The sequence below is a fragment of the Weizmannia sp. CD-2023 genome (assembly GCF_036225245.1).
GTDB lineage: Bacteria > Bacillota > Bacilli > Bacillales > Bacillaceae_C > Weizmannia > Weizmannia faecalis.
The window spans coordinates 1-52,012 of sequence record NZ_JARTJQ010000030.1 but is presented as its reverse complement, the minus strand read 5'-3'; the positions used below and the strand labels follow the sequence as shown (position 1 = coordinate 52,012).

At 48.1% G+C, this 52,012-nt stretch carries 48 protein-coding genes, 1 pseudogene and 2 other annotated features; of the genes and pseudogenes, 9 read left to right on the top strand and 40 right to left on the bottom strand.

Annotated features, from left to right (window positions below; translation table 11 throughout):
- Together P9687_RS04400 and P9687_RS04395 are read left to right on the top strand one after the other, a co-directional pair.
- Positions 1–160: pseudogene (locus P9687_RS04400) on the top strand (NADPH-dependent FMN reductase); the annotation flags it as partial.
- A gap of 249 nt (positions 161–409) precedes the next feature.
- Positions 410–1,738 carry a methyl-accepting chemotaxis protein gene (locus P9687_RS04395; protein ID WP_035188377.1) on the top strand — a complete coding sequence of 443 codons (1,329 nt, stop codon included), beginning with the start codon at positions 410–412 and terminating at the stop codon, positions 1,736–1,738.
- Between the two features lie 150 nt (positions 1,739–1,888).
- Here the strand turns inward: P9687_RS04395 and P9687_RS04390 are convergent, their stop codons facing one another.
- The 4 genes from P9687_RS04390 to dut form a co-directional block, all read right to left on the bottom strand.
- Entirely contained in the window at positions 1,889–2,875 is a 987-nt protein-coding gene (locus P9687_RS04390) for a zinc-binding dehydrogenase (RefSeq protein ID WP_035188380.1), read from the bottom strand.
- A 14-nt stretch (positions 2,876–2,889) separates the two neighbouring features.
- On the bottom strand, positions 2,890–3,381 hold the full coding sequence (locus P9687_RS04385; RefSeq protein ID WP_035188383.1) for a lactoylglutathione lyase family protein: 492 nt from the start codon (positions 3,379–3,381) through the stop codon (positions 2,890–2,892).
- Between the two features lie 426 nt (positions 3,382–3,807).
- The gene (locus P9687_RS04380; RefSeq protein WP_035188385.1) at positions 3,808–5,220 is read right to left on the bottom strand and encodes an O-antigen ligase family protein; all 1,413 of its coding nucleotides are present in this window, start codon (positions 5,218–5,220) and stop codon (positions 3,808–3,810) included.
- A gap of 91 nt (positions 5,221–5,311) precedes the next feature.
- Complete coding sequence (gene dut, locus P9687_RS04375) at positions 5,312–5,764, bottom strand: dUTP diphosphatase (RefSeq protein WP_035188387.1); 453 nt, start codon at positions 5,762–5,764, stop codon at positions 5,312–5,314.
- Between the two features lie 104 nt (positions 5,765–5,868).
- Here dut and P9687_RS04370 point away from each other — a divergent pair, with 104 nt between their 5' ends.
- Complete coding sequence (locus P9687_RS04370) at positions 5,869–6,042, top strand: hypothetical protein (RefSeq protein WP_168986088.1); 174 nt, start codon at positions 5,869–5,871, stop codon at positions 6,040–6,042.
- 52 nt (positions 6,043–6,094) lie between these two features.
- On the opposite strand, the gene rplT is transcribed toward P9687_RS04370, so the two are convergent.
- The 18 genes from rplT to P9687_RS04280 form a co-directional block, all read right to left on the bottom strand.
- Entirely contained in the window at positions 6,095–6,448 is a 354-nt protein-coding gene (rplT, locus tag P9687_RS04365; RefSeq protein ID WP_013859897.1) for a 50S ribosomal protein L20, read from the bottom strand.
- Between the two features lie 33 nt (positions 6,449–6,481).
- Positions 6,482–6,679, bottom strand: coding sequence for a 50S ribosomal protein L35 (rpmI, locus tag P9687_RS04360; RefSeq protein ID WP_014097776.1), 198 nt, complete (start codon positions 6,677–6,679; stop codon positions 6,482–6,484).
- A 23-nt stretch (positions 6,680–6,702) separates the two neighbouring features.
- On the bottom strand, positions 6,703–7,224 hold the full coding sequence (infC, locus tag P9687_RS04355; protein WP_071646874.1) for a translation initiation factor IF-3: 522 nt from the start codon (positions 7,222–7,224) through the stop codon (positions 6,703–6,705).
- Positions 7,225–7,295: 71 nt separating this feature from the next.
- Positions 7,296–7,411 (bottom strand) — a sequence feature (ribosomal protein L20 leader region).
- A gap of 399 nt (positions 7,412–7,810) precedes the next feature.
- Positions 7,811–9,064 carry an MFS transporter gene (locus P9687_RS04350; RefSeq protein WP_017551256.1) on the bottom strand — a complete coding sequence of 418 codons (1,254 nt, stop codon included), beginning with the start codon at positions 9,062–9,064 and terminating at the stop codon, positions 7,811–7,813.
- A gap of 111 nt (positions 9,065–9,175) precedes the next feature.
- Positions 9,176–11,098 (bottom strand): threonine--tRNA ligase, encoded by a 1,923-nt coding sequence (gene thrS, locus P9687_RS04345; protein ID WP_035188390.1) that lies wholly within the window; start codon positions 11,096–11,098, stop codon positions 9,176–9,178.
- A gap of 123 nt (positions 11,099–11,221) precedes the next feature.
- Positions 11,222–11,444 (bottom strand) — a binding site (T-box leader).
- Positions 11,445–11,559: 115 nt separating this feature from the next.
- Positions 11,560–12,396 (bottom strand): putative sporulation protein YtxC, encoded by an 837-nt coding sequence (locus tag P9687_RS04340; RefSeq protein WP_035188393.1) that lies wholly within the window; start codon positions 12,394–12,396, stop codon positions 11,560–11,562.
- Between the two features lie 125 nt (positions 12,397–12,521).
- A complete protein-coding gene (gene dnaI / locus P9687_RS04335) occupies positions 12,522–13,466 on the bottom strand; it encodes a primosomal protein DnaI (RefSeq protein ID WP_026683631.1) in 945 nt (314 codons plus the stop codon).
- Positions 13,463–14,860: a replication initiation and membrane attachment family protein gene (locus P9687_RS04330; protein ID WP_035188397.1), complete on the bottom strand. Its 1,398-nt coding sequence runs from the start codon at positions 14,858–14,860 to the stop codon at positions 13,463–13,465. The genes dnaI and P9687_RS04330 overlap by 4 nt, the downstream gene beginning before the upstream one ends.
- 14 nt (positions 14,861–14,874) lie before the next feature.
- Positions 14,875–15,333, bottom strand: a complete 459-nt coding sequence (nrdR, locus tag P9687_RS04325) for a transcriptional regulator NrdR (protein ID WP_013859905.1) — start codon at positions 15,331–15,333, stop codon at positions 14,875–14,877.
- 284 nt (positions 15,334–15,617) lie between these two features.
- Complete coding sequence (locus tag P9687_RS04320) at positions 15,618–16,652, bottom strand: glyceraldehyde-3-phosphate dehydrogenase (protein ID WP_035188398.1); 1,035 nt, start codon at positions 16,650–16,652, stop codon at positions 15,618–15,620.
- Positions 16,653–16,783: 131 nt separating this feature from the next.
- On the bottom strand, positions 16,784–17,386 hold the full coding sequence (coaE, locus tag P9687_RS04315) for a dephospho-CoA kinase (protein ID WP_035188400.1): 603 nt from the start codon (positions 17,384–17,386) through the stop codon (positions 16,784–16,786).
- Positions 17,387–17,402: 16 nt separating this feature from the next.
- Positions 17,403–18,041: a sporulation membrane protein YtaF gene (gene ytaF, locus P9687_RS04310; RefSeq protein WP_014097756.1), complete on the bottom strand. Its 639-nt coding sequence runs from the start codon at positions 18,039–18,041 to the stop codon at positions 17,403–17,405.
- Between the two features lie 64 nt (positions 18,042–18,105).
- Positions 18,106–18,939 carry a DNA-formamidopyrimidine glycosylase gene (gene mutM, locus P9687_RS04305; RefSeq protein ID WP_035188402.1) on the bottom strand — a complete coding sequence of 278 codons (834 nt, stop codon included), beginning with the start codon at positions 18,937–18,939 and terminating at the stop codon, positions 18,106–18,108.
- Positions 18,940–18,974: 35 nt separating this feature from the next.
- A complete protein-coding gene (polA, locus tag P9687_RS04300) occupies positions 18,975–21,641 on the bottom strand; it encodes a DNA polymerase I (protein WP_052123268.1) in 2,667 nt (888 codons plus the stop codon).
- 181 nt (positions 21,642–21,822) lie between these two features.
- On the bottom strand, positions 21,823–22,758 hold the full coding sequence (mdh, locus tag P9687_RS04295) for a malate dehydrogenase (protein ID WP_014097753.1): 936 nt from the start codon (positions 22,756–22,758) through the stop codon (positions 21,823–21,825).
- 71 nt (positions 22,759–22,829) lie between these two features.
- Positions 22,830–24,104: an NADP-dependent isocitrate dehydrogenase gene (gene icd, locus P9687_RS04290; protein WP_014097752.1), complete on the bottom strand. Its 1,275-nt coding sequence runs from the start codon at positions 24,102–24,104 to the stop codon at positions 22,830–22,832.
- A gap of 197 nt (positions 24,105–24,301) precedes the next feature.
- On the bottom strand, positions 24,302–25,417 hold the full coding sequence (gene citZ, locus P9687_RS04285; protein WP_014097751.1) for a citrate synthase: 1,116 nt from the start codon (positions 25,415–25,417) through the stop codon (positions 24,302–24,304).
- A 379-nt stretch (positions 25,418–25,796) separates the two neighbouring features.
- Positions 25,797–26,264, bottom strand: coding sequence for a DUF441 domain-containing protein (locus tag P9687_RS04280; protein WP_014097750.1), 468 nt, complete (start codon positions 26,262–26,264; stop codon positions 25,797–25,799).
- Positions 26,265–26,431: 167 nt separating this feature from the next.
- On the opposite strand from P9687_RS04280, the gene ytvI reads away from it, so the two are divergent.
- Entirely contained in the window at positions 26,432–27,550 is a 1,119-nt protein-coding gene (ytvI, locus tag P9687_RS04275) for a sporulation integral membrane protein YtvI (RefSeq protein ID WP_014097749.1), read from the top strand.
- A gap of 42 nt (positions 27,551–27,592) precedes the next feature.
- Here ytvI and pyk read toward each other — a convergent pair whose 3' ends face one another.
- From pyk to dnaE, 6 genes are all read right to left on the bottom strand, one after another.
- Positions 27,593–29,353, bottom strand: coding sequence for a pyruvate kinase (gene pyk / locus P9687_RS04270; protein WP_014097748.1), 1,761 nt, complete (start codon positions 29,351–29,353; stop codon positions 27,593–27,595).
- 21 nt (positions 29,354–29,374) lie between these two features.
- On the bottom strand, positions 29,375–30,337 hold the full coding sequence (gene pfkA / locus P9687_RS04265; RefSeq protein WP_035184376.1) for a 6-phosphofructokinase: 963 nt from the start codon (positions 30,335–30,337) through the stop codon (positions 29,375–29,377).
- 515 nt (positions 30,338–30,852) lie between these two features.
- The gene (accA, locus tag P9687_RS04260) at positions 30,853–31,827 is read right to left on the bottom strand and encodes an acetyl-CoA carboxylase carboxyl transferase subunit alpha (RefSeq protein WP_035188404.1); all 975 of its coding nucleotides are present in this window, start codon (positions 31,825–31,827) and stop codon (positions 30,853–30,855) included.
- On the bottom strand, positions 31,821–32,696 hold the full coding sequence (gene accD, locus P9687_RS04255) for an acetyl-CoA carboxylase, carboxyltransferase subunit beta (protein WP_035188406.1): 876 nt from the start codon (positions 32,694–32,696) through the stop codon (positions 31,821–31,823). The genes accA and accD overlap by 7 nt, the downstream gene beginning before the upstream one ends.
- A 125-nt stretch (positions 32,697–32,821) precedes the next feature.
- Positions 32,822–34,054: an NAD(P)-dependent malic enzyme gene (locus P9687_RS04250; RefSeq protein WP_035188408.1), complete on the bottom strand. Its 1,233-nt coding sequence runs from the start codon at positions 34,052–34,054 to the stop codon at positions 32,822–32,824.
- A 93-nt stretch (positions 34,055–34,147) separates the two neighbouring features.
- Positions 34,148–37,492, bottom strand: a complete 3,345-nt coding sequence (dnaE, locus tag P9687_RS04245; RefSeq protein ID WP_014097743.1) for a DNA polymerase III subunit alpha — start codon at positions 37,490–37,492, stop codon at positions 34,148–34,150.
- A 145-nt stretch (positions 37,493–37,637) separates the two neighbouring features.
- Here dnaE and P9687_RS04240 point away from each other — a divergent pair, with 145 nt between their 5' ends.
- Both P9687_RS04240 and ytrI read left to right on the top strand, forming a co-directional pair.
- A complete protein-coding gene (locus P9687_RS04240; protein ID WP_013859924.1) occupies positions 37,638–37,970 on the top strand; it encodes a YtrH family sporulation protein in 333 nt (110 codons plus the stop codon).
- On the top strand, positions 37,967–38,473 hold the full coding sequence (gene ytrI / locus P9687_RS04235) for a sporulation membrane protein YtrI (protein WP_014097742.1): 507 nt from the start codon (positions 37,967–37,969) through the stop codon (positions 38,471–38,473). Before P9687_RS04240 ends, ytrI begins: the two co-directional genes overlap by 4 nt.
- A 42-nt stretch (positions 38,474–38,515) precedes the next feature.
- On the opposite strand, the gene P9687_RS04230 is transcribed toward ytrI, so the two are convergent.
- Positions 38,516–39,454: a DHH family phosphoesterase gene (locus tag P9687_RS04230; RefSeq protein ID WP_026683646.1), complete on the bottom strand. Its 939-nt coding sequence runs from the start codon at positions 39,452–39,454 to the stop codon at positions 38,516–38,518.
- Positions 39,455–39,537: 83 nt separating this feature from the next.
- Between P9687_RS04230 and P9687_RS04225 the strand changes: the two genes are divergently transcribed.
- The gene (locus P9687_RS04225) at positions 39,538–39,846 is read left to right on the top strand and encodes a YtpI family protein (RefSeq protein ID WP_017551272.1); all 309 of its coding nucleotides are present in this window, start codon (positions 39,538–39,540) and stop codon (positions 39,844–39,846) included.
- Positions 39,847–39,866: 20 nt separating this feature from the next.
- On the opposite strand, the gene P9687_RS04220 is transcribed toward P9687_RS04225, so the two are convergent.
- Positions 39,867–41,183 carry a CBS domain-containing protein gene (locus tag P9687_RS04220; RefSeq protein WP_061565160.1) on the bottom strand — a complete coding sequence of 439 codons (1,317 nt, stop codon included), beginning with the start codon at positions 41,181–41,183 and terminating at the stop codon, positions 39,867–39,869.
- Between the two features lie 204 nt (positions 41,184–41,387).
- Positions 41,388–42,071, bottom strand: a complete 684-nt coding sequence (locus P9687_RS04215; RefSeq protein WP_014097738.1) for a metal-dependent hydrolase — start codon at positions 42,069–42,071, stop codon at positions 41,388–41,390.
- A gap of 150 nt (positions 42,072–42,221) precedes the next feature.
- On the opposite strand from P9687_RS04215, the gene P9687_RS04210 reads away from it, so the two are divergent.
- On the top strand, positions 42,222–43,316 hold the full coding sequence (locus P9687_RS04210) for a M24 family metallopeptidase (RefSeq protein WP_017551274.1): 1,095 nt from the start codon (positions 42,222–42,224) through the stop codon (positions 43,314–43,316).
- A 79-nt stretch (positions 43,317–43,395) separates the two neighbouring features.
- On the opposite strand, the gene ald is transcribed toward P9687_RS04210, so the two are convergent.
- Positions 43,396–44,511: an alanine dehydrogenase gene (gene ald / locus P9687_RS04205; RefSeq protein ID WP_017551276.1), complete on the bottom strand. Its 1,116-nt coding sequence runs from the start codon at positions 44,509–44,511 to the stop codon at positions 43,396–43,398.
- Positions 44,512–44,817: 306 nt separating this feature from the next.
- On the opposite strand from ald, the gene P9687_RS04200 reads away from it, so the two are divergent.
- Complete coding sequence (locus P9687_RS04200; protein WP_013859933.1) at positions 44,818–45,282, top strand: universal stress protein; 465 nt, start codon at positions 44,818–44,820, stop codon at positions 45,280–45,282.
- Positions 45,283–45,312: 30 nt separating this feature from the next.
- On the opposite strand, the gene P9687_RS04195 is transcribed toward P9687_RS04200, so the two are convergent.
- The 8 genes from P9687_RS04195 to sppA all read right to left on the bottom strand — a co-directional run.
- Positions 45,313–46,143: an EcsC family protein gene (locus P9687_RS04195; RefSeq protein ID WP_014097735.1), complete on the bottom strand. Its 831-nt coding sequence runs from the start codon at positions 46,141–46,143 to the stop codon at positions 45,313–45,315.
- A 157-nt stretch (positions 46,144–46,300) separates the two neighbouring features.
- Positions 46,301–47,491, bottom strand: coding sequence for an acetate kinase (locus P9687_RS04190; RefSeq protein WP_035188416.1), 1,191 nt, complete (start codon positions 47,489–47,491; stop codon positions 46,301–46,303).
- A 209-nt stretch (positions 47,492–47,700) separates the two neighbouring features.
- On the bottom strand, positions 47,701–48,702 hold the full coding sequence (locus P9687_RS04185) for a class I SAM-dependent methyltransferase (protein ID WP_168986091.1): 1,002 nt from the start codon (positions 48,700–48,702) through the stop codon (positions 47,701–47,703).
- A gap of 113 nt (positions 48,703–48,815) precedes the next feature.
- Positions 48,816–49,319, bottom strand: a complete 504-nt coding sequence (gene tpx / locus P9687_RS04180) for a thiol peroxidase (protein ID WP_014097732.1) — start codon at positions 49,317–49,319, stop codon at positions 48,816–48,818.
- Between the two features lie 121 nt (positions 49,320–49,440).
- Entirely contained in the window at positions 49,441–49,905 is a 465-nt protein-coding gene (gene ytfJ, locus P9687_RS04175; RefSeq protein ID WP_014097731.1) for a GerW family sporulation protein, read from the bottom strand.
- 35 nt (positions 49,906–49,940) lie between these two features.
- Complete coding sequence (locus P9687_RS04170; protein ID WP_328228518.1) at positions 49,941–50,612, bottom strand: DUF2953 domain-containing protein; 672 nt, start codon at positions 50,610–50,612, stop codon at positions 49,941–49,943.
- A 55-nt stretch (positions 50,613–50,667) separates the two neighbouring features.
- Positions 50,668–51,192: an RDD family protein gene (locus tag P9687_RS04165; protein WP_328228519.1), complete on the bottom strand. Its 525-nt coding sequence runs from the start codon at positions 51,190–51,192 to the stop codon at positions 50,668–50,670.
- A 13-nt stretch (positions 51,193–51,205) separates the two neighbouring features.
- The coding region (gene sppA, locus P9687_RS04160) for a signal peptide peptidase SppA (RefSeq protein WP_328228869.1) at positions 51,206–52,012 on the bottom strand (807 nt) is incomplete at its 5' end.

The window sequence follows — 52,012 nt, the reverse complement described above, 5'->3', positions numbered from 1 at the left end:
TTGTCTGAACATGCCAATCCTCCAGCAGCCTGAAGCTTATATCGGCAATGTTACTGCACTGTTTGATGAAAACGGAAAAATTGTGAATGAAGGCACAGTCCGGTTCCTGCAATCATTTACAGATGCATTTGTTGATTTAATTAAAAAATACAAAGGCTGATGTACCCATCGGAAGCTGAAAAACAGCGGGATCCCTTTTCCAAAAGGGTTCCCGCTGTTTTTCGCCATTGGGCCTTTCCTTGATTGTTTAAAAGCAGGGGAAAATTTTACTTTATTTTATTTTCCCCATTAAAATTTTTCTCCTTTTGCCGATCAATTTATTAGGGATTCCGCAAGCAACAAAAAGATTAAATCTTTTTTAAGTCTTTTTTTCTACACTACATACAGATTTAAATGATGGAGGATCGTTATGTTAAAGAATGTTAAAAAGATTTCATTCAAGATCATTATGCTCTCAGTGCTCAACTCTGTGATTGTGATTGCCATTAATATTGGGGCATCGGTTTACGGAAATATCGGCAAGGGAAACAGCGGCACCGGAAACCACGTGCCCCCGGCCGGAATCGCAATCATACCGACAAATGTTTTAATCGGTCTTTTCATTTCCCTTATCATCGGTATCATTCTTTCATACATACTGGGTAGGGTAATCTCAAAACCGATCCTGCAAACGGCCGAACTGGCAGAACAGACAGCGGCACTTGATTTACGGGAAGAAAATGGGTCTTTCGATAAAATTCAGTCTTTTCAGGATGAAACGGGCAAGCTTGCCAGGGCGCTCAGGCAAACGAGAATCTCTTTAAAAGAAGTGGCCAAACGGTTGAAGGAATTTTCATCAAAGGTCGCTACCCATACGGATACCCTCTCAAAAAGAACGGAAGAAAGTTTTCAATCTATCAATCAAGTAGCCTCTTCCATTGATGAATTTGCGCAAGGGAACAGCCAGCTGTCGGAAACCGTCCATGACATCAATAAAACTTTAAACGAGGTGATCAATCTCATTGAAACCATTACGCAGGAAGCTGCCAACGGGGCAGAACATGCAGCTGCTTCGCTTGACGCCGTAAAAGAAGGGCAGAATACGATTGACCATCAGTTCAAAAAAATAGATCAAAATATTGAAATCACAGCGACGGCAAACGAGTCTATTACAGAACTGAGCGGGATGATCGACCAGGTCCAGGCATTTGTCAATGTCATCACTTCCATTGCAGAACAGACGAACCTGCTTGCATTGAATGCTTCCATTGAGGCGAGCCGGGCCGGGGATGCCGGAAGAGGTTTTGCGGTTGTTGCCGGCGAAATTCGCAAACTGGCGGAAGGATCATCAAAAGCAGCCCGGGAAATTAAAGACCTGATCGCCACGACAACGAAAAAGTCGAATGCAGCTGTTGAAAATATTAGCAAAGCAAACGCCTTTATACATGAACAAAAAGATGCGTTCCACAAAACGGAAGCTGCTTTTCATCAGATTCAACATACTTACAGCAACATTGTTGGCAGTTTTCAGCATACCGCAGAAGGGATTGAAACGATCAACGAAAAATCAAAACAAATTTCGAAGCGGATTCAGGAGATAACTTCTACAGTTGAAAATTTTGCGGCAAGTTCCGAAGAGATGTCTGCTTCCGGCCAGGAACAGCGGGCCTTTACAGAGATTATTTCACAATCAGCGAAAGAATTGCAAGAGCTGGCTGGCAAGCTGGATACCGAAATGAATAAATTTAAAGTCAGCTGACGATAAACAGGCAGTGTGATCAACATGCAAGATGTGACCACACTGCCTGTTTTGATGTTCATATTTGAATGGGAATGGATCAAATCCGGCAAAAATCAGGAATGTTCCCGCTTGGGGTACCCGCAAGTCCGGCAGCGGGCGCTTTTAGAATCATGCTTCATGCATTCTGACAATGATTTTTCCTCGTACGTGGCGGCCTTTTAAGGTTTTCAAACCGGCCGGCAGTTCCTCACGCGGGAGCACTTGGTTGACCATCGGATTCAGCGTCCCTTTTTTCACACGCTGCATCAATTCATCCGCCATAAAAGCCAGGTTTTGCTTTGCCCGGACGGAGCCGCTCGCATGGGCTGCACCGAGGGCGACTTCATGAATCGATGGCGCAAGCGTGAACGGCTTTATGCCGGATAAGTCCGGGGCGCCTGCAATATATGCGAGCTGGCCGGAAAAAGCGAGCCGCTTCAAATCTTCGGTCGCTTCGGCGGAACTGACAGTGTTCAATATCAGGTCCACCCCTTCCCCGTCCGTCTCTTCCATGATTCTTTTTGTGACATCTTCTGTATGATAGTCTATCGCTGTATCTGCACCGAGCGATTTGACCCATTCGTGATTGGCGGCGGAAGCGGTGGTGAATACTTTTAACCCGAGTTCTTTCGCGAGCTGAATGGCAAATCCGCCAACTCCGCCGGCGCCGGCATGGATCAAAATCGTTTGCTTGTCAGTATGGTTTAATTTTTGCACCACTGCCTGATATGCGGTCATCCCGGCACAAAGCACAGCTACCGCTTCGTCATAAGAAACGCCATCAGGGATTTTTGCGGCTGCATTTGCATCAATGGCCGCAAATTGTGCAAATGCCCCTTTCCGGTTCAAATCGGTGTGGCATGCTATCCGGTCACCTGTTTTAAAACCAGACGGATCCGGGCCAACTTCAACAACTTCCCCCGCAAGATCGACACCGGTTATATGCGGATACACCCAGTTCGGATTGCCGGATTCAATCAATTGGTAGTCAACCGGGTTTAAAGCGGTGCTCATCACTTTCACAACAAGCTGTCCTTCACCTGCACGGGGATCCGGCACTTCTCCCCATGTGAGGTCGTCAATGCTTGCAGGTTTCCCGATAAGCCATCCTTTCAATTTCCGGTTCCTCCTTAATAAGCGCCTTCTGAATATGTCAATTCATAACTGTGGCTGTAAATTTCCACTAAGTTGCCGAACAGATCTTCGCAGTAAACCATCCAGTAAGGCTTTTTCCCCGGATAATATTCACGGATCGGCATCCGTTGTTTACCCCCGTGCGCTTTTATTTTTTCCACGAGGCCTTCTACATCCGGATCCTGGACGGCATAATGGAAAATGCCCGTTTTCCAGTACTCGAAGTTATTGTCAGGTGTTTCATTGTTTTTGAACTCAAACATTTCAACACCTGTTCCGTCGCCCATTGCCAAGTGTGCGATGCGGAACGACCCCCAGCCAGAGCCGAAAACATCTTTGCACATGATGCCAATGGCGCTGTCGTCTTCTTTAATTTCAGATGGTTCCATGATCACGTACCAGCCCATCACCTCGGTATAAAATTGAACGGCTTTGTCCAAATCAGGAACGGAAAGGCCGATATGTGAAAAAGATCGTGGATACGTCATTTTTTTATCACTCTTTTTTTGGTTACTATACTAGTATAGTATGCGACAATCCATTTTAAAAATGAGACGCATTTTTTCTTGATCCTGTTCTTGAACATTTACGCAGGCCCATTTTCATTCTTTTACCGGTTCCAATCCGTTTAGAAATGGCTCGGTCCATGTCCTCTCCCGCAGCCTATTCTGTGGACCCGAATTCGCCTTTCCCTCTTTTGGGTTCAGCTAACCGTTTCCAGGGCGCGATCGTCATTTGGGCAATTCGTAACCCTTTTTCCACTTTGAACGGATTCCCCATCCTCAACCTATCTTGAACAGCTAGCCGGCAAATCTGCAAACGCTCCTGAAAACATCTGTAGGGACGTTTTTTGCCTGTTGGAAAGCAAGTTTGATCATGCAGTGCCACTTCACACGACAGATATGCTTGTCCCTCTATTCGTTTTCTTTATCCGGTGTTTTATCACTCAGCTCTTTGTCCGGCGTTTTTTCGTCCGGTTTGCCCCGATTGTTCCTGACTTCTTTTTTGCAGATTTCAAATGGCTCTGCCGTTTCATGGACCACGGATTCAATCGCTTTTATTTCTCCCGTGATGGCCCGGCTGATAGACTGCAGTTCCGGTTTGGGAAGCTGCCGTTTTAATATGTTGTGTTTGACGTTCAGCCTGTTTAAAAACGCGACATGCGGTTGAAACATTCGCTTTGAATACCGCTCCCAGTAGGATAAAAGCACTACTGCCAGCATCCCGATTTGGGGAGAGAAAACTGGTTCATCGAGAAAGCCGGTCAGGACGATTACCGGCAGGCTGAGCAGAAAAATGTTCAAGTAACGATAATTTCTTTTTATGAAAAATAATCTGCCCAATTTGCACACCCCCATGGCTAACACAGCAAGAAAAGCAATACCGCCAATTGCCCCGTATTCGACAAAAAAACCGATAAAAATATCATGGGCGTGGTAAATATTTTTATGGAACAGGCTGGCATATACTTTCCCGAAACCAAGTGGTGTTGTGCCAAACAAAAAGTGGGTTTCAAAAATTTTATAGGAATGATACCAGATCTTTTCCCTGCCCGTTAGAGAACCTTCAATGGAATGAACTCTCGGGATGACCGCCGCAAGCTTGCCTGCTCCGAGCGCCAGAAACAGAAGCCCGCCTCCAAAAATCCATTTATTCCATCTGAAAAAGAAAATAAAATAAATGCATATCATCGAAATAAAACCGGCCCGTGATCCAGTATCAAAGACGCCTTTACTAAGGAAAAAAAGCGGGATACATTTCCAAATCAAGTTTTTCCAGTCTTTCTTGCCCGCGTCTTTCAGCATCTCCGCAAACAGAAATGAAATCCCGATCAGTAGCAGAAACATCGTGAAATTCGGATTGTAAGTACTGCCGATTAATCTGTTGTAATGTTTAAAACCGAACAGCTCCGTGCCGGTCAGAAATGCCAGCACTGGGTCATCCGACAACATTTTTGGAAGCCAGCCAATGAAAATACCATAAAGGCCACAGCCGATCACAATCCAGCGGAAATGCTTGAATCTGCCCCTTGTTCCGCTGTCCATAATTTTAAGGAAAATTCCCCAGTAAAACAAAATCCTTAAGCTTTCAGCAAGAAGGAGCGGTTCTCCCATTTGCACAGCCGCTCCGGTGGTTGCTGCCAAAAGACAGAGAAAGAAAAAGGAGACAGGGGAAGATGAAAACAACCGTTTATTTTTGATATGCCTGTACAGTTCCGAAAGGCTGAATACAAGCATGATAAACAGACCAACAGGCGGGAGCGCAAAACACAATACTGCAGCCAGTTCAAATGCATGCTCTTTTATAAAGTGTATTAAACTGTTCATAGGATTCCTCGTTATTCGGATCTAATTGCTCAGGAACCACTATACCATGCACAGATTAAATTTCGTTGAAAAAATCTCATGAAAAGAAATTTTATTTTTCATTTATTTTGGCAATCCCAGTGGATCCGAACCCGCCTTCCCCTCTTTCGGATTCTGCTAACTGTTCCGTAACACTTACGGTGACAGACATGACGGGTGCGATAATCATTTGGGCGATTCGCATCCCTTTTTCAACTTTGAATGGCGTCTTTCCAAAGTTGATTAAAATGACTTTAATTTCTCCTCTGTACCCCTCATCAATCGTACCCGGGCTGTTTAAAACGGTGACCCTGTGTTTTAAAGCGAGCCCGCTTCTCGGCCTGACCTGCGCCTCTGTTCTGCGCGGCAGCTCGATGGCAATGCCGGTACGGATCAGTTCCGCTTCCCCCGGTGCAATGTTTTTTTCTTCGATGGAATATAAATCCAACCCTGCATCTCCAGGATTGGCCCTTTGCGGCAGTTGTGCATCAGGATGCAATAATTTTACCTTTAAAACATCATCCATTGAAATCGCTCCTCGTATAGTTCTTCCATGATTATATCAAACTAAAACAGGTTTTTACTTTTTTCCGGGAATCCGGAAATTTTTTACCAGAAGGGGGACTATTCTTGGTTAAAATGACGAAAAAGATGCCAAAAATTCCGGCAGAGCCTGAAATGACAATCGCATCCGACCAAAAAGAATTTCAGCCGGGCGAGTCAGTGGACGAACATGCCAATTTGGAAGCTACAAACGAAACTTTGAACCAGGAAGAAATCAGACAGCAGACGGAAAATTTATAATGCTTTTTTTAAAAAACAGAGCCCCCGGCATGCCGGAAGCTCTGTTTTTTGATTATAATGCTGCTTTTGCTTTGTTTGCCAGTTCGGCAAATGCTTGTGCATCGTTCACAGCGAGGTCGGCAAGCATTTTGCGGTTCACTTCAATGCCTGCCTGTTTCAAACCGTGCATCAAACGGCTGTAGGAAAGGCCATTGATTCTTGCCGCAGCGTTAATACGGGTAATCCACAGTTTGCGGAAATCGCGTTTTTTCTGGCGACGGTCGCGATACGCATACATGTAGGATTTCATCACTTGCTGATTGGCAACTTTAAATAATGTATGTTTTGAACCATAATAACCTTTGGCTAATTTCAGAACTTTTTTGCGTCGTCTGCGGGTAACTGTACCGCCTTTTACACGTGGCATAATCTTTTCCTCCTAATTGAAAGCTTTGTTTTCTTACAGATTGTCGAGCATTTGGCGGATGCGTTTCATGTCGCTTTCGGATACAAGCGTTGATTTACGCAGCTGGCGTTTTTGTTTTGTCACTTTATTTGCGAACAAATGGCTTCTGTAAGCGTGGGAACGTTTCAGGCTGCCGGAGCCGGTTTTCTTAAAACGCTTGGCAGAGCCGCGGTGTGTTTTCATTTTTGGCATGATTAGTCCTCCTTAAGTTGACGTTACTTCTTCTCTGTTTTTGGTGCGAGCACTAAGAACATGCTCCGTCCGTCCATTTTCGGTTTGGATTCGACCGTGGCGACTTCGGCACATGCTTCTGCAAACCGGTCGAGGACGCGCTGCCCGATATCTTTATGGGTAATGGCGCGGCCTTTAAAACGGATCGAGGCTTTTACCTTATCGCCTTTTTCCAAAAACTTAATGGCATTGCGGAGTTTTGTATTAAAGTCATGTTCTTCGATGGTCGGGCTCAAACGAACCTCTTTTACGTTAATGATTTTTTGCTTTTTCCGTGCTTCCCTGTCTTTTTTCTGCATCTCGAAACGGTATTTTCCGTAGTCCATGATGCGGGCAACAGGCGGTTTTGCGTTTGGCGCAACAAGTACAAGGTCAAGGTTGGCACGTGCCGCAATCTCCAATGCTTCGTTCCGGGATTTAACTCCCATCTGTTCGCCGTTTTGGCCGATTAAACGGACTTCGCGGGCACGAATGCCTTCGTTCACCATCATGTCTTTGCTAATAATGAGCCACCTCCAAGATAATTTCAAACAAACGTGTGAATATTTCGCTTGCGAAAAAGCCCTGAACGTACTGCACACGAAAAAAAGCGCAGGGAACACACCCGCGCTTATGATCACGATCATTGATAGATACCTGACAACTGCACCATTGCGTCAACAGGTGAGAAGCGGGCTGCTCCTTCTTTTCACAAACTTATATTCAATTTCACTCAATTATTGTATCACTTTACCGTATCCATGTCAATTTGCAAGAATCCCGGAAAATCTGTTTAACTTTTTTTGGCTCAACATGCGTTATTTTATCAAAACGGCAGAGAAATCGCAAGTGTTTTTTTGGTCTCCTCTCTGAAGTGCTTAATGAAAATGCTTGTCTTTGTTGAAACAAAAGCTTCTAAAAATAAAGCTTTTACATCAAGCCTGAGCATCTATTTACATGCTTTTTTCGGTAGGCAAGAGAGCGGCATTTTATATAAAATGAACGGAAATTGGATCAAATGTAAATCAATTTTTCATTTTCCCCTCCTAACCATGCCACCGGTTTCAATCCATTTTTCTGAATGATGGTTGTACCTTCCATTTATCTCCTTTTTTATCTACTTAATTTCACATACGTATGGTCAATCTCCACAACTTTTGGCAGTTTTCTCATTCTTCCGCTTCCCATATAAAACAGTGCCAGGACAAACAACCCTATTCCAAAAAAGCTCATGGTAAGCTGGACAGAAGTGATCTTGGCCATCACGCCGCCGATCAATGATCCTGCCGGCATCGCAAGCGATAGCAAACTCACGTTGATGGTATTGACCCGCCCTAACATTTGTTCATCAGGCAATTGCTGAAATATGGCAGAAAACAAAACATTGATGGCACCAATAGATAACTCGGAAATAAACATAAGCGTATAAACATACCATATCGAAACATTGCTCAATAAAATCATGAAAAGCCAGGACAACCCGGAGAGCAAAAAGCCTGCAGCCAATATTTTGCCAAACGGAAATATCCGGCTGATTTTATCCGCGCCTGCCGCTCCCGCCAAAGCCCCTAAACCCAAAGCCGCTGTCATGATGCCGTAGGATGAAGCGCCTTCGCCCGCAGTATTGGCGAAAGAAGGCAATACGACCATTACAATTGCGAAAAAAAAGTTTAAAAACAGCAAGGGGATTAATAATTGCAAGATGAAAGGCTGTTTGACAAACGATAGGCCTTCTTTAAAATCCCGTTTGTACGCCTGCCATTCTTCCCGTACGCTCCCGGTTTGCTTGCTTCTTTTTACCTGTACTTTTAAAAACAAAAACAGAATGGATGAGAGTATAAAAAGAAGCGAATTCATCCCGAGCACCATCGACATCGAGAAAGCGGCGAGGATAAACCCGGCAATCCCATTAAAGAAAAAATCCGAACCCTTATATGCAATGGACATGAGTGAATTGGCCTTGACGAGATCTTTCTTTTCCACGGCTTTCGGCAATAATACGCTTTCTAACGGGTAAGTCAGTTCCGATAAAAACGAAAGAACCGGGATGGAAAGCAACAGCAGCCAGACATTCATGATGCCAGACTTGCTTAAAACAACAAGAAAAAGCAGTAAGCCGGCTTGTAAAAAGCTTGCTGTAACCAGCAATTTTTTTGCATTTATTTTATCAAGAACCGGGCCGTAAAATAAACTCAGCACCTCTGTCATTGAAAATAAGAATCCGGCAAATCCGGTATAAACCGTCGAGTTCCCCCCTAATTTTAAAACCATCCACATCATCGCAATATAATAAACACTATCCCCGATATTGGTGAACAGCCTGCCAAAAAACAACGCATTAAAATGACGATTCCGAAATAAGTCCATTAGGCTCCGTCCCCTTCCCCTGTGCCAACCCATTTTTTCCTCTATTATATAATAAAAAGCACCCTGCAAACCTTTTTGTGGTCCTTTAGGGTGCGTGATTTCTTGTCTGTTTTACCGTTTTATTTCTTCTTTTATCTTGCTGAGGAATGTGTCCACCGGCACCGTTTCCGTTTGTTTCTCGCCGTATTTGCGAACATTGACCGCATTGTCTGTGGCTTCCTGGTCGCCGACAATGAGCGCGTACGGGATTTTTTGCACTTGGGCTTCACGGATCCGGTAGCCCAATTTTTCATCGCGGGCATCAAGTTCAGCGCGGACCCCTTCCGCCTTGAGCGCTTCTTGGACTTTCCGCGCATAGTCATAATGGGCATCCGGTGATACCGGGATCACTTGTACTTGAATCGGCGCAAGCCATGTCGGAAACGCCCCTTTGTATTCCTCGATTAAATAAGCGACAAACCGTTCCATTGTCGAGACAACGCCGCGATGGATGACAACCGGGCGGTGCGGCTTACCGTCTTCCCCGACATACGTCAGGTCAAACCGTTCCGGGAGCAGGAAGTCAAGCTGCACGGTTGACAATGTTTCGTCTTTGCCAAGCGCCGTGCGGACCTGGACGTCGAGCTTCGGGCCGTAAAATGCGGCTTCGCCTTCCGCTTCGTAATAGTCAAAACCAAAATCATCCATCGTTTCTTTCAGCATCGCCTGTGCCTTGTTCCACATTTCATCATCATCATAATACTTGTCCGTATTTTCCGGGTCACGGTACGACAGGCGGAACGAGTAGTCGGTAATGTTGAAATCTTTATATACCTCAAGAATCAGTTCGACCACGCGCTTGAATTCTTCTTTAATCTGGTCCGGACGCACGAAAATATGGGCATCATTCAATGTCATGCCGCGCACCCGTTGCAGGCCGGAGAGCGCACCTGACATTTCATAACGGTGCATGAGCCCGAGTTCGGCAATCCGGATCGGCAATTCGCGGTAGCTGTGGATCGTATTTTTATACACCATCATATGGTGCGGGCAGTTCATCGGACGCAACACGAGTTCTTCATTGTCCATTTTCATGACCGGGAACATATCTTCCTGGTAATGGTCCCAGTGGCCGCTCGTTTTATACAGGTCCACGCTGCCAAGCACCGGCGTATAGACGTGGTCATAGCCGAGTTTGACTTCCTTGTCGACAATATACCGTTCAATGGTGCGGCGGATCGTTGCGCCTTTTGGCAGCCAGAGCGGCAGGCCTTGTCCGACTTTTTGCGAGTTCGTGAAAAGTTCGAGTTCTTTCCCGATTTTCCTGTGGTCGCGTTCTTTTGCTTCTTCCAGGAATTTCAAATGGGCTTCGAGATCTTCTTTCTTGAAGAAAGCCGTCCCGTATATGCGCTGCATCATTTTGTTGTTGCTGTCGCCGCGCCAGTATGCACCGGCAATGTTTAATAACTTGAATTCCTTAATTTTTCCGGTTGATGGCACATGGACGCCGCGGCACAGGTCAACAAATTCGCCCTGTTCATAAACCGTGACCGTTTCGTCCGGAATCGCATCAATCAGTTCAAGCTTGTATTCATCATGTGCAAATATTTTTCTGGCTTCGTCACGGGATACGACTTTGCGGACAATTTCAAGATTTTCCGCAACAATTTTTTTCATTTCCTTTTCAATTTTCGGCAAGTCTTCCGGCGTGAGCGACACTTCAAGATCCATGTCGTAGTAAAATCCGTTTTCAATTGCAGGGCCGACGCCAAACTTGACATTGCCATACAGGCGGCGGACAGCCTGTGCCATCAAGTGTGCCGTGCTGTGGCGCAAGATTCCGAGCGCATCTTCATGCTCAGGGGTGACGATTTCAATTGCGCCGTCTTCTTCAATCGGTGTGCGCAAATCGAGCAGTTTGCCGTTCAGTTTGCCGGCGAGCGCCTTTTTCCTGAGGCCCGGGCTGATCGATTGGGCAATCTCTTCCGTTGTTGTTCCAAATGGAAATTCCTTTAAAGCACCATCTGGAAAAGTGATTTTTACGATCTCTGCCATATGTCCCACTCCTTTAAAAATTAAGCTGTCACGCGGGCGGCCTGCACGAGGCTGCTTTTTGCAGGCATCCGTACGAGCACGTCCGCACGAAAACACAGCCAAAAAATAAAAAACCCGCCCCCGGCAAGGGACGAGTTTTGTACACGCGGTTCCACCCTCATTTCCGCACGTCTTTACGCGCGGCTTGAGTATGATAACGGAAATATCCGTCAGCCGCTACTGATTTTGTTCACGACTGAAGTTCGGAGGCGGTAAGCATCCTGTCCGTGCCGGAAAGCTTGCAGCCTGAGGCTTTCCTCTCTGAAAGGCGGTAACAGAATCCTGTTGTCCTCGTCATCACATTGACTTTTTCATTTCCAATTGATTATGTAAGTAATTATAGAAGTTTGCAATGAAAAAATCAAGGGATGGCGATTGATTTTGTTGCCGTGCTGCATTTGCCCCCGGTTCAAGCCCCCTTTTTATTCACTGGCGGCGAATTGATCGTGCATAAAATGCATCCGGCTTTTCACGGCCACCCGTTCTTCAAAAATATTGCATATCGTACGAATCAAAGCCTGGTCCGGCGTATCCGTATAAATTTCAATCCGGCTGGGCGCAATCGATAAAAGCGGTGCAATTGTGACTGAGTCAATATAGACAGGGTGGTTGGACAGAAGCCTGCGGTCAATCAATCCGTTCAGTTCTTCCCTCGTCATTTCCCGGAATTGGCCGTTGTAAAATTTCACCTGTTCCCCGAGGCAAAGCTTTATTTTTTCCCTTTTTGGTTCTTTTTGCTTTAAGTAATCCCTAAGGCTTTGCACAAAAATCTGGTATTCCTGTTCCATTTTGTATTCGTCAATCGCAATGCCGATGTATCGGTCAAGACAGTCAAAATAGCCTTTTAAGCGGAACGTCAGCACGGAAGCGAGCGGCAATGTGCACGATTCGCCAACCAGCGGTGCGACCGCTCCTTCAATAGCGGCGCGTTCGTCGATCTCACCCGCCAGATCCGTCAGCTCCGGCCGCTCTCCTTTCAGCATGCCGTCTACGATTTCGAGTATCCGGTTTTGCTCTTCTTCCGCCTGAAAAAAATAGGCTTGTTTCAGTTGGTTACAAATCCACTCGTTTCTTTTTTTCTTCATGATGAAATTTGCAACGGCTGCCTGCAGTTCCTGTTTATTGCCGGCCGCTTCCACAACATAATGTATTTTCCCATGCAGCACTGCTTCCCGGATTTTCACAGTGCGCCGTTTTTCCTTTGCAAAATATGCTTTTATCCATAATGCATCATCCTTGTCCCTGATCAGGAATTCCAATCCAAGCCCCCCCTGTACGGTAAAACATTCTCGTTTGCTTTACCTTATGTATATGAAGCGGCATCAGCAAATAGAAGACGGGAAAGCGTTACGAAATGAAAAAAGCGGGCCCCCTCATGCAAGGGTCAGGCCCGCTGGTTCGGCCCCTCCATCCGGACAGGGGCGCTTAAATATTTGATGCGCTCGAGAATGCGCGCTGCTTTCAATTCTTCCTTTTCCCCGCGCTGGGTATAAGTGAAATGGTACTCTAAATCCTCATAGCTGAAATTGGATGTAAAAAAAGTGGGAAGGTCTTCCTGCATCCTGTATTGGAGAATCGGGCCGAGCACTTCATCCCGCGTCCAGCTCGAGTTCGTTTCCGCACCGATATCATCCAACATCAATACGGGCACTTGCTTCACCGTATCCAGCTTTTCCCCGGTGGAGTGGTCGCCGATCGAGTCCTTCATTTCGCGGAAAAACTCAGGCACATACACGATTAAAGAAGAGACCTGTTTCCGGTCCGCCAGCTCGTTCGCAATTGCACCAAGCAAATACGATTTGCCGACGCCGAAATTGCCGTATAAATATAGTCCCTTCATTTTTTTGCCCGGCTCGTATTCACGGACAAAGCGATGCGCAAAATCGTATGCATCAAGACGCCCCATTTGTTCAAGGAAAAAATCACCAAAGGACGCCTCCAATATTTTTTTCGGCATGTGCATGCTTTGGATCAGCCTGCGCGTTTTATTGCGCTCATCCTCCAATATTTTCTTCTGGCACCTTTTATAGTGGATCTCAATATTGCCATGTTCAATAACGAGTTCCGGCACATACCCTTTCATCATATTCACGCATTCGCCAAGGCTTTTGCACCGGCTGCAATTTTTTTCCTGTGAAATGAATTCGTACAGTTTCATCCAGCTTTTTTCAATCATCGATTTTGTGACTTCACCGTGGTGTGCATCCAAAAAAGCGCGGATGTCGGGATGCGTGATGATTTCCTGCTTCATTTCTTCATAACGCTTGCGGAAACTAGGATTGGATGAAAGCCTTTTGAGTGTCTCATTTATGTTTTCCACCGCCTTCACCCTTTCTTGTATTGTTCACGTATTTTTTCAAGCCTTTTTCTTTTTTCTTCCATTGACTCGCCATCGGCTTGGACCGCGGTCGCAGTGGTTTTTTGGTCTTCTTTTTTAAACCAGTCCGGCAGCTTTTCAACCCGGACCGGCTTTCTCCGTCCGGTGCCGTTCTTCTCTTTATTGTTCAGCCATTGTTTGTACTGGCGGTCTTCTTTTTTGGCAAACGCCATCGCTTCCTTGGCGGTTTTCAGTTTTTTGCGCGCCCAGTGGGAAGCCACTTTTTCTAAATAATTTTTCGACAGCTTCATATCGGTTTTAAATAAAACATATTGGATTAGTACATTTACAACCCCAAGGGGAAGCTGCTGGGCAAACATGACTTCTTCAATGGCGGCAAGATCTGCTTTCGCCGGTTCGCTGCCGCCCGAAAAATCGATCAGCATTTGTCTCGGAGAAGTCGTTTCCAGGTAGCGGAGGAATTTCTCCTCATCGTTTTCCGGCTCTTTTTGTTCTTTCGCATCCGCTTCTGGCTGGAAGCGGTCAACAAGGCGTGGCAGTTCGTCATGATGTTCAATCTGGTACCAGCTGCGCGCGATTTTCCGCAAATCCTCCACCCGGATTTCCAAGTCTGCCGTCAATGCCTGGAGCAAAATTTTCTTTATGTCCAGCTCATTTAAACCGTATAAAAATGAAAGCTTCACAATCGCTTCTCTGACTTCCGGCGTAATGGCACGCAGCGGAATCAGTTCATCACGTAAGTTTGCATATAAAAGGTCAAAATTAAAATGGGTGTTTTCGATTTTTATGACCGGGGCGGCGGTTTTTTCGATATAGCGGCGGTTTTCTTCCAGCCGGCTGAGTTGCTGCGCTTCCGCCTCATTCAGCACTTCGGGGCCGATTTTTGCGGCATACACATCCTGGAATGAGCGGGTGATGTCCCGGTACTCACCCGGTTCTACGGCGCGGTCGGAGAAGAAGTGTTTCAACCGCTGGAAATGTGTTCTGCCGAGCTGCCGGTACAGGAAAACATTTAACAAACCGTCGTTGAAAAACTGTTCCGGGGACAGGGGCGGCTGCAGTTCGTATATAAACATGCGGATGTCGTCCGTTTGTTTCATATATGTTTTCAAAAGCCCAATGCCTTCAAGCTTCAGCCGGGCTTCGTAAATTTCAGACAAATTCATGGATAAAAAGCTCATCAGATGGTAATGGTTCCAGTCTTCGGACCAGAGCCGGCCGACTTCCACTTCATTCCATAATGTCATATACAGGCTGTAACATTGCGGCCCGATTAACGGCTGGTACAGGAGCGAAATGACCTTTTGATCGTAGTCCTGAAGCAGGCCGTTTGACGATGCACGATAACGGTCAGCTGGCTGTATTTCATTCCAAATCGGTTTCATAAAAGGCACTCCGTTTAAGCATTCTTGTTGAGCAATTCTTTCAGTTCATCGAGAAAAACATTCAAGTCTTTAAATTGGCGGTAAACGGAAGCAAAGCGGACATAGGCCACTTCATCCACTTTCGACAGCCTGTCCATCACCATTTCCCCGATCAGGGTGGAACTGACTTCTGTATATCCTTGCCTGCGGATTTCTTTTTCGATCTCCATGGAGATTTTTTCAAGCTGGTCCAGCGACACAGGCCGTTTTTCACACGCTTTAATCAGCCCGCGCAAAATTTTCTCACGGTTAAATTCTTCGCGGTTGCCGTCTTTTTTCACGACAATGAGCGGGGTTTCTTCCACTTTTTCAAACGTGGTGAAGCGGTACGAGCAGTCTTCGCATTCACGCCTTCTGCGGATGGAACGGCCTTCGTCCACCGGCCTTGAATCGATCACACGCGTATTGTTGCTATGGCAAGACGGACATTTCATATGAACCCCCCGTTCTGATACATTCTTACTACCATCATATATAAAAGAAGGCGAATAGACAACAGAAAGGTTTATCCTATTCCCGAAAGAAATTTATACATGCAGAACATATTGGATGTATCTTCTGTTTGTATATCCGGAAAAGTCCTCACTTTTCATCTATCCATCAATAGAATAGAAAGGTTTACACTTCTATTTCGTCAGCGTCCCGCACAAGTCATCCTCCGGCGCGGCTCTGAAAACTGGTAACGAAAACGGAGCAGGCTGGTGCTGCTCCGTTCGGCTTAGGCAATATTGATTTTCCCGGTTTCTTCCATTTTTTCCGCGACGAGCTGTGCCAGTTGTACGACGCGGCAAGAATAGCCCCATTCATTATCGTACCAGGCCAGCACCTTGACTTTGCTTCCATCCATGACCATCGTGGATAAGCCGTCGACAATGGCCGAGTACGGATTTGTCGTATAATCCGAAGAAACGAGCGGCACTTCTGTATAGTCCAAAATGCCTTGCAGCGAGCCTTTCGCCGCCGCCTTAAATGCATCATTCACTTCTTCCGCCGTCACTTCTTTTTTCAAATCGACGACAAGGTCCACTAGCGATACATCCGGGGTCGGAACACGCAGCGCCATGCCGTGTAGTTTCCCTTTCAGTTGCGGGAGAACAAGGCCTAACGCTTTTGCCGCCCCGGTTGTCGTCGGAATGATCGATTTGCCACAGGCCCGGGCACGCCTTAAATCTTTATGCGGATTGTCGATATTGTTCTGGTCATTCGTATAAGAATGGACTGTTGTCATCAGGCCGTTTACGATCCCGAATTGTTCATCAAGTACTTTCGCGACCGGTGCCAGGCAGTTTGTGGTGCAGGAAGCGTTCGAGATAATATGATGCCGCTCGATATCTAAAACGTTTTCATTTACCCCTAAAACAATCGTGACATCTTCATTCTTCCCGGGCGCTGTCAACAGTACTTTTTTCGCGCCTGCCTGAAGATGGAGCGCGGCTTTTTCCCTTGCATTGAATTTTCCGGTTGCTTCAATTACCACATCAATATCCATTTTTCCCCACGGCAGTTGGGCCGGATTGCGTTCCGCCAAAAGCCGGATGCGTTTGCCGTTCACAATGAGTGCTTCCTCTTCTTCCACTTCCACTTCTCCGGGAAATACGCCGTGGATGGAGTCATATTTAATCAAATGTGCCAGTGTTTCCGCCGGATAGCAGGCATTCACCGCCACAATATTTAAAGCGTTATCCATCATGGCTTTTCTGAAAACCATTCTGCCGATGCGGCCGAAACCATTAATCGCAATTTTTGTTTCCACAGTGCAGACAACTCCTTCGAATAATAAATGACATACTTTTAATCCATTATTCATCAATTAGTATATCATATTTTAAAAGTTATGTAGCGTTATTCCCCTATTTTTGCATAAAAAAAACCATGATGTACCCATCATGGAACGAGCTGCCAATCTGACACGATTTTTTCAAGCTGCTGTTTTGTTTCCTCCAGGCTGCCATTGTTGTCGAGCACCGCATCCGCCAGTGCCTTTTTTTCGCTCAGCGGCATTTGCGCCCGGATCCGCATCTGCGCTTCTTTTTCTGAAAGGCCGTTTCGGGTCATTAATCTCTTTAACTGCGTCTCTCCATCCACGTAAACGAGGATGGTGCGTTCAACCATATAGGTAAGCCGGCTTTCAAAAAGAAGCGGGATATCCAGAAAGACAGTTTTTTTCCCATTTTCAATTGCCCGGTCCTTTTCCCGCGTCATCCAGGCCCGGACTGCAGGGTGGACAATGCTGTTTAGTTTCATCCGGAGTGCTTCATCCGCAAAAATGAGTGCCCCGAGTTTTTTCCGGTCAAGCGTGAGATCTTGCAGCAAAATCCCTTCGCCGAACGCTTCAATGATTTGTTCATACGCAAGTTCGCCGGGTTCGACCACTTTTCTTGCGGCAATATCCGCATCGACAATCGTAAACCCTTTTGTTTTCAGCATATTGGACACCGTGCTTTTGCCGCTTGCAATCCCGCCTGTTAAGCCGATAATCTTTGCCATACTCCCACCTGCCTTGTTAAAACTTGCATATACCGATCAAAATGAGGAGAACACCTGGTATAAAGGAAATTTTCCGGATCCATTGCAGCCGGGAAAACAGCATGCCGAGCCGGATGCCGGAAGAGACAAGCAAAAAGCTCATGCCGGCAACAAGGAAACTGAGCAGAAACGGGGAGTAGCCCATGATGCCCGCACCGATCCCGGCACCGAATGCATCGAGCGAGAGCGCAATCCCAAGCATGACCGCTTCGATTCCCGTAATGGCCCCGGAACGGTCAAAATCCGCGCTCGTCGGTTTTTTCAAAATATGGATGACGACGCCCAATGAGCGGATTTCAAAGTTGAGCACGACCTTTTCCCCGGGTTCTTCTTTTTCGTCGTTTGACCGGAAAAACTGGACCATCACCCATGCCCCGATCAAAATTAAAATCACGCCGCCAATCCGGTTTGCCGTTTCCGGGCGAATCCAATGGAGTAGGCTCTTCCCGAACAGCACGGAAAGAAATAAAGACGCCCCCGAACAAACGGCGATGATGAGGAGGGACTTAAGCGGAATCTTCATCTTCCGCAGCCCGTATGTAAAACCTGTGCTGAAATTATCCATGCTGACCGCCAATGCCAATAGCAAAATCGAAAGCCGGAAACCCACGGCCATCGCCCCTTCCGTTTTGCATCGCTGCTATTAGTGTATGGAGGGGGCCTGGCCAATGTTCAACCTGTTATCTGCGTTTCTTTTGGCAATTCGGGCAGTAATGGGTGCCGCGGCCTGCTGTAACCATCTTTTCAATCGGGGTGCCGCATTTCCGGCACGGCTCCCCTTTCCGGCCGTAAACATACAGCTCGAGCTGGAACATGCCCATCTGCCCTTGCGAATTCACATAGGAACGGACCGTGCTGCCGCCTTTTTCAACGGCTTCCTGCAACGTTTGGACGATCTCGCTGTGTAAAAGATGTACGTCTTTTTTTGTCAGTGACTTTGCTTTCCGCTCCGGATAGATGCGGGCACGGAACAAGGCTTCGTCCACATAAATATTCCCGAGCCCAGAAATGACCGTCTGATCGAGCAAACAGGTTTTGATATTGCGTTCCGTTTTCTTTAATTTGTCGTATAAATATTTTTCCGTAAACGCATCGGATAACGGCTCAGGGCCGAGTTTTGAAAGCGGGAGAGAGGACAATTCCTCCCCCTTTAAAAACAAATGCATCGTCCCGAATTTGCGGACGTCTTTATACCTTAGTTCCTTTCCGGATTGAAAATGAAAAATCATATGCGTATGCTTTTCAACCGGTTCATTTTGGTCATAAACCCGGTACCGTCCTTCCATGCGCAAATGGGAGACAAGCGCGTAATGGTCCGTGTAAAAAATGAGAAATTTGCCGCGCCGCCCGAGCGAACGGATCGTTTCACCGGCCAGAGCATCGGCAAACGCCTCTGTGTGAAGCGGCTTTTTGACCATTTTTGGCAAAAGCACCGTTACGCTTTCAATCGTTTCGCCGGCAACGAGCTGTGCCAGCGTTCTTCGTATCGTTTCCACTTCCGGTAGTTCCGGCATGCTTGATTCCTCTTTCCTTTCTTTGTTGCCTGCAGCTATTTTGCATCAAACCAGGTCGGCCCGTATGCGGAATCCACTTTCAGGGGAGCGGCAAGATCTACGGCATGCTCCATCACTTCCGGCACAATTTCTTTCAGCACTTCAATCTCTTCTTCCGGCGCTTCGAAAATCAGCTCGTCATGGACCTGCAGCAGCAGCCGCGCCCGCAGTTTTTCTTTTTTCAGCCTTTTTGCCATATCGATCATCGCTTTTTTAATAATATCAGCTGCACTTCCCTGGATCGGTGTATTCATGGCCGTCCTTTCAGCAAAGCTGCGCAAGTTGAAATTCCGGCTTGTAATTTCCGGCAAGTAACGCCGCCGCTTTAAAAGGGTGGAGACATAGCCTTTTTGCTTGGCTTCCCTGACAATTTCATCCATATATTCCTTAACGCGCGGGTAGGACGCAAAATACCGTTTGATAAATTCGCCGGCTTCCTTGCGGGAAATGCCGAGATTTTGCGAAAGCCCGTAGTCGCTGATGCCATATACGATCCCGAAGTTGACCGCTTTTGCCTGGCGCCGCATCTCAGACGTTACTTCTTCCGCTTTCACATGGAAAACTTCCATCGCCGTTTTCGTATGGATATCCATGCCTTCGCGGAACGCTTCAATCAGCTTTTCATCGCCGGAAATATGGGCGAGCACCCGCAATTCCACCTGCGAGTAATCCGATGAAAAAATAAGCCAGCCTTCTTCCGACGGGACAAACGCTTGACGAATTTTCCGGCCTTCTTCCATGCGGATCGGGATATTTTGCAAATTCGGATCCGTCGAGCTGAGGCGGCCGGTCTGCGTCAATGCTTGGTTAAAACGCGTATGGACTTTGCCATCTTGGTGGACCACTTTTAAGAGCCCCTCAATATAGGTGGACTGGAGTTTCCCAAGCTGCCGGTAATGAAGGATTTCCCTGACGATTTCGTGGGCAGGCTCCAGTTTTTCGAGCACATCGGCAGACGTGGAGTATCCCGTTTTTGTTTTTTTAATGACAGGCAGCCCCATTTTTTCAAAAAGAATGACGCCAAGCTGCTTCGGCGAATTGATGTTGAATTCAGTGCCGGCCATGCTGTAAATCCGCTGCTCAATTTCATGAAGCCGGAGTTTAAATTCTTCGCCCATTTCTTTTAACCGGTCGGTATCGACTTTCACGCCGGTGTATTCCATATCCGCCAAAATAAGGGAAAGTGGGAGCTCGAGTTGTTCAAACAGTTCAAGCTGGCCGTTGTTTTTGAGCGCTTTTGTGCAAGGTTCGCAAAGGGCATCTATCGCTTCCGCTTTCCGGGAAATATGCTCGGCGTACCGTTTTTCCTCGGGCAGCTTCCGTTTCGCGCCTTTTCCGTAGACAGCCTCATCCGTTTCCACGTTCCCATAATCATGCGTTTTTGCCACCGAGGCAAAATCTTCGACCGTATCGGAAGGATTCAAGAGATAGGAAACGAGCAGCAAGTCAAAGTCGGTCCCACGCAGGTCTATGCCGTACCGTCTCAAAGCGACAATTGAACGCTTTGCATCGTAGACGTGTTTGATTTTGCTTTCATCTTCCACCCATTTTTTGAACGCTTCGGAAGAAAGTGCGTCTTCCGCCCGGAGGAAAAAGAGCCCTTTTTCGTTTTTTAAACCGAACCCGATGATCTCGCCAGTATGGTAATTTTCATCGAGAATCTCCACATAAAAAGAAGAAACATCGGCAAACAAGTTGTCCGTAATGTCTTCGGCAATGGAAAAAGAAATGGCTTCCAGTGCCGGTTTTTCTTCCGTCGGGGTGTCCCCGCCCATTTTTTCAAGCATTGATTTAAAGCCCAATTCCTGGTACAAATGCCGTAATTTTTCCGGGTCGGCGTGCTTGTATGCCGCCTGTTCAATGGAAATGGAAAGCGGAATGTCACGGTGAATGGTGGCGAGTTCTTTGCTCATCAGCGCCTGTTCTTTGTTCGCCTCCAATTTTTCCTGCAGTTTTTTCCCGGATACTTCCCCGATATGGTCAAGCAGCTCTTCCACCGTCGGGAACTGTTTTAACAGCTTAATGGCTGTTTTTTCCCCGATGCCCGGCACGCCGGGAATGTTATCGGATGAATCGCCCATCAGCCCTTTCATGTCGATGATCTGATGCGGCGTTAACCCGTATTTTTCCTCGACATGCGCCGGCGTGTAGGCTTCCATATCGGTGATCCCTTTACGCGTAATCATTACCGTTGTTTTCGGCGAAACAAGCTGCGTCATATCTTTGTCGCCGGAGATGACTTTCACAATAAACCCTTCTTCTTCCGCTTTTTTCGACAGGGTGCCGATGATGTCATCCGCTTCGTAATTTTCCAGTTCGTACCGTTCAATCCCGTGGGCATCGAGCAGTTCCCGAATCAGCGGGAACTGTTCGGACAGTTCCGGCGGAGTTTTTTGGCGCGTTCCTTTATATTCGCTGTATGTTTCGTGGCGGAAGGTCGTTTTGCCGGCATCAAACGCCACCAAAATATGCGTCGGCTTTTCCTCTTCCAATATTTTGGAAAGCATCATCGTAAAGCCGTAAACCGCATTCGTATGTATGCCTTTGTCATTGTTCAAAAGCGGCAAAGCAAAAAACGCCCTATAGGCAATGCTGTTTCCATCAATTAAAATCAATTTTTTCAAAACCAAAACCTCCCGGAAAAATGGAGAATATCCGTTCATATTCCTTTCCCCATTTTACCATGATTCGGCGCAAAGGAAAAATCGCGGCGCTTTTAAAAAAATAAATGAAATATTGCCGCTAAAAAAGGCGCGATCATCACCTTTTCCAGCAATTTTTAGAGGATCAGACGCGAAAAAAAGCCCCAAACCCTTCATGCGGATTTGGAGCAGGATTTTCTGTTTATGCGAGGGCATCCATGACTTTCCGGACGGAGGCGGCGGATTTGTCAAGCGCTGCTTTTTCTTCCGGTGTCAGATCGAGTTCGATGATTTTTTCAAGGCCGTTGCCGCCCAAAATGACCGGAATGCCGAGATAAATGCCGTTGTAGCCGTATTCGCCTTCGAGATAAGCAACGGCAGGCAGGATGCGGCGCTGATCTTTGGCAATGGCTTCCACCATTTCCGTTAATGCTGCTGCGGGCGCATAATAAGCACTGCCGTTACCAAGCAGGTTCACGATTTCCCCGCCGCCTTTTCTTGTCCGTTCCACAATTTTATCGAGGCGCTCTTTGGGAAGTAATGTTTCGAGCGGAATGCCGCCTGCGTAAGCGTAACGGACGAGCGGCACCATCTCATCGCCATGGCCGCCGAGCACAAAACCGGTAACGTCTTTGACGGAGACGTCCAGTTCCTCTGCGACGAAAGCGCGGAATCTTGCCGTGTCGAGCACACCCGACTGGCCGATTACGCGGTTTTTCGGAAAACCGGATGTTTGATAAACCGTGTAGGTCATTGCATCAACCGGGTTCGTCAGTACTATCAGCACGGCGTTTGGCGAGTATTTCACAATTTCCTTTGTCACGTTTTCCATGATCTTTTGGTTTGTCTGCACAAGGTCGTCCCGGCTCATCCCCGGTTTGCGCGCAACGCCCGCCGTGATGACGACAACATCGGAATCCTTTGTGTCTGCATAATCGGACGTGCCGGTGATCTTTGCATCAAACCCCTGTACCGGGGATGCTTCAAACATGTCCAAGGCTTTCCCTTTTACCGGGTTTTCCATTTGCGGGATGTCAACGAGCACCACATCCCCCAGTTCTTTTTGGGCAATCAGAAACGCCGTTGTCGCCCCTGTAAAACCGCCGCCAATGACCGATATTTTTTTCCTTTTCAGCATGACGAGCCCCCTTTGTTTAAATGTCAGCCGGCTGTAAAAAGGCAGCCGGCTTGCCGTAAATCATTTGTCCGTTATTTCCCCATGTTTTTAATCAGTTCATCGCCAAATTCAGAGCATTTGACTTCTCTTGCGCCATCCATCAGGCGGGCAAAGTCGTATGTGACCACTTTGGATGCGATCGTTTTTTCCATCGAACCGATAATCAATTTTGCCGCTTCATTCCAGCCCAAATGTTCAAGCATCAAAACACCCGACAAAATAACGGATGAAGGGTTCACTTTATCCAAGCCGGCATATTTCGGTGCCGTTCCGTGCGTCGCTTCGAAAATGGCATGGCCGGTTTCGTAGTTGATGTTCGCGCCAGGGGCAATCCCGATGCCGCCGACTTGTGCAGCGAGCGCATCCGAAATGTAGTCGCCGTTTAAGTTCATCGTTGCGACGACGTCAAATTCGCGCGGACGGGTCAAAATTTGTTGCAGGAAGATATCGGCAATCGCATCTTTGATAATGATCTTGCCGTTTGCTTCTGCTTCTTTCTGCGCCTGGTTGGCAGCATCCGCGCCTTTTTCTTCTTTAATGCGGTCGTATTCGGACCAGGTGAAGACTTTATCGCCGAATTCCCTTTCCGCCAGTTCGTAACCCCAGTTTTTAAACGCGCCTTCCGTAAATTTCATGATATTGCCTTTATGTACCAGCGTAACGGATTTGCGCCCTTCTTTGATCGCATAGTTAATCGCAGCGCGCACCAGCCGTTCCGTTCCTTCTTTCGATACCGGTTTGATGCCGATGCCGGAAGTTTCCGGGAAGCGGATTTTTTTCACGCCCATTTCATCTTGCAAAAACGAAATGACTTTTTTCACTTCCGGTGAACCTTCTTGATATTCAATGCCGGCATAAATGTCTTCCGTGTTTTCGCGGAAAATGACCATATCGGTATCCTGCGGGCGTTTAACCGGGGAAGGGACGCCATCAAAATAACGGACAGGGCGCAGGCAGACGAATAAGTCGAGTTCCTGGCGCAGCGCAACATTCAGCGAACGGATCCCGCCGCCGACCGGAGTGGTTAATGGCCCTTTAATGGCAATGAAATATTCGCGGATCGTGTCAAGCGTTTCCTGCGGCAGCCATTCCCCTGTTTTATTGAACGCTTTTTCCCCTGCATAGACCTCTTTCCAGACAATTTTCTTTTCGCCTTTATAGGCCTTCTCAACAGCCGCATCCAATACGCGCTGTGCAGCCGCCCAAATATCAGGGCCGGTGCCGTCCCCTTCGATAAATGGAATAATCGGGTGATTCGGTGTGTTTAATACGCCGTTTTCTACGGTGATCTTTTCTCCTTGTGCCATTTCAAAATCTCCTCCAGTCCCAATATCAGTTTATACTTGTGGTGTACACGGAATGAACCGGCCCCGCGCATGGTCCTGAGCCGGTCCTTCCCCACCAGATGCACGCTTGCCCATCCCCAAATACTTCCAGGAACGGGCGGGCGTTTTAAGAAAATAACGGATAAATTCAGCCGGGATGGTTCCCCGCCAAGGTCCCGTTACCGGTCTTCAAGCGGAACGTACTGGCGCATGCCCGGGCCAATATATTCCGCGCGTGGGCGGATAATCCGGTTGTTGGCGTATTGTTCCAAAATATGGGCGATCCATCCGGAAATGCGGCTGACGGCAAAAATCGGCGTGAACAGGTCATGGTCAATGCCGAGGCAATGATAGACAGATGCAGAATAAAAGTCTACATTGGCAGGAATGCCTTTTTCGCTCGTGACAATTTGCTCAATTTTTACCGACATATCATAATATTTACGCTGCCCGGTCAGCTCTGTCAATTTTTCCGACATTTTTTTCAGGTGTTTTGCGCGCGGATCGCCTTTTCTGTAAACGCGGTGGCCAAAACCCATAATTTTTTCTTTGTTGATGAATTTTTCATGCAGGTAATCTTCCACTTTATCGACCGAACCGATTTCCGTGAGCATTTTCATGACCTGCTCATTTGCGCCGCCGTGGAGCGGGCCTTTTAATGCGCCGATTGCAGCGGTAACGCCGGAATAGATGTCGGAAAGCGTCGCAACACAAACGCGTGCAGTAAAAGTGGATGCGTTCAGTTCATGGTCCGCATGCAGTACAAGCGCTTTGTTAAAGGCTTCCACTTCAATCGGTTCCGGTTCCTTTTCTTTTAACATGTACAGGAAGTTTGCGGCAAAACCGAGATCTCTGCGCGGTGCGACAGGTTCTAGGCCTTTCCTGACCCTTGCGAAAGCGGCAACAATTGCCGGTATTTTTGCCTGCAGCCGGATGGCTTTGCGCAAGTTTGCTTCCCGGTCCATTGCATCTGCTTCATCATCGTAAAGCGCGAGTGCGGAAACAGCGGTACGGAGCGCGGCCATCGGGTGCACTTTCCCGATCGGGTAAGTTTTAAAGCTATCCAAAATTTCTTTCGGCAATTCCATATGATCCGCCAGTTCCTGCTTAAATGTTTCCAGTTCGGATTTTGTCGGCAGTTTTAAATGCCACAGCAGGTAGACGACTTCTTCAAAGCTGGCTTTTTCTGCTAAATCATCAATGCCGTAGCCGACATATGTAAGCGTGTCATCGATGATCGAGCTGATTGAAGTTTCACTTGCAACGACCCCCTCTAGACCTCTTGTTGCTGTCATGCTTATCTCTCCTTCTCCTTAAGGTTGTTTCCCCCATCTCAAACGTAGATAAGTTGATTTCGGGGTATATATTTTTCTGCGGAATAAATAACGGTTGCCGGCCGGCAATATGCAAGCGATCACATACTCTATTATAATATAATAATTATATTTGTCTATTTTTTGACGTACATGCGCCCGCTTACATAAATCATTATAAACAATTTTCAAACACATTGGTACAGAAAAAAGCCAAATTTCTTCTTTTAGTATAGCGCTTTCGCAGCCGTGCTGGCAATCATTTTGATTTTAGCATATGCCCTTCTGTAGCAGCAGGAGAAAAACCGTTGAAAAATCTTTCTTCCAACGGTTTTTACATGTTTAAGCAAATTCCACCCGGCTAAAAACTGTTTGTCACCCATTCGACGATTTTCATGGCCATCCAGGCAATGCCGGCGCCGATCAGCGGCCCGACCGCAACCCCTTTAAACAAAGAAACGGCGAGAATGGTGCCAAGCACGAGCGCCGTCGTAATTTGCGGATCGCTCGCAAGCAGGGTGATACCGTTTTTGGCCAGAAGCGCGACAATGATACCGGATGCAAGTGCAATCCATGCATACGGCGATTTGAGCGATTCATACAAATCTTTAAAGCCGATCTGTCCGGTTGCAATCGGCACAAGGACGGCGATCGTAATAATGGTGACGCCCCAGTTGATCCCTTTCGACTGGACGGTTGAAAAAATTTTCGCATCCAGCCCTGCCACTTTCAGGACAAGTAGCACGATAACAGAAATGATTAACGATTGGTTTTTTGCCGCAAATCCGATCGCTAAAAGCAGCAACAAAAATAAATACGGCTGGTACATAAGCATCCCTTCTTTCATGCTGAAAATCTTTTGGTGCCGGGTATTTTTTTCTGAATTTTTGGTGAAGATAGAAATAGAAAATCTATCAAAAAAAACGGCTTTTTCTTTGTTTTACGCCCCCCGCCGTGTAAAATAATAACATATTAACGAATACAGGAGGGTCAGACTTGAATTCTGTTTACATACACCGCGCGCTGCGGGGCCTTTTTGTTGCACTGTGCATCCTGGTTGGCTTTTTTGCGGTTTATCTGGCTGTAAAATACGCTTATCCGTTTATTATTGCGCTGTTGATCGCGCTTATGATCAACCCGCTCGTCAATTTTCTGGACAGAAAGGTAAGGCTTCCGCGGGCGCTTGCTGTTTTGATATCCCTGATTCTGATCATTGGCGTCTTTGTCGGCATCATTACGCTGCTTGTTGCCGAGATCGTAACGGGGGCGAATTACCTTGCTGACGTTTTGCCGGAGCATGTCCAGACGCTTGTCAATTATTCGGAATCGCTTGTCACCGCCCAAGTTTTACCGCTGTACGACCAGCTGGCGGGCCTCTTTAAAAATCTCGATGCAGGCCAGCAGGAAACGATCGTGCAAAACATTCAGGCGGCCGGGCAAAAGATCGCTTCTTCAGCAGGTGATTTCCTGTCCGGGCTGTTTAAAAAACTGCCGGGGCTTGTTTCCTGGATTCCAAATGCGGCAACCGTGCTGATTTTTGCCCTGCTTGCAACGTTTTTCATCAGCAAGGACTGGAACCAGTTGACAGGCAAAGGAAAGCTGTTACTGCCGAAAAAAGCAAGAAAAAGCGGGATCACCGTGTTTGCCGACCTCCGCAATGCGCTTTTCGGTTTTGTCCGTGCTGAATTGACACTGATTTCCATGACACTTGTCATTGTGCTGATCGGGCTTTTGATTTTACGCGTGGATTACGCGATTACAATCGCCCTTGTTTGCGGCATTGTCGATATTTTGCCGTATTTGGGAACGGGCGTTGTGTTTGTCCCCTGGATCATTTACGAATTCATTACCGGCAGCCTGCCGCTTGCGATCGGGCTTACCGTCCTTTACATTGTCGTGATCGTGCAAAGGCAGATTATGGAGCCGAAAATTTTATCGTCCAGCATCGGAATGAATCCACTCGCGACGCTTATCGCCCTGTTTATTGGCTTTAAAACAGTCGGGTTCCTTGGCTTGATTCTCGGGCCGATTACACTCGTGTTGCTGACCGCGCTGATCCGCGCCCATGTATTCCATGACATTTGGAACTATATTATGGGCAAAAAAACAATATAAAAAACGCAGAGGCCGGATGCCTCTGCGTTTTTTTTTGCTTATTTACAATACAGTCGCATGGCCGTTGTAAACCGAGCCGGTTGCTGCATCTACCGTAACTTCCTGCCCGTCTTTAAAAATGGAAACGGCTTTTTCAACACCGACAATGACCGGAATGCCGACATTGATGCCAACAACTGCAGCATGGCTTGTCAAGCCGCCTTCTTCCGTAATCAGCGCGGCACATTTTTCAATGGCCGGCATGATTTCTTTGTCGGTCGTTCTCGTGATGAGCACACAGCCTTCTGTTGCTTTTGCGTTTGCTTCTTCTGGGCTTTCAGCAACAACGACCGGACCAAATGCCGATTTTCTGCCGATTCCCTGGCCTTTTGCCAATATATCGCCGATCAGGTGCACTTTCATCAGGTTGGTTGTGCCTTTCCCACCAACAGGGACGCCGGCTGTGATAATCACAAGGTCGCCGTGATGGACGATATCGGATTTCAATGCTTCATCCACTGCGATTTCAAGCATTTCATCCGTATTGTTTGCCTTTGTGCCCAATTGCGGGTATACGCCGGACACAACGGTTAAGCCGCGCTGCACTTTCGGATCGCTCGTGACAGCAATAATCGGGGCTGCCGGGCGGTATTTGGAGATCATGCGCGCCGTATAGCCGCTTTCGGTTGGCGCAATAATGGCATTCACATCAAGATTTAAAGCCGTATGGGCAACGGACTGGCAAATGGCGTCTGTCATATTATGGTCCGTGCTCTTGCTGCGTTTGTTCAGAATATCGCGGTGGTTAATCGCTTTTTCCACATGGACCGCGATATTGTACATCGTCTTAACCGCTTCAGCAGGATATTTTCCGGCTGCTGTTTCGCCGGAAAGCATGATTGCATCCGTGCCGTCGAAAATGGCGTTGGCCACGTCGCTTGCTTCTGCGCGGGTCGGGCGCGGGTTGCGCTGCATCGAATCCAGCATTTGCGTTGCGGTAATGACCGGTTTGCCGAGCGTATTGCATTTTCTGATCAGCTCTTTTTGCACGAGCGGTACCGCTTCGGTCGGAATTTCAACGCCGAGGTCACCGCGGGCAACCATTAAGCCGTCCGATACAGCTAGGATTTCATCGATGTTGTCGACGCCTTCCTGGTTTTCAATTTTAGGGAAAATTTTCACATGTAAAGCATCGTGTTCTTCAAGGAGCTGGCGAATTTCCAAAACGTCAGACGGCCGGCGTACAAATGAAGCCGCAATGAAGTCAATGCCTTGTTCAAGCCCGAACAGGATATCGCTCACGTCTTTTTCGGTAATGCCCGGAAGGTTCACGGAGACACCCGGGACGTTGACACCCTTTTTGTTTTTCAAAACGCCGCGGTTCAGCACTTTTGTATGGATTTCACCGGCGTTTTTATCGATGGCCGTCACTTCCAGTTCAATCAAACCATCATCAAGCAGAATTTTAGAGCCAACGTGCACATCATCAATCAGCCCTTCATACGTGACCGAAAATTTTTCCGTTGTCCCGAGCACTTCTGTCATTGAAATGACCGGCGTCATGCCTTCAACGAGCTCAAATCCGCCGTCTTTCATATCGTGGGTGCGGATTTCCGGTCCCTTTGTATCAAGCAAAAGCCCGATCGTTTTGTTTTGGTTTTTTGCAGCTTCGCGGATATTTTTAATCCGGGCAAGATGTTCCTCGTGGCTGCCGTGCGAGAAGTTCAGGCGGCAAACATCCATCCCGTTTGCCATTAATCTTTCAAGCATTTCCACACTTTCACTGGCAGGCCCGATAGTACATACAATTTTGGTTTTTTTCATTCTATTTCCTCCTAAACAACGTTAGATCGACAATTCTTTCGACAGCTTATACATGTTTTGATTAATGGCGTGCGGTTTCCCGAGAATCTCAAGGATGTCATGGTCAACCAGCTGGTTATTTTGAATACCGACAGCGCGGCCCCCTTTTCCTTCGAGCAGCAGTTCAACAGCCCTTGCGCCGAGGCGGCTTGCAAGCACGCGGTCAAATGCAGTCGGAGAACCGCCACGCTGGATATGGCCGAGAACGGAAACGCGGGTATCACCGATCGCACCAGTTTTTTTCAATTTTTCCGCAAACTCGTTACCACTCATCACGCCTTCCGCGACGATGATAATGCTGTGGCGTTTGCCACGTTTTTTCCCTTGTTCAAGGCGATCCACGACATCTTTCAAATCAAACTTTTCTTCCGGCACAATAATTGATTCAGCCCCGCCGGCAAGACCGGACCAAAGCGCGATATCCCCCGCATTTCTGCCCATGACTTCAATAATAAAGGTACGTTCGTGGGAAGAAGCGGTGTCGCGAATTTTGTCAATCGCATCCAGAACAGTGTTCAGCGCTGTATCAAAACCAATTGTAAAATCCGTACCTGGGATGTCGTTGTCGATTGTCCCCGGCACACCGATGCAGTTGAAACCTTGTTCTGTCAGTTTTTTCGCTCCCTGATAGGAACCGTCCCCGCCGATCACAACGAGGGCTTCAATGCCATGGTCTTTCAGCTGCCGGATCGCTTTTTGCTGCCCTTCCGGCGTTTTGAATTCTTCGCTTCTTGCCGACTGCAAAACCGTGCCGCCGCGTTGGAGAATATCACCGACAGATCCTGCTTCAAGCTTTTGGACGTTACCATGAATCAACCCGTTATAGCCCTGGTGAATACCGTAAACTTCCAGGCCGTGATAAATCCCTTTACGGGTAATCGCGCGGACTGCGGCATTCATCCCTGGTGCATCGCCGCCGCTTGTTAATACTCCAATTCGCTTCATATTATTCACCTCTGTATATGTAATTCTCTTGGCAGGCCGGTATTTCAATCAAGCAAAGTAATTATAGTATCTCCAAGTCTGCCTTCGAATATATCTAAAATACCACTTTAAAAGCATGTTCACAATCGATCATGAAAAAGTAAAAATTTTAAAAATGTGCGTTTATGAACAAACTGTGTCGGAATAGTATGAATACGTTACCAATTCTCCTGTCTTCCCTGCCTGCCATGCAAACGGCGTTCTTTTTTCTTTTCCCGGTTTCCATGCCGGTAAACCAGGATCTGAATTTTCTTTTCAACCACTTAGAAGAAAGGGGATCCTATATAACTTGAACTAAACATTACTACTTGTTTATGTGCTGCCATCCTGATCGTCATTGATTTTGGTACGAAAAACTTAAGTTCATTTTATATAGTTAGAAAGCAGAACGCCAAAATTTTGGCCTGCATCCGTTACACCATGTAAAAAGCGAGGCAACCGGTGATGGGTGCCGGTTGCCTGGGTGCTTTTTTCGGCTATTGGCGGGCAAACTGTTCGAGCGTTGAAAACACGCCAATTTTACGGTATTTTTCGTACCTTTTTTCCACCAGTTCTTTAGGGGCATATGCCCGCAGCTCCTTTAATGATGCGGCAAGCACAGGGCGCATCAGCTCTGCCTGCGCTCTCGGATCTTTATGTGCGCCGCCTTTTACTTCCGGAATCAGTTCATCGATAATGCCCAGTTCTTTCAGCTCGGGCGCGGTCATCTTCATAGTGGCGACGGCTCGTTTTGCCTGCGACGCATCTTTCCATAAAAGCGCCGCGGCGGATTCCGGTGAAATGACCGAGAACCATGAATTTTCGAGGACATGGATATGGTCGCCGACGCCAATGCCGAGCGCCCCGCCACTGGCCCCTTCACCGATAATCAGGCAGATGATCGGAACGCTCAACCCGGACATTTCAAACAGATTGCGCGCGATCGATTCAGCGATGCCCCTTTCTTCCGCTGCTTTTCCCGGATACGCGCCTTTTGTGTCGATGAAGCTGATAATCGGGCGTTTAAATTTTTCCGCCTGCTTCATCAGCCGCATTGCTTTCCGGTAGCCTTCCGGGTGTGGCATGCCGAAATTGCGGCGGATGTTTTCTTTTGTGTCTTTCCCCCGCTGCTGGCCGATCACGGTGACAGGAAGACCCTCAAATTTTGCGATCCCGCCGACAACCGCCCCGTCGTCGCCGTATACACGGTCGCCGTGGAGCTCAAGAAAATCGGTAAAAAGATATTGAATATAGTCCAATGATGTCGGCCGTTCGGGAAAACGCGCAATCTGGATTCTGTCCCACGGATCCATATTTTCGTAAATTTCCTCTTCCAGCCGGGAAAGCCTTGCTTCCAGTTTTTCAATCTCGCTTGACAAATCGACATCCGACTGTTTTGTAAAATCCTTTAGCTCGGCAATTTTGCGTTTCAGCTCAATGACCGGTTTTTCAAATTCAAGTTCATTCACCATTGTAGTTCACCTGCGTTTGTTGGTTGATGGATGTCCAGAATGCCTGCCAATGTTTTTTTCAGGTCATGGCGTTTCACAACCGCATCGAGCTGGCCGTGTTCAAGAAGAAATTCTGCAGTCTGGAAATCTTCAGGAAGTTCTTCGCGGATCGTCTGTTCAATGATGCGGCGGCCGGCAAAACCGATCAATGCGCCAGGCTCCGCAAGATTGATATCCCCGAGCGATGCAAAGCTTGCGGTCACGCCGCCTGTTGTCGGATGGGTCATCACGGTTACCGTTAACCCGCCGTGACGGCTGAACCTTTCGAGCGCTGCGCTCGTCTTCGCCATCTGCATTAAAGAATAGATCCCTTCCTGCATGCGGGCGCCCCCTGAGGCCGTGAAAATGATAAACGGCACATGGAGCCTGTCTGCTTCCTCGATGGCGCGCGTAATTTTTTCACCGACAACCGAGCCCATGCTGCCCATCCGGAATTGTGCATCCATGACACTAAGCACGACCGGCCTTTCCTGAATGTTGCCCTTACCTGTCAGTACCGCTTCATTCAAGTTTGTTTTTTTGCGGTCTTTTTCCAGTTTTTCAAGGTAACCCGGAAACGCAAGCGGGTTTTTGGAAACAAGCCCGCGGTCGAACTCTTCAAACGTTCCTTCATCCAGCAGGCTTTCCACCCTTTCATAAGCGGTCATTTGATAATGGTAGCCGCAATGGAGGCAGACTTTTAAATTCTTCTGCAGTTCTTTTGTATACATAATTTTGCCGCACTTCGGGCATTTTGACATGATCCCTTCAGGAACTTCCTGCTTTGTATGGTCTGAAGGGATAGTCGCATATTTTCGCTTTTTCGGTTTAGGAAAAAAATCTTTCAGCAAATCTTACCCCTCCTGTATCTGGCACCGGAACCACCGGGCAAGCCGGCGGTTTTTCTGCCGAAGTACCGGCAAATGGCGTTTTCCCGTACCGGCAAAAAGGCGGCTTTTTTTCCGGCATCTGATGCTTATTTGCCAATTTCGGAAAGCTGTTTCGTTTTTTCGCGGATTTCTTCCGGGCTCACCTGGATGCGGGCGACACCGGTTTCCATCGCCGCTTTTGCAACAGCTGCCGCAACCGCCGGCGCAACACGCGGATCAAACGGGCGCGGAATGACATAATCCGCATTCAGTTCATGTTCATCAATTAAACCGGCGATCGCGTGGACAGCGGCTTGTTTCATCTTTTCATTAATATGCGTGGCGCGCACATCCAATGCCCCCCTGAAAATACCCGGGAAGGCGAGGACATTGTTGACCTGGTTTGGAAAATCAGAGCGGCCTGTGCCGATGACTTTCGCGCCGGAAGCTTTGGCATCTTGCGGCATGATTTCCGGATTCGGATTGGCCATCGCAAAAATAATCGGGTCTTTTTTCATCGACTGCACCATTTCTTTTGTCAGTGCCCCCTCTACAGAAACGCCGATAAAAACATCCGCATCTTTGATTACATCCGCCAGGCTGCCTGCTGCTTTATCACGGTTTGTATATTTGGCCACTTCGGATTTCACCTTGTTCATTCCGAACGGGCGCCCTTCATAGATCGCCCCTTTAGAGTCGCACATAATAATATCGCGGACGCCAAAGTTGTAAAGCAGTTTGATAATCGCGATGCCGGCAGCGCCCGCGCCGCTTGCTACCACTTTAATTTCAGACATTTCTTTGCCAACGAGTTTTAAAGCGTTCACGAGCCCGGCAGCCGTTACAATCGCCGTCCCGTGCTGGTCATCGTGAAAAACAGGAATATTCATTTCCTTCTTCAATTTTTCTTCAATGACAAAGCAGTTCGGCGCGGCGATGTCCTCCAGATTCACGCCGCCGAAAACCGGTTCCAGCCGTTTCACCGTCTCCACGATTTCATCAATATCTGTCGTATCGAGGCAAATGGGAAAGGCATCGACGCCGGCAAAGCTTTTGAACAAAATCGCCTTGCCTTCCATGACCGGGAGTGCGGCTTCAGGGCCGATATTTCCAAGCCCGAGAACGGCGGTGCCGTCCGTTACGACCGCGACCATATTGCCTTTCATCGTATATTCATAGACCGTTTCCGGTTTGTCGTAGATCATTTTGCAAGGCTCAGCCACACCGGGCGAATAGGCCAGGCTCAGATCCTTTGCATTTTTGACGGTGACTTTTGACTTGGATTCCAATTTCCCTTTGTGTTCGCGGTGCATATGTAACGCTTCTTCCCGCAATGACATGAACCTCACTCCCCCGTTTTCACTGCACGATATGCGGTTTCTTACTCACAAGCCTATTAAACAATATAACATATTTAATCTAGAGAGAAAAACTTATTTCAATATGACATTTCCTTCACCAAGCAGTTCCGTAAGCTTTCCGAGGCATGCTTCCTCCGCCCGGACCCGGTTTTTTTCCGGAAGCCGGATCGTTTTCCGTTCCGCTTCATAATGAAGAATGACCGGCGAGTCCCCCGGAAAAGCGTCAAGCACCTGCTTCACTTGAACAAGCAGCATGCGGTCCTTTCCAGCCGGAATCTTTAAATATAACGTGGCACCGGTCGGCATGCTGCGGAACGGGCTGGCATCTTCGAGCGCCCGGGCAATCACCTGCTTTTTGCCGTTCCTGTTTTCAACATTTCCTTCCACGACCACAATCAACCCTTTTTGGCATAACGGGCTGTATTTTTTAAAGACATCCGGAAAAACAACACATTCTATCTCATCCGTTTCGTCACTCATGCGCAAAAATGCCATCAGGCTGCCTTGTTTTGTGCGGATCGTTCTTGTGTCCGTAATGCAGGCGCCAAACCGGATTTTTCTCATGCCGGGTTGAAGCTTGCTTACTGCAAGCACGCCGGCTTCGTCCCAACCCGGGCGGTACTGCCCGGCCGGATGCCCGGATAGATAGAGCCCCAAATATTGCTTTTCAAAGGCAAGCTTATCCATCAGTGAAATCGGCTCGGTTTCCACATAATTTGGTTCAATGCTGAACGCTTCATCCTCAAAGAACAGATCCGCCTGCCCGTCATCCGGCTTCATAATCTCCGCGTGCTCAAGGGCGACATCAATGCTGGCAAGCAAAACTGCTCTGTCTTTTCCAAACTCATCCATCGCGCCTGAGAATGCAAACGCCTCTAAAATTTTCCGGTTCAGCCCTTTCACCCGCAGGACAAGATCAAACAGGCTTTTAAACGGGCGCCGTTTTCTTTCTTTAAGCAGCTCTTTGATGGAGGCGTATCCGATCCCTTTTATCGCAGCAAGGCTATAACGGATGGCGCCGTTTTCCACGGTAAACGGATAATGGCTGTGCTGCACGGAAGGCGGCAAAACCCGGATCCCCATCTGCTGCGCTTCGCGAATATACTGGGCAATTTTATCCTCGTTGCCGATCACGCTCGTCAAAAGGCTTGCCATAAAATAGAGCGGGTAATGGGCTTTTAAATAGGCGAGCCGGCAAGCGAGCATGCTGTAAGCGACGGCATGGCTGCGGTTAAAACCATAATTGGCGAAGCGGACGATAAAATCATAAATAGTATTCGCCGTTTTTCTCTCATATCCTTTTTTTTGCGCGCCATTTATAAAATGCAGCCGCTGTTCGTCCAGGATTTCCCTTTTCTTTTTGCTGACGGCACGGCGGAGCAAATCCGCCTCCCCGAGTGAAAAGCCCGCCATCTTTGAAGCGATCTGCATAATTTGTTCCTGGTAGACAATCACACCGTATGTTTTTTCCAAAATCGGCTGGAGGTCGGGATGCGGATATTCGACCGGTTTCAACCCGTGTTTCCGCTCAATATAGGCCGGGATGTTTTCCATCGGCCCGGGCCGGTACAGCGCATTGACCGCGACAATGTCTTCAAATTCAGTCGGTTTAAGCCGCTCGAGCACTTTCCGCATGCCGTCCGACTCGAACTGGAAGATCCCGGTCGTATTGCCCGAACTAAAAAGGCGGAATGTCTGTGGATCATCGAGCGGTACATCCTGGAGGCGGATTTTTCTCCCCGTCCCCTTTTCAATCCCCGTGAGGATATGCTCAAGGATGGTTAAATTCCGCAAGCCGAGAAAATCCATTTTCAAAAGCCCGATTTCTTCGAGATGGTTCATCGGATACTGGGTTAAAAAGATGCCGTCATGCCCTTCCTGCACCGGGATGATTCCCGTAAGCGGTTCCCCACTGATAATGACGCCGGCTGCATGGGTCGAAACATGGCGCGGCAATCCTTCCAAAAGCAGGGCCGTTTCAAAAAGCTTGCGGTGCTGATCCGATTGGCCGATCCATTCCCGAAAGGCGCTTGATGCTTCATACGCTTTTTTAAGCGTCATGCCAGGCTGTGACGGGATGAAGCGCGACAACTGTTCAAGTTCTTTTGCGCTGAGACCGAATATCCGGGCTACATCCCGGGCTGCGGCTTTCGCAGCAAATGTGCCGAATGTAATGATCTGCGCGACATGCTGTCTGCCGTATTTTTCCGCAACGTAGCGAATCATCTCGTCCCGCTTGTGATCCGGAAAATCGCTGTCAATATCCGGCATGGAAATGCGCTCCGGATTTAAAAACCGTTCAAACAAAAGCCCGTATTGCACCGGATCGACGTCGGTAATATAAAGCGCGTATGCGACAAGGGAGCCGGCAGCGGAACCGCGCCCCGGCCCGGTAAGAATCCCGTGCTCCCTCGCATATTTCATAAAATCCCAGACAATAAGGAAATAGTCGCTGAACTGCATTTCCTGAATGATTTTTAATTCATACTCCAGCCGGTCTGTATACCGTTCTTCCAGATTCGGAACGCGTGCTGCAAGGCCTTTTCGGCATACTTCTTCTAAGAAGGCATCCGCCGTCTGCCCGCCCGGAACCGGAAATGCCGGCAGCAGCCGCTGTCCCGTTTTGATTTCCACAGAGCAGGCATCTGCAATTTTTTCCGTATTGGCCAAAGCTTCCGGGAAATCGGCAAAAAGCTGTTCCATTTCCTCTTGCGGCTTAAAGTCGTGCGTGCCGCTTTCCGGGCGCGGCCGGTTTTCATCCGTCAGTTTCACCCCGGCTTTGATCGCGCGCAACACTTCATGAGCAAAAGCATCTTCCTTTTTTAAGTATTTCACATTTGCGGCCGCCACTTCTGGGATACCCAGTTTTTCCGAGAGCGCGTGCATATCGGGAAGCACTTTCTTAGCTTGCACTGTCCCGTTGTTTTCAAGTGCAAGATAAAAGCTCGGCCCGAAAATGTCCCGGTATAAAACTGCAACCTCTTCTGCACGCGCTTCATCTCCCCTAAGTAGCGCCTGTTCGATTTCCCCTTCAAGCCCCGGCGTAAAGGCGATCAGGCCGTCGCTGTAGGCGCGCAGCCATTTGATAAAAATGCCGGGTTCGGGTCTCGTCTGGATGGCACTTGAGATTTTCATCAAATGCCGGTAGCCGGTTTCGTTTTTGGCAAGCAACACAACCGGATAGGCTGTGTCAGGTTCAAACGAACTCATGATATCCGCTGTCATGCCGATAATGGGTTTAATGCCATTTTCGCGGCAAGCCTTGTAAAAAGGAAAGGCCCCGTACATCACATTGCGGTCCGTGATCGCAAGGGTGTCGTAATGAAGCGCTTTTGCGTACGCCGCCCATTCAGGGATGGAGATCGTACTTTCCAGCAGGCTGTAGGCCGTTTGGACCTGTAAATGGACAAAACGCATGGTAAACTGCCTCCTATTCGTACCTGTACATGATTCTTATTATACATGTTTTCACGCGAGCAAAAAAGAAGATACGTTCGATTTCATACAGGCATGCATTGTCCCATATATTGTTAGTAATGAAGAAAAGATGGGGATGGTTCGGTTGAGCGAAGGATTTTTTCCCGCATTTTTCAACAGCTATTTTATCGCATTCGGCGTAATGTTCGGCGGCGCCTTGATCGGGGGACTCGCTTCGTTCATTACCGGCGAGCCGCTTTTGACGGAAATTTCGAAGATTGCGCGTGACCTCCGCATCTGGGCGATCATTGCCGCCATCGGGGGGACGTTCGATACCGTTTACAGCTTTGAAAAAGGATTTTTGGAAAGCGAGACGATGGTATTGTTCAAGCAGCTGCTTTTAATTCTGTCGGCCATGGGCGGTGCCAAAACGGCCGCGCTCATTATTTCATGGATAACCCAGGAGAATGTGCTATGAGAATCCCGCCGCTTTACCGGAAACCGGGCTGGCAGCGGTTCATGGCCGGATTTATCGTGGGCGGGTGCATCTGCTGGCTGATTTTTCTGTACATGTTCGGTGTCATGCAGGAAAGGCAGGCGCAAATGATTGAACGACAGGAAAAAACGATCCAGGATTTGCAACAGGAAAAGGCGATCTGGCAGGAAGACTATAAAAAGCTCAATCAAAAAAATGAAAAGCTCCTGACCATCCAGCGTATTGACGTGAAAATCAGCAACTACGAAAAATATGACATTCACGATTCACAAAGCATTTTTGAAGCAGAAGAGGATATTAAACATGACTTAAGCCCGCTGATTGCAAAAAATTTAAAAACCGCTTATTTGAACAAAGACTTGATCACCCGCATGCTTGAAAACAAAGTCATTAAAATCAACCACCGCCGCTATACTTTCGAAGTGCGGGACATTTTGTTTTACTCCGTTGTCCGCGTCCACCTGAATTTAAAGCTGGCAGACTAAAAGAAGGCAAATCCGCTTTTCCGGCGGTTCTGCCTTCTTTTTTTACCCTTCCTTGCAGAGCGCGATTAATTCCTTTTTTACCGCCTCTGCCGTTTCCCACGAATACGCGGTGGCCCCGGCCGCAAGCGGATGCCCGCCGCCGCCGTATTTGCGGGCCAGCTCATTGATGGCAGGGCCTTTGGAGCGGAAACGGAGGCGGATTTGGCCTTCTTCTTCGATAAAGAAGCACCAGGCTTTAAGCCCTTTAATATCGCCGAGCGTGGTGACAAGCTGGGAGGCTTCGCGCACCGTTACGCCGAATTTTTCAATCAGTTCTTTTTTCAGCACGACGATGGCCGCCCCGTGCTCAAGAATGTCCAGGTTCTGGTAGATATACCCTTGCAGCCTGGCCACACTTGGTTCAATCTCGTACATCTTGTTAAAGAGCGCTGTCCGGTCAAAATGGTAATGGATCAGTTCTCCGGCATAGTCAAATGTTTTTTCCGTCGCACTCGGATACAAAAACCGGCCCGTATCCCCGACAATGCCGGCAAACAGCAGCCTTGCCGCGGCATCTGTCATCCTGAGCCCTTCTTCTTTCCCCGATAAGTAAAACTCATAAATCATTTCGCTGACAGAGGACGCGTCTTCATCGACCCACTGCAAATCCCCGTAAGCATCATGGTTCGGGTGATGGTCGATTTTGATCAGCCTTTCCCCCAGATGGAAACGCTGGTCGCTGATCCGCTCGCGGTTCGCGGTATCACAAACGATGACAAGCGCCCCGCGGTACGTTTCATCGGAAATCCTGTCCATCCTATTCAAGTAGGCGAGGTCCGGTTCATCATCGCCCACGATGTAAATGTTTTTATCCGGAAAAGACGCCTTCAATATTTCCGCAAGTCCCCCCTGCGATCCATATGCATCCGGATCAGGCCGGACATGGCGGTGGATGATGATCGTGTCAAAAAGCTTGATCGTCTGTAAAATTTTTGTTTTCATCTTACTCCCCGTTTCTCTGGCAAGTTCTTTTTTCATTTTGTAAAATAGAAGAAAATACTGACAACCCAATTTGGAGGTGCACGATGCCGATCCTTGCCGTTTTGATTCTCGCATCCCTTTGCGTGTATGTATATTTTAAACTAAAATACATCCGCAGCCTTTTAGCGATGGAAAAAAAGGTGTTCTCTGCCAAAGCCAATATGGCACTCGGTTCGTTTATTTTTTTGTTCGGCGTGAATGAATTGTTTCTGTTTCACACTGCCGTCACCTATGCCATCGCAGCCATTTTTATCGCGCTCGGGCTGTTCAATATCGCAGGTGGTTTCAAAAGACTGCAGTTTTACCGGCCCGAAATGCAGAAAGAAAGAAACGAATCGCGGCGCACACTGTAAAAAGGAGTGGGCACGTACCGTTATCTTTCAATCAGTTGGCACATCAGCAGGGCTTTACCGACAAGGCTGCCTTGGTTGAAGACTTCGACATCAATTTTGGCAAATTTCCGGCCGGAATCGAGAATTTTCGGTACAATCCGGATCATACTTTCGAGCTGGACCGGTTTGATAAAATAGACCGTTAAACTTTCGATGATCATTTCGCCTTTTTTTCTGGAGCGCAAAAAGCGGTTGGTCGTTTCGTGCACGAGTGTGGTGAACACACCGTATGAAATCGTCCCTAAAGGGTTGGTCATTTGCGGTGTCACTTCAAACTGGTAATCATCCGGGTCTTCCGTTTTAGCTGATGATGCATCGAGCTGGGTCGTGACGATATTGTCGATCGTTTCCCCGACTTGCGGCTGGCGCTGTGTCATTTGCAGCTCCTTTAAGACGTCCTGGCGGCTGACAATCCCCCTCAGCCGGTTAAAATCGTCGGTCACCGGCAAGATTTCGATCCCTTCCCAGACCATCATATGGGCAACAGATGTGACGCTTGTTTTTTCGCTGACCGTAATCGGATTTTTCGTCATCACTTTCTCGATGCTTAAGTGCGTGTCGGTTTCCATCACGTCTTTTGAAGTAATGATACCCGCCACCTTTAAATTGCGGTCGACAACAGGAAAGCGCGAGTGGCCTGTTTCCCGTTTTTTGCGGTACCAGTCCTGGACCATGTCCGTTGTATTCAAATAAGCCGTTTTTTCGATCGGTGTTAAAATATCTTCAACGAGAATAATTTCTTTTTTGATCAGCTGGTCATAGACAGCACGGTTAATCATCGTCGCAACGGTAAACGTGTCGTAGCTCGTCGAGATGATCGGCAGCGCTTTTTCATCCGCAATTTTTTTTACATAATCTTTCGTATCAAATCCGCCGGTGATCAAAACGGCAGCTCCTGACCTTAACGCCAGTTCATGCGCGTCCGTGCGGTTTCCGACAATGAGCAGGCTCCCCGGATCCGTATACTTCGACATCGCCTCAAGCTCCATGGCGCCGATCACGAATTTTGTAAGCGTTTTATGCAAGCCGGATTTTCCGCCCAGCACCTGGCCGTCGATAATATTGACGACTTCCGAAAAGGTCAGCTTTTCAATGTTCTCTTTTTTCTTCTGCTCAATCCGGATGGTGCCGACCCGTTCAATCGTGCTGACATACCCTTTTATTTCAGCATCTTTAATGGCGCGGTAGGCGGTCCCTTCACTGACATTCAGCGCTTTTGCAATCTGGCGGACGGATATTTTTTCCCCGACCGGCAGCTCATTGATATATTGTAAAATCTGTTCGTGCTTTGTCGCCATTTTTTCACCTTCTTTCCGTTTTTGTCCGCTTTCAAGGAATATGTATGGAGCAATCTGTATATTTCTATTATAGATGGAAAAAGGGGGAAAGGGCAATCAGGCACCTTTATCTTTCCATCATGGAAAAGGGGAAGTGCGGCCGGCACTTTTTCAGCACATGCCGGCTGCAAGCGAACCCCTGTATTTACCAATCTTGCGCGTCTATTACAATTCGATCGCATCTCCGGCTTTCATAATTTTACCGTTTACGCCGTCGAGCAAATCGATAAATTTCTGCGGATCCTGCTGAATGAGCGGGAACGTATTGTAATGGATCGGCACGACCGTTTTCGCCTGCAAAAATGTTGCCGCCACTGCTGCGTCTTCCGGTCCCATCGTGAAGTTGTCGCCGATCGGAAGAAATGCAAGATCAATCGGATGGCGTTCGCCGATTAATTTCATATCCGAGAACAGCCCGGTATCACCGGCGTGGTAGATCGTTTTCCCTTCCGCCATCAGCAAAACGCCCGTCGGCATCCCGAGGTAAACGATTTCTTTCTTTTCGTCATCCACAACCGCCGAGCCGTGGAACGCCTGGGTAAGCTTCACTTTCCCGAAATCAAACTGGTACGAGCCACCGATATGGAGCGGATGCGTATTCAACCCTTTCCAGGCAAAGTAATTTGCGATTTCATTATTGGCAATAATAAGCGCATTCTTTTTGCGGGCAAGCGTTTCTGTATCCCCGATATGATCGCCGTGCCCATGTGTGAGAATAATCACATCCGGGCTTTCTTCCTCCACTTTCAGGTCTGTCTGGCTGTTGCCGGTAATAAATGGATCAAAGAGTATCGTTTTGCCCTCCGTTTCCACTTTTACAATCGAATGGCCGTGAAAAGAAACTTTCATCAACATATCACTCCTTTTAAAAATTTGTACGGCTTTGGGCCACTTTCATTATATTATTTCTTTGTCCCGTAATCCTGCCTCGCGCTTCACCTGTAGCATCTTAACTTGTTTTTTGCTATGCTAGTAACGTCTGATAAGGAGATGAATGGAATGAATAAGCGTTTAGCAAGTGTGGCGGCGTGGCTGAAAGCGGAAAAGACCGATGCCGCTTTTATTACATCGCCCGACAATGTCTTTTATTTGAGCGGTTACCGCAGCGACCCACACGAAAGGCTGCTCGGCATTTGCGTATTCCAGGAAAAAGAGCCGTTTCTCGTCTGCCCGGCAATGGAGGCGTATGACGCGAAAAAAGCCGGCTGGGAATATGACATTCTCGGCATCCAGGATACGGATAACGCGTGGGATTTGGTTGCGGAAGAAATACGCGGGCGAATCGGTGATGTCCATACGTTAGCGATTGAAAAAGAGCATTTGAACGTGGAACGGTTCGAAGCGCTGAAAGAACGGTTTGGCGGCGCCCGCTTTACCGCTGCTGAAGAAAAACTGCGCATGATGCGCCTTATTAAAGATGAGCATGAACGGAAGATTTTAAGGGAAGCGGCTGCTTTTGCCGACCTGGCCGTTGAAACGGGCATCCGCGAAATTAAAGAAGGGAAAACCGAACTTGAAATCGTGGCAGCCATTGAATTTGCAATGAAAGAAAAAGGGATTTCAGAAATGAGCTTCGCCACCACCGTCCTCTCAGGTGCGAAGGCGGCTTCCCCGCACGGCGTCCCCGGCCTTGACAAGATCGAAAAAGGGAATTTTGTCCTATTTGACCTTGGCGTTGTGCATCAAGGCTACTGTTCCGATATTACAAGGACGGTCGCATTCGGGGGGCTTAACGAAGAGCAAACCCGGATTTACGAAACGGTATTAAAAGCGGAAGAAGCGGCCGTTGCGGCAGCAAAACCGGGGGTAAAGGCAAAAGAGCTCGACTTGATTGCACGCCGCATCATTGAAGACGCGGGATACGGCGAATATTTTACACACCGGCTCGGCCACGGCCTCGGGATCAGCATCCACGAATATCCTTCTGTCACCCATACGAATGAGCTGGTGCTTGAAGAAGGGATGGTCTTCACGATCGAACCGGGGATATACGTGCCAGGGGTTGCCGGCGTCCGGATTGAAGATGACGTCTGCATTACAAAAACGGGTGCCGAAGTGCTGACAAAGTACCCGAAAGCCTTGCAATATGTTTAAAAAAGAAGCACAAGCGGCTTTCATGCTGCTTGTGCTTCTTTTTTTGTTCCGGCAATTCTTGCAGCCGGCTTTTCAAAACTTATTTTAAAAGCGTTTTCACATCTGTATAGGAGAGCCCGAGTGAATCGGCCACCGCTTGATATGTCACATGTCCTGACAGCGTATTGACCCCTTTTAACAGCGCTTCATTTTCCAAAACCGCTTTCTCATACCCCTTATTGGCAATTTGCACCGCGTACGGCACCGTCACATTGGTAAGGGCAATCGTCGATGTGCGGGCAACCGCGCCCGGAATATTTGCGACTGCATAATGGACGACATCATGCTTGATATAAACCGGATCATCATGTGTCGTGGCACGGTCTGTCGTTTCAAAACTGCCACCCTGGTCAATCGCAATATCCACGACAACAGAGCCCGGCTGCATCGCTTTGATCATCTCTTCCGTTACCAGTTTTGGCGCTTTTGCACCCGGGATCAGAACGGATCCGATGACAAGGTCCGCATCACGCACTGCTTCCGCAATATTGTATGGATTCGACATCAAGGTTGTAATTTTGCTGCCGAAAATGTCATCAAGCTGGCGCAAGCGATCCGGATTCAATTCGACAACGGTCACATCCGCCCCAAGGCCGATCGCGACTTTTGCCGCATTCGTTCCGGCAACCCCGCCGCCGATAATCGTAATCTTGCCTCTTTTGACGCCCGGTACGCCGGAAAGCAGGATCCCTTTTCCACCGTTATTTTTTTCAAGAAACTGTGCGCCAATCTGCGGCGCCATTCTGCCCGCCACCTCGCTCATCGGCGTCAGAAGCGGCAGCGAACGGTTGGCAAGCTGCACGGTTTCATAAGCAATGCCGGTCACTTTCTTTTTCAGCAGTTCTTCCGTAAGCTTTGGTGCTGCAGCAAGATGCAAATATGTAAATAAAATCATGCCTTCACGGAAATAGCGGTACTCGCTTTCGATCGGCTCCTTCACTTTCATAACCATTTCAAAAGACCACGCCTCACGAGCGGTCTCAACGATCCGGGCACCGGCTTTTACATATTCTTCATCACTAAACCCCGATGCAAGGCCCGCATTCTTTTCAATAAAAACTTCATGCCCCGCTTTGGTCAGGGTCACAACGCCGGCCGGGGTCATGGCCACACGGCTTTCATTGTTTTTAATTTCTTTTGGTACGCCAATTCGCATAGAAAGTTCCTCCTCTTGTTCGTGTTTTGCAATCCGTTTTCTTATTATTGTAAGAAAACATATCAAACGGTTGAAAACTTTCTTAAACATCTTTAGTGTAGCAAAAATTCCCTCTTTTTCCTATGCTTTTTTTGCAAATTTCTTATTCGCGCCCGGGAACGGGATAGCGTTTTTATTTTTCCTGGCTTCCGCCCTTTTTGATTAAAAAATAGATCGCCAGGTTTTTTCATTTTTCGCACACAAACCCGGAAAATTCTAGTAAAATAGACATGAAAGGCAGGCAGTTTATAAAGGAGATGAAAGAAGATGGGCACACAATACCGGAATATTTTAGTAGCGGTAGATGGCTCCAAAGAAGCCGACTGGGCTTTTACGAAAGCGGTTGAAATCGCCAAACGGAATGGGGCCGAATTATCGGTTGTCCATGTGGTCGATAACCGAGCACTCGCCACTTTGACCCCGATTGATTCAACGCTCTATGAGCAAAACGAAAAATTTGGGGATGAACTGTTAAGCAATTATAAAGACCGCGCCGCAGAAAAAGGGATCAAAGTCCAGACGATCATCCAGCTCGGCTCTCCAAAACTTCAAATCACAAAAAATGTCGCGCCGAAAGTGCATGCGGATTTAATTGTGTGCGGCGCAACCGGTTTAAACGCGGTGGAAAGGCTCCTGATCGGAAGCGTTTCCGAACATATTGTCCGCACTTCCCCCTGCGATGTGCTTGTCGTGAGAACGCCTAAGGAAGAAGAAGGCAAAGGGGAAAATTAAGCAAAAACCAGCCTTTTACGGGCTGGTTTTTTAACGGCCGCTTTTTTCTGTTAAAAACCGGTATTGATAATATTTCTCCGCAATTTCACAAACCCTTTTAGAAAAATAGTAGTTTGTAAGAGCCCCGATGGCCATCCCGGCCCAGCTGTTTTCTCCCCGCTTTTTCGGCCGGAGCAGCGCCAGAAAAGCGAGTTTGCCGGCATGCCCGATTGCCCCCGGCCACAAATACCGGTGGAATAACTTATCGTTTCCCACATAGAAGCCGGTCTCGCGCGCTTCCAGTTCATCCATCAATTCTTCCCAGAGCGCATATTTCACCATGTCCGGGGCAGCGGCCATCAGCACCATTTTCAGCGCCGCCACGAGTTCGCCGGGCGTTTTTGTTTCAAATCCGTAAGCTGCACCGGTGAGCTGGACCGCCCGGAGATTCACAGCCAGCAGGAAAAACGGATCCGCCGCGGCAAAAACAGCTTTCCCCGTCCCGCTCAATGCTCCTTCGAAGAGTGAGAAACGGCGGTATTTTGCCTGCTGCCGCGCCGCAATAAACCCTGCCTGGTCGATGGTAAGCTTCCTCATATCGGGAATCGTTGCAACAGAACTGTCAAAAAGCCGCCCCGCAGCAAGTATTTTTTCGATTTCATGCCCGTAAGGCAGATTTTCATCGGCAAATGAACAGATTTGAAACAAAACAGCATCTATTTTTTCATGAATATTTTCGAGCGCCTCATCCGGAAAATGGGCAAAGAGCGCATCCAGTTTTTGCTTGCGCCCGTCCCCTTCTTTTCCGGCCGTTTTTAGCTTCTCCGCCCAGTCGTTGATTTCATCCAGTACAATTTTTTCCCTGCCTGTCCATTCCGCCATTTTCAATCCGCTCCCTAACGCTGTTTTACAGCCATTATATCATAAAGTTCATGGACGGCTGTTCGTTTATGCCATGCCAAAGTGACCCTGAAACAATTTATTCGGGCACGGGCAGCAGGAAAGCAAACTGTCGGCGCCAGCCGTTAAGATTCCGCGGTCATGAAGAGAGCCGGACAACATCGCGTGCGATCATCAGCTCTTCGTTTGTCGGGATAACGAGTACTTTTACAGGGGAATGCGGATAATTGATAAACGCTTCCGTCCCGCGGATCTGGTTCAAGGTCGGGTCCCAGTAAATGCCCATAAATTCCAGTCCCGTTAAAATTCTTGCGCGGATGGCATCGCTGTTTTCCCCGATGCCAGCCGTGAAAATAATCGCATCGACGCCGGCCATTTTCGCCGCATACGACCCGATGTATTTATGGATGCGGCTTGCAAAAATGTCAAGCGCCAGTTCAGCCCGCTTGTTCCGCTCGAGTTCCGCCGCCACCTGGATATCGCGCAAATCGCTGGAAATGCCCGAAATGCCGAGAAGCCCGGATTCTTTGTTTAACACTTCGAGCACTTCTTCTGCCGTTTTGCCTGTCTTCTCCATAATAAACGGGATCAGTGCGGGGTCGATATTGCCGGAGCGCGTGCCCATCGTCACGCCGGCCAATGGCGTAAAGCCCATGGACGTATCGATTGACCGGCCGCCCTGGATCGCCGCAATGCTTGCCCCGTTGCCCAAATGGCATGAAATCAGGCGCAGCTGTTCAATTGGCCTGCCGAGCAGCTCAGCGGCACGCATCGCCACATATTTATGGGAAGTGCCATGAAACCCGTATTTGCGGATCCGGTATTTTTCGTAGTATGCATAGGGGAGGCTGTATAAGAAAGCACTTTCCGGCATCGTTTGGTGGAAAGCGGTATCAAACACGGCCACTTGAACCACATCCGGCAGCACGGCACGGAACGCCCGGATCCCCGTTGCGTTCGCCCGGTTATGAAGCGGCGCGAGTTCCGCCAAATCTTCAATTTGCGCGAGCACCTGGTCATTGACGACAGCAGAATCATTGAAAATTTCGCCGCCGTGCACAACCCGGTGGCCCACGCCTTCTATTTCATCCAAAGACCGGATAATGCCGGTTTCCGTTAATTTTTTTAATAAAAACTGTACAGCAATTTCATGGTTCGGAATATCGGTAATTTCCTTCACCCTGTCCCCGTTTACCGTAATGGAAAACAAGGCATCGTTTAACCCGATCCGTTCAATCAGGCCTTTCGTTATAACGCTTTCATTCGGCATCTCAAATAATTGAAATTTTAAGGAGGAGCTCCCCGCATTAATTGCCATAATTTTTGCCATTGCTCGTCTTCCCTTCGCAAAATCAAATGAACCCTTTTATTTTTTTAAAATAGTGATCTCATTTTCTCATTTTGCCATTCTATCCGACTTTTTTCAACCGGTTTTTGGTTCCGTCTCCCGGGAACATATAAAATGATACCATAAAAAAACAAACAAATGGGGGCCGGAACGCAATTTCCTGCTTTCCAGCCCCCATTTTTCCCAATTCGTCAAATTTTGCCGCTTTGGATATTTTCTTTGCACCAGGCGTCAATCTTTGCCATCAGCTGCCTTAGCGCCCCCTCGTTAGACAGGGACGGGAGCGACGCCAGCAGCACTTGTTCCGGTGCTTTTACGCCTTCCGCTTTCTTGCGGATGACAAAAATGCTTTTGGCAGCCTGTTCGTTTTTGAAGATGGTCATCGGCAATTGCAAAATCGCCTGGATATCCGCTTCTTCTTTTAAAAACTGGCGAAGTTTCGGGGCTTCTTTTGTTTCAAATAATCCGTTTGGGATGAGAAAAAACAAAAATCCGCCCGGGCGTGCCGCTCTCAGGCTTTGCTCGATAAACAAATGATGGGCGTACGAATGCCCTTCATCTGCCTTCAGCTTGTAATCCGCGGCATCCGCATCATTCGGATAGTATCCAACCGGCAAATCGCAAACAACAACATCGACAGGGTCAATGAACAATTGGGACAGGGCATCCTGTGTAAACAGTTCGATTTCATGGTGCAGAAGGTTTGCCCCCGTGTATGCGAGCCGGATCAGCACATCATCGATATCCACGCCGTAAGCGGTGATGTTTTTCCCGCTAAGCTGGTTCAAAATGGTCGCAAGCAAATTGCCGGTGCCCACCGCAGGGTCCAAAATTGAAAACGCACTGGTATCTTCTGTAAACTTGCCGATAAAGTAGCTCATCAATAGACCGATCGAATCCGGTGTCATTTGATGGTTTGCCTGGACGTTTGCTTTCATCCCCTTCAGAATGGCGAGCTGGTAGGCTTTCCGGATCTGCTCGCGGGTAAAATCCTCGAGGCGGACCGTTCCGTATAGGTTTTCAAGGCGGTTTTCATCACGCGCACCGATCCCATTTTGGCGGATGCTTCCGCTGAATAAGTTTTCCCCGGTCATCGCCACAGCTTCCAGGTACGGGACAGAGAGGCGATTTTCCAAGATTTGCGCGGATTCGTTAAAAACGGTAAAAAGGGTTTCAACAGGAGAGGCCGACATTCATTCTCCTCCTTCATATTCTTCTTCCATATAAAATCCCCGATGGAGATCGGGGATTTTATCGCAGTATAGCAAGCGCTCTTCGCGTTTCCCGGCGCTATTCAATGCCTGTTTTACTCTGCATCTTTTGCGGCTTGCAATGCTTTTTCGTAGTCAGGATGGTTGGTGCCTTCGCTTACATATTCCACATATGTAACCGTATCATTGGAATCTACGACAAATACGGCGCGGGCAAGCAGGCGAAGTTCTTTCATCACAACCCCGTAAGCTTTGCCGAATGACAGGTCGCGGTGGTCGGACAACACTTTTACATGGTCAAGCCCGGATGCCGCACACCATCTTTTTTGCGCAAAAGGCAGGTCACAGGAAAAAGTATAAACGTTGACTTCTTTCCCGAGTTTTGCCGCTTCTTCGTTAAAACGGCGCGTCTGTGCATCACAAACACCGGTATCAATCGACGGGACAACGCTGAAGATGCGGACGCCGCCTTTTGTATCCGAAAATGTCACCTCATTCAAATCATTATCCAGAACCGTAAAGTCCGGTGCCTTATCGCCGACTTTCACTTCTGTCCCTTCCAATGTGACTGGATTACCTTTAAATGTAACCGAAGCCATGAGATACCCTCCTTATTTTTACCGGGGCTTTCAATCCCCCGTTTTTCAACTGTGCTCATACCCTATCATAATGGACAACGAAAAAAATTTCCAATTTAAAACCCGCGAATCATGCGGGTTGTTAAAAATCAAGATCCTGTTTTTGCTGGTTGGCCGGCTGTTGCCCGCCATTTTGGCCGCCTGCATTTTGGCCGTTTTGTTTCAGCATGCCCTGGATTTTTTCGACAACGCCCGGCGCGACATCCATAATTTTTTCAATCAAATGTGTGTTTTGGTCCAGGTGCAGCATTTTCACGCCTTGTGCGCCAACAACCAAAAAGGCAATCGGCATAATCGAGACACCGCCGCCGCTGCCGCCCCCGAAAGGCAGCTCTGCCGGACGGGATTCACCGCTGCCGCCGGATCCGGATGGCCCGTTAAATTGGCTTCCGCCTGCCGCAAACCCAAAACCGACTTTGGATACGGTTAAAATGACGCTTCCATCCGGCGTTTCCACCGGATCCCCGATAATCGTATTTACGTCAATCATTTCTTTTAAATTTTCCATTGCGGCCGTCATCAGGCCTTCAATCGGATGTGAACCCATTGTTGTTTCCTCCTGTCATTCGTTTCTGCCGGGATTTAAGCATGCCGGCCGTTTTCTGATTCGGAAACCGGTTTAAGCGCGATTTCCGCTTTTCCTCCCCGCCAGTATTTCAACACTTTAAATGCGGCCAGTATAGCTTTCCCAATCTGGATTTTCACCATACATTTTAACTGCGTTTCAGAAACCGGATTTTGGAAAAAGGGTATAACAGAGAGGACAGGATCCGTTTTTACCCGCAGATTTGTGGTTATGAGGCTTAGTATTCCCCCTTTTACCGCCCAAATACTTCCGGCGGCAATTCCCGTCCACGCGGCGTCATGCAGCCCGATTGCTGTATGCCATTCGAATTTTCTCAACTGGACACTGCGGATGAACTTGCCTACAATCGCCTTTAAACCGATGACGCGCTCCGCAATTTGTTTCACATCTTCAATCCGCTGTTCGAGCACATCCGGCGTAATGCTCCTTTCATACTCTGCATGTTTTGTCTCTTTTTCATATACGACGCCGGGTTTTTTCCTGTCCACTTTCACTGCCGGGATTTTCACGGTATAGCGGATGATGCCCCAAACCCTGATTTGAATAAAAATTTTATCATCATCCCGGCGGTGCCCGTATTCAATGAGGACGGACAGGGAAGAGAACCAAAGAACCGCAACGATTGCGGCAATGCCGAGAACCGCGGACAGCCACCATATCATTTCCATCATCAGCCTTTTTTGCCATCATTATCGCCAACAGGGCAAAAAAATAAACCTGCCTTTAAGCAGGTTCATAATAATGATAGACCGGTTCCTGGGAACGTTCATGAATGACGACCGTATCGGCAAACAAATCGTGCACCCCTTGTTTTTTCGGCGTAAATGCAACGACAATATAGATGACCGCAATCTTGACACAAACATAACGGACGATCCATTCCCGGAATAAAACGGTGCTCCATTTCAGCGGCCCGGGATGGTTCAGCGGCACAACCCTGAGGCCAAATACCATTTTTCCAAGCGTCTGGCCGAAAAATTTCGTCATCAGGACAAAGTACCCGTAAAATACAACGGCCGATGCCACCGTAATCGGTGCATAAATTTTATCTTCTGTGAGAGACAAGCCGGAAAACCGGAAAATGGGATGGATGACCAGCCACTTTACACTTGCCACAACAAGCAGATCAAGCAAATAGGCCCAAAACCGCATCCAAAACCCGGCATAACGGGCCCCGAATAACTCCTCGCGTTTTTGTTCCGTCCCGGGATTCACCGTTTCAGGCATTTGGTTTTCGTTTGAATTCATTCAAGCTCCCCCCTTACTCAGCCCCGGAATACAGGTACATCAGGCGCGGTGCGTTCGATTGCGACAATAAACGTGCAAGCCCCGAGGCTTCTGCTTCTTTGCCGAGCATTTTTTGCGCTGAGGCGGAAAACAGCGACCCAAACCCGCCACTTGATTCATATTCCACAACCTGTGCTTTTCCGAGATGAAGATCTTTTTTCATCGCCGCAATGGTGTCATCTAGGTAACCGTATTTGTCAATCAGATGCAAATCCAGCGCCTGCTTGCCGTCGTATACACGCCCGTCCGCAATTTTGCGCACCTGTTCTTTCGGAATGTGGCGCCCTTCAGAGATGACTTTGACAAAACCGTTATACGAATTGTTCACCATTTTCTGCAGCATTTCTTTTTCGCTCTTCGTCATGTCCCGGTAAGGGCTCATAATGTCTTTATACTCCCCGCTTTTGATGACAGGAAAATCAATGCCGTATTTTTTGGCAAGCTTCCCGTAGTTCACGCTTTCCATGATGACCCCGAGCGACCCGGTCAATGTTTCCGGACTTGCAAATATTTTATCGGCCGGCGTTGAAATGTAATATGCACCGGATGCGCAAGTCGGCCCCATGGACACATAAATTTTCTTCTTCGTATCTTTTTTTATTTCCATCAGGCGGTGATGGATTTCCGCCGACTCGGCCACCCCGCCGCCCGGCGAATTTATATGTAAAATGATGCCTTTTACATCGCGGTCTTTTTTCGCCTCATCCAGTTCTTCCAAAAAACTTTGATGGTTATATTCACCGGTGTCAAGCAGGGATGGTGACGCGCCGGTATCCTGAAT

Coding starts and splice junctions, on each gene's coding strand:
- P9687_RS04395 (WP_035188377.1), top strand. CDS start 410: ATGTTAAAGAATGTTAAAAAGATTTCATTCAAGATCATTATGCTCTCA.
- P9687_RS04385 (WP_035188383.1), bottom strand. CDS start 3,381: ATGACGTATCCACGATCTTTTTCACATATCGGCCTTTCCGTTCCTGAT.
- P9687_RS04380 (WP_035188385.1), bottom strand. CDS start 5,220: ATGAACAGTTTAATACACTTTATAAAAGAGCATGCATTTGAACTGGCT.
- dut (WP_035188387.1), bottom strand. CDS start 5,764: ATGGATGATGTTTTAAAGGTAAAATTATTGCATCCTGATGCACAACTG.
- rplT (WP_013859897.1), bottom strand. CDS start 6,448: ATGCCACGTGTAAAAGGCGGTACAGTTACCCGCAGACGACGCAAAAAA.
- rpmI (WP_014097776.1), bottom strand. CDS start 6,679: ATGCCAAAAATGAAAACACACCGCGGCTCTGCCAAGCGTTTTAAGAAA.
- P9687_RS04350 (WP_017551256.1), bottom strand. CDS start 9,064: ATGGACTTATTTCGGAATCGTCATTTTAATGCGTTGTTTTTTGGCAGG.
- thrS (WP_035188390.1), bottom strand. CDS start 11,098: ATGGCAGAGATCGTAAAAATCACTTTTCCAGATGGTGCTTTAAAGGAA.
- P9687_RS04330 (WP_035188397.1), bottom strand. CDS start 14,860: ATGAAACCGATTTGGAATGAAATACAGCCAGCTGACCGTTATCGTGCA.
- nrdR (WP_013859905.1), bottom strand. CDS start 15,333: ATGAAATGTCCGTCTTGCCATAGCAACAATACGCGTGTGATCGATTCA.
- coaE (WP_035188400.1), bottom strand. CDS start 17,386: ATGGCAAAGATTATCGGCTTAACAGGCGGGATTGCAAGCGGCAAAAGC.
- ytaF (WP_014097756.1), bottom strand. CDS start 18,041: ATGGCCGTGGGTTTCCGGCTTTCGATTTTGCTATTGGCATTGGCGGTC.
- mutM (WP_035188402.1), bottom strand. CDS start 18,939: ATGCCGGAACTACCGGAAGTGGAAACGATACGAAGAACGCTGGCACAG.
- polA (WP_052123268.1), bottom strand. CDS start 21,641: ATGAACGGATATTCTCCATTTTTCCGGGAGGTTTTGGTTTTGAAAAAA.
- mdh (WP_014097753.1), bottom strand. CDS start 22,758: ATGCTGAAAAGGAAAAAAATATCGGTCATTGGCGGCGGTTTTACAGGG.
- icd (WP_014097752.1), bottom strand. CDS start 24,104: ATGGCACAAGGAGAAAAGATCACCGTAGAAAACGGCGTATTAAACACA.
- citZ (WP_014097751.1), bottom strand. CDS start 25,417: ATGACAGCAACAAGAGGTCTAGAGGGGGTCGTTGCAAGTGAAACTTCA.
- P9687_RS04280 (WP_014097750.1), bottom strand. CDS start 26,264: ATGTACCAGCCGTATTTATTTTTGTTGCTGCTTTTAGCGATCGGATTT.
- pyk (WP_014097748.1), bottom strand. CDS start 29,353: ATGAAAAAAACCAAAATTGTATGTACTATCGGGCCTGCCAGTGAAAGT.
- pfkA (WP_035184376.1), bottom strand. CDS start 30,337: ATGAAGCGAATTGGAGTATTAACAAGCGGCGGCGATGCACCAGGGATG.
- accA (WP_035188404.1), bottom strand. CDS start 31,827: ATGGTGAATGAACTTGAATTTGAAAAACCGGTCATTGAGCTGAAACGC.
- P9687_RS04250 (WP_035188408.1), bottom strand. CDS start 34,054: ATGTCATTGCGGGAAGAAGCGTTACATATGCACCGCGAACACAAAGGG.
- dnaE (WP_014097743.1), bottom strand. CDS start 37,492: ATGCGTTTTGTCCATTTACAGGTCCAAACGGCCTACAGCCTGCTGGAA.
- ytrI (WP_014097742.1), top strand. CDS start 37,967: ATGAGAATCCCGCCGCTTTACCGGAAACCGGGCTGGCAGCGGTTCATG.
- P9687_RS04230 (WP_026683646.1), bottom strand. CDS start 39,454: ATGAAAACAAAAATTTTACAGACGATCAAGCTTTTTGACACGATCATC.
- P9687_RS04225 (WP_017551272.1), top strand. CDS start 39,538: ATGCCGATCCTTGCCGTTTTGATTCTCGCATCCCTTTGCGTGTATGTA.
- P9687_RS04220 (WP_061565160.1), bottom strand. CDS start 41,183: ATGGCGACAAAGCACGAACAGATTTTACAATATATCAATGAGCTGCCG.
- P9687_RS04215 (WP_014097738.1), bottom strand. CDS start 42,071: ATGAAAGTTTCTTTTCACGGCCATTCGATTGTAAAAGTGGAAACGGAG.
- P9687_RS04210 (WP_017551274.1), top strand. CDS start 42,222: ATGAATAAGCGTTTAGCAAGTGTGGCGGCGTGGCTGAAAGCGGAAAAG.
- ald (WP_017551276.1), bottom strand. CDS start 44,511: ATGCGAATTGGCGTACCAAAAGAAATTAAAAACAATGAAAGCCGTGTG.
- P9687_RS04200 (WP_013859933.1), top strand. CDS start 44,818: ATGGGCACACAATACCGGAATATTTTAGTAGCGGTAGATGGCTCCAAA.
- P9687_RS04195 (WP_014097735.1), bottom strand. CDS start 46,143: ATGGCGGAATGGACAGGCAGGGAAAAAATTGTACTGGATGAAATCAAC.
- P9687_RS04190 (WP_035188416.1), bottom strand. CDS start 47,491: ATGGCAAAAATTATGGCAATTAATGCGGGGAGCTCCTCCTTAAAATTT.
- P9687_RS04185 (WP_168986091.1), bottom strand. CDS start 48,702: ATGTCGGCCTCTCCTGTTGAAACCCTTTTTACCGTTTTTAACGAATCC.
- tpx (WP_014097732.1), bottom strand. CDS start 49,319: ATGGCTTCGGTTACATTTAAAGGTAATCCAGTCACATTGGAAGGGACA.
- ytfJ (WP_014097731.1), bottom strand. CDS start 49,905: ATGGGTTCACATCCGATTGAAGGCCTGATGACGGCCGCAATGGAAAAT.
- P9687_RS04170 (WP_328228518.1), bottom strand. CDS start 50,612: ATGGAAATGATATGGTGGCTGTCCGCGGTTCTCGGCATTGCCGCAATC.
- P9687_RS04165 (WP_328228519.1), bottom strand. CDS start 51,192: ATGAATTCAAACGAAAACCAAATGCCTGAAACGGTGAATCCCGGGACG.